Annotated in this window: 44 protein-coding genes, 5 tRNA genes and 1 pseudogene (2 of these 50 only partly in view); 11 read left to right on the forward strand and 39 right to left on the reverse strand. The window is 30.4% G+C overall.

The features are described 5' to 3' along the window. From M6G78_RS01120 to ppk1, 5 genes are all read left to right on the forward strand, one after another. Positions 1–157, forward strand: partial view of an aldo/keto reductase gene (locus tag M6G78_RS01120; protein WP_253229364.1) — the end only. Its footprint begins 806 nt before the window's first position; the window shows 157 of its 963 coding nt (coding positions 807–963); the start codon falls outside the window, past its left edge; the stop codon is at positions 155–157. Between the two features lie 20 nt (positions 158–177). Further along, complete coding sequence (locus M6G78_RS01125; RefSeq protein ID WP_253229365.1) at positions 178–1,044, forward strand: aldo/keto reductase; 867 nt, start codon at positions 178–180, stop codon at positions 1,042–1,044. Between the two features lie 15 nt (positions 1,045–1,059). Beyond that, complete coding sequence (locus tag M6G78_RS01130; protein WP_253229366.1) at positions 1,060–1,707, forward strand: flavodoxin; 648 nt, start codon at positions 1,060–1,062, stop codon at positions 1,705–1,707. A gap of 1,177 nt (positions 1,708–2,884) precedes the next feature. Then, complete coding sequence (locus tag M6G78_RS01135; protein WP_253229367.1) at positions 2,885–3,772, forward strand: phosphatase; 888 nt, start codon at positions 2,885–2,887, stop codon at positions 3,770–3,772. Next, positions 3,751–5,889 carry a polyphosphate kinase 1 gene (gene ppk1, locus M6G78_RS01140; protein ID WP_253229368.1) on the forward strand — a complete coding sequence of 713 codons (2,139 nt, stop codon included), beginning with the start codon at positions 3,751–3,753 and terminating at the stop codon, positions 5,887–5,889. Before M6G78_RS01135 ends, ppk1 begins: the two co-directional genes overlap by 22 nt. Positions 5,890–8,329: 2,440 nt before the next feature. Here the strand turns inward: ppk1 and M6G78_RS01145 are convergent. Then, complete coding sequence (locus M6G78_RS01145; RefSeq protein WP_253229369.1) at positions 8,330–8,473, reverse strand: FeoB-associated Cys-rich membrane protein; 144 nt, start codon at positions 8,471–8,473, stop codon at positions 8,330–8,332. Positions 8,474–8,697: 224 nt separating this feature from the next. Further along, positions 8,698–8,925 carry a PF20097 family protein gene (locus tag M6G78_RS01150; RefSeq protein WP_253229370.1) on the reverse strand — a complete coding sequence of 76 codons (228 nt, stop codon included), beginning with the start codon at positions 8,923–8,925 and terminating at the stop codon, positions 8,698–8,700. A gap of 512 nt (positions 8,926–9,437) precedes the next feature. On the opposite strand from M6G78_RS01150, the gene M6G78_RS01155 reads away from it, so the two are divergent. Beyond that, the gene (locus tag M6G78_RS01155) at positions 9,438–10,004 is read left to right on the forward strand and encodes a 6-carboxytetrahydropterin synthase (RefSeq protein WP_253229371.1); all 567 of its coding nucleotides are present in this window, start codon (positions 9,438–9,440) and stop codon (positions 10,002–10,004) included. 362 nt (positions 10,005–10,366) lie between these two features. Here M6G78_RS01155 and M6G78_RS01160 read toward each other — a convergent pair whose 3' ends face one another. From M6G78_RS01160 to M6G78_RS01235, 17 genes are all read right to left on the reverse strand, one after another. Next, positions 10,367–11,233: a glycerophosphodiester phosphodiesterase family protein gene (locus tag M6G78_RS01160; protein WP_253229372.1), complete on the reverse strand. Its 867-nt coding sequence runs from the start codon at positions 11,231–11,233 to the stop codon at positions 10,367–10,369. A gap of 1,907 nt (positions 11,234–13,140) precedes the next feature. After that, positions 13,141–16,653, reverse strand: coding sequence for a pyruvate:ferredoxin (flavodoxin) oxidoreductase (gene nifJ / locus M6G78_RS01165; RefSeq protein ID WP_253229373.1), 3,513 nt, complete (start codon positions 16,651–16,653; stop codon positions 13,141–13,143). A 377-nt stretch (positions 16,654–17,030) separates the two neighbouring features. Continuing rightward, the gene (locus M6G78_RS01170; protein WP_253229374.1) at positions 17,031–18,833 is read right to left on the reverse strand and encodes a hypothetical protein; all 1,803 of its coding nucleotides are present in this window, start codon (positions 18,831–18,833) and stop codon (positions 17,031–17,033) included. 25 nt (positions 18,834–18,858) lie between these two features. Next, positions 18,859–22,152 (reverse strand): DEAD/DEAH box helicase family protein, encoded by a 3,294-nt coding sequence (locus M6G78_RS01175; RefSeq protein WP_253229375.1) that lies wholly within the window; start codon positions 22,150–22,152, stop codon positions 18,859–18,861. A 453-nt stretch (positions 22,153–22,605) separates the two neighbouring features. Continuing rightward, entirely contained in the window at positions 22,606–24,228 is a 1,623-nt protein-coding gene (locus M6G78_RS01180) for an RNA-directed DNA polymerase (RefSeq protein ID WP_253229376.1), read from the reverse strand. 266 nt (positions 24,229–24,494) lie between these two features. Further along, on the reverse strand, positions 24,495–25,607 hold the full coding sequence (locus tag M6G78_RS01185; RefSeq protein ID WP_253229377.1) for a restriction endonuclease subunit S: 1,113 nt from the start codon (positions 25,605–25,607) through the stop codon (positions 24,495–24,497). Position 25,608: 1 nt separating this feature from the next. After that, positions 25,609–27,117, reverse strand: coding sequence for a class I SAM-dependent DNA methyltransferase (locus tag M6G78_RS01190; RefSeq protein WP_253229378.1), 1,509 nt, complete (start codon positions 27,115–27,117; stop codon positions 25,609–25,611). Positions 27,118–27,289: 172 nt separating this feature from the next. Beyond that, on the reverse strand, positions 27,290–27,553 hold the full coding sequence (locus M6G78_RS01195) for a hypothetical protein (protein WP_253229379.1): 264 nt from the start codon (positions 27,551–27,553) through the stop codon (positions 27,290–27,292). A 15-nt stretch (positions 27,554–27,568) separates the two neighbouring features. Further along, positions 27,569–27,700: a hypothetical protein gene (locus M6G78_RS10265; protein ID WP_256476199.1), complete on the reverse strand. Its 132-nt coding sequence runs from the start codon at positions 27,698–27,700 to the stop codon at positions 27,569–27,571. Between the two features lie 126 nt (positions 27,701–27,826). Beyond that, positions 27,827–28,348, reverse strand: a complete 522-nt coding sequence (locus tag M6G78_RS01200) for a hypothetical protein (RefSeq protein WP_253229380.1) — start codon at positions 28,346–28,348, stop codon at positions 27,827–27,829. 1 nt (position 28,349) lies between these two features. Further along, positions 28,350–29,189, reverse strand: coding sequence for a metal ABC transporter permease (locus M6G78_RS01205; protein ID WP_253229381.1), 840 nt, complete (start codon positions 29,187–29,189; stop codon positions 28,350–28,352). Beyond that, positions 29,186–29,893: a metal ABC transporter ATP-binding protein gene (locus M6G78_RS01210; protein WP_253229382.1), complete on the reverse strand. Its 708-nt coding sequence runs from the start codon at positions 29,891–29,893 to the stop codon at positions 29,186–29,188. Before M6G78_RS01210 ends, M6G78_RS01205 begins: the two co-directional genes overlap by 4 nt. 10 nt (positions 29,894–29,903) lie before the next feature. After that, positions 29,904–30,938, reverse strand: coding sequence for a metal ABC transporter substrate-binding protein (locus tag M6G78_RS01215; RefSeq protein WP_253229383.1), 1,035 nt, complete (start codon positions 30,936–30,938; stop codon positions 29,904–29,906). An 88-nt stretch (positions 30,939–31,026) separates the two neighbouring features. Further along, entirely contained in the window at positions 31,027–31,329 is a 303-nt protein-coding gene (locus tag M6G78_RS01220) for a hypothetical protein (RefSeq protein ID WP_253229384.1), read from the reverse strand. 1,123 nt (positions 31,330–32,452) lie between these two features. Continuing rightward, positions 32,453–32,866 carry a Fur family transcriptional regulator gene (locus tag M6G78_RS01225; RefSeq protein ID WP_253229385.1) on the reverse strand — a complete coding sequence of 138 codons (414 nt, stop codon included), beginning with the start codon at positions 32,864–32,866 and terminating at the stop codon, positions 32,453–32,455. 1,097 nt (positions 32,867–33,963) lie between these two features. Beyond that, positions 33,964–35,286, reverse strand: a complete 1,323-nt coding sequence (locus M6G78_RS01230; RefSeq protein ID WP_253229386.1) for a replication-associated recombination protein A — start codon at positions 35,284–35,286, stop codon at positions 33,964–33,966. A gap of 27 nt (positions 35,287–35,313) precedes the next feature. Beyond that, positions 35,314–37,056, reverse strand: coding sequence for a DUF262 domain-containing protein (locus tag M6G78_RS01235; protein ID WP_253229387.1), 1,743 nt, complete (start codon positions 37,054–37,056; stop codon positions 35,314–35,316). Positions 37,057–37,275: 219 nt separating this feature from the next. Here M6G78_RS01235 and M6G78_RS01240 point away from each other — a divergent pair, with 219 nt between their 5' ends. Next, entirely contained in the window at positions 37,276–37,809 is a 534-nt protein-coding gene (locus M6G78_RS01240; protein ID WP_253229388.1) for a cysteine hydrolase family protein, read from the forward strand. A 351-nt stretch (positions 37,810–38,160) separates the two neighbouring features. Here M6G78_RS01240 and M6G78_RS01245 read toward each other — a convergent pair whose 3' ends face one another. From M6G78_RS01245 to sfsA, 9 genes are all read right to left on the reverse strand, one after another. After that, complete coding sequence (locus M6G78_RS01245) at positions 38,161–39,060, reverse strand: DMT family transporter (protein ID WP_253229389.1); 900 nt, start codon at positions 39,058–39,060, stop codon at positions 38,161–38,163. A 3-nt stretch (positions 39,061–39,063) separates the two neighbouring features. After that, positions 39,064–39,885 carry a Nif3-like dinuclear metal center hexameric protein gene (locus M6G78_RS01250; RefSeq protein ID WP_253229390.1) on the reverse strand — a complete coding sequence of 274 codons (822 nt, stop codon included), beginning with the start codon at positions 39,883–39,885 and terminating at the stop codon, positions 39,064–39,066. Then, positions 39,854–40,579: a class I SAM-dependent methyltransferase gene (locus M6G78_RS01255; RefSeq protein ID WP_253229391.1), complete on the reverse strand. Its 726-nt coding sequence runs from the start codon at positions 40,577–40,579 to the stop codon at positions 39,854–39,856. The genes M6G78_RS01250 and M6G78_RS01255 overlap by 32 nt, the downstream gene beginning before the upstream one ends. A gap of 1,041 nt (positions 40,580–41,620) precedes the next feature. Continuing rightward, positions 41,621–41,696: transfer RNA gene (locus M6G78_RS01260), tRNA-Asn, on the reverse strand. 413 nt (positions 41,697–42,109) lie between these two features. Next, positions 42,110–42,185, reverse strand: a tRNA-Asn gene (locus M6G78_RS01265). Positions 42,186–42,368: 183 nt separating this feature from the next. Further along, positions 42,369–43,493 carry a VanZ family protein gene (locus M6G78_RS01270; protein ID WP_253229392.1) on the reverse strand — a complete coding sequence of 375 codons (1,125 nt, stop codon included), beginning with the start codon at positions 43,491–43,493 and terminating at the stop codon, positions 42,369–42,371. 292 nt (positions 43,494–43,785) lie between these two features. Beyond that, entirely contained in the window at positions 43,786–45,456 is a 1,671-nt protein-coding gene (locus M6G78_RS01275) for a hypothetical protein (protein ID WP_253229393.1), read from the reverse strand. Positions 45,457–45,476: 20 nt separating this feature from the next. After that, positions 45,477–46,094, reverse strand: coding sequence for a glycerol-3-phosphate 1-O-acyltransferase PlsY (gene plsY, locus M6G78_RS01280; RefSeq protein ID WP_253229394.1), 618 nt, complete (start codon positions 46,092–46,094; stop codon positions 45,477–45,479). Positions 46,095–46,563: 469 nt separating this feature from the next. Beyond that, positions 46,564–47,256: a DNA/RNA nuclease SfsA gene (gene sfsA, locus M6G78_RS01285; RefSeq protein WP_253229395.1), complete on the reverse strand. Its 693-nt coding sequence runs from the start codon at positions 47,254–47,256 to the stop codon at positions 46,564–46,566. A 73-nt stretch (positions 47,257–47,329) separates the two neighbouring features. Between sfsA and M6G78_RS01295 the strand changes: the two genes are divergently transcribed. Next, complete coding sequence (locus M6G78_RS01295; RefSeq protein WP_371922813.1) at positions 47,330–48,439, forward strand: HAD-IIB family hydrolase; 1,110 nt, start codon at positions 47,330–47,332, stop codon at positions 48,437–48,439. Next, positions 48,429–49,142, forward strand: coding sequence for a class I SAM-dependent methyltransferase (locus tag M6G78_RS01300; RefSeq protein ID WP_253229396.1), 714 nt, complete (start codon positions 48,429–48,431; stop codon positions 49,140–49,142). Before M6G78_RS01295 ends, M6G78_RS01300 begins: the two co-directional genes overlap by 11 nt. Positions 49,143–49,205: 63 nt before the next feature. Here M6G78_RS01300 and M6G78_RS01305 read toward each other — a convergent pair whose 3' ends face one another. The 8 genes and pseudogenes from M6G78_RS01305 to prmA form a co-directional block, all read right to left on the reverse strand. Continuing rightward, positions 49,206–49,685, reverse strand: coding sequence for a hypothetical protein (locus M6G78_RS01305; RefSeq protein ID WP_253229397.1), 480 nt, complete (start codon positions 49,683–49,685; stop codon positions 49,206–49,208). Between the two features lie 87 nt (positions 49,686–49,772). After that, positions 49,773–50,219 (reverse strand): hypothetical protein, encoded by a 447-nt coding sequence (locus M6G78_RS01310; RefSeq protein ID WP_253229398.1) that lies wholly within the window; start codon positions 50,217–50,219, stop codon positions 49,773–49,775. A 63-nt stretch (positions 50,220–50,282) separates the two neighbouring features. Next, positions 50,283–50,678, reverse strand: a complete 396-nt coding sequence (locus M6G78_RS01315; RefSeq protein WP_253229399.1) for a hypothetical protein — start codon at positions 50,676–50,678, stop codon at positions 50,283–50,285. After that, a pseudogene (locus M6G78_RS01320) lies at positions 50,668–50,879 on the reverse strand (helix-turn-helix transcriptional regulator). The gene M6G78_RS01315 and the pseudogene M6G78_RS01320 overlap by 11 nt, the downstream one beginning before the upstream one ends. Before the next feature lie 374 nt (positions 50,880–51,253). Continuing rightward, positions 51,254–52,441 carry an iron-containing alcohol dehydrogenase gene (locus tag M6G78_RS01325; RefSeq protein ID WP_253229400.1) on the reverse strand — a complete coding sequence of 396 codons (1,188 nt, stop codon included), beginning with the start codon at positions 52,439–52,441 and terminating at the stop codon, positions 51,254–51,256. 31 nt (positions 52,442–52,472) lie between these two features. Continuing rightward, a complete protein-coding gene (locus M6G78_RS01330; RefSeq protein ID WP_371922814.1) occupies positions 52,473–53,015 on the reverse strand; it encodes a flavodoxin family protein in 543 nt (180 codons plus the stop codon). Further along, positions 53,012–53,182, reverse strand: coding sequence for a hypothetical protein (locus M6G78_RS10320; RefSeq protein WP_371922815.1), 171 nt, complete (start codon positions 53,180–53,182; stop codon positions 53,012–53,014). The genes M6G78_RS01330 and M6G78_RS10320 overlap by 4 nt, the downstream gene beginning before the upstream one ends. A gap of 2 nt (positions 53,183–53,184) precedes the next feature. Then, positions 53,185–54,129 (reverse strand): 50S ribosomal protein L11 methyltransferase, encoded by a 945-nt coding sequence (gene prmA / locus M6G78_RS01335; protein ID WP_253229401.1) that lies wholly within the window; start codon positions 54,127–54,129, stop codon positions 53,185–53,187. A gap of 222 nt (positions 54,130–54,351) precedes the next feature. Between prmA and M6G78_RS01340 the strand changes: the two genes are divergently transcribed. Next, complete coding sequence (locus tag M6G78_RS01340; protein ID WP_138268949.1) at positions 54,352–55,038, forward strand: hypothetical protein; 687 nt, start codon at positions 54,352–54,354, stop codon at positions 55,036–55,038. A gap of 543 nt (positions 55,039–55,581) precedes the next feature. Here the strand turns inward: M6G78_RS01340 and M6G78_RS01345 are convergent. From M6G78_RS01345 to M6G78_RS01355, 3 genes are all read right to left on the reverse strand, one after another. Next, positions 55,582–55,670 (reverse strand) — tRNA-Leu (locus tag M6G78_RS01345). A gap of 4 nt (positions 55,671–55,674) precedes the next feature. Beyond that, positions 55,675–55,749 (reverse strand) — tRNA-Gly (locus M6G78_RS01350). Between the two features lie 6 nt (positions 55,750–55,755). Then, positions 55,756–55,831 (reverse strand) — tRNA-Val (locus M6G78_RS01355). Positions 55,832–56,278: 447 nt separating this feature from the next. Between M6G78_RS01355 and abc-f the strand changes: the two genes are divergently transcribed. Next, on the forward strand, positions 56,279–57,671 hold the 5' portion of the coding sequence (abc-f, locus tag M6G78_RS01360; protein WP_253229402.1) for a ribosomal protection-like ABC-F family protein. It continues 89 nt past the right edge of the window; the window shows 1,393 of its 1,482 coding nt (coding positions 1–1,393); the start codon lies at positions 56,279–56,281; the stop codon falls past the right edge of the window.

Below are 57,671 nucleotides of genomic sequence, written 5' to 3' on the forward strand. Positions count from 1 at the left end.
TTCAAAAAAACCTTTCATAGTTCCAATTCCGGGAACGACAAAAATAGAAAGATTGAAGGAAAATTTAAAAGCATGGGACATAACATTGTCAAAAACGGAAATGGAAAATATAGATAACGCACTTAAAAAAATAAGTATAGATAAAACCTATTTTTAACATAAGGAGGAAAAAAGAAAATGGAATATGTAAAATTAAACAATGGTGTTGAAATGCCTATTTTAAACTATGGCGTTTATCAAATACCGAAAGAAGAAACAAAACAATGCGTAATTGATGCAATAAAGGCAGGATACAGAGGAATAGACACTGCACAAAGCTACTTTAATGAAAAAGAAGTGGGAGAAGCAATAAAAGAATGCGGATTAAACAGAGAAGATTTATTTATCACAACTAAAATATGGATAGACAATTATGGATATGAAAAATGTAAAAACTCCATTGAAGAATCTTTAAAAAAACTTCAAAGTGAATATATAGACCTAGTACTTCTTCATCAGCCTTTTTCTGATTATTACGGTGCATACAAAGCATTGGAAGAAAAATATAAAGAAGGAAAAATAAGAGCAATAGGAGTATCAAACTTTTATCCCGATAGATTAAGCGACATATGCCTTTTTGAAAGAGAAATCATTCCTGCAATAAATCAAGTGGAAACAAACCCAATGAATGCTCAATTCAAAGCTCAGGAAAACATGAACAAATACGGAGTAAAAATCGAAGCATGGGCACCTTTCGGAGAGGGAAAAAATAATATGTTTACAAATGAAACTTTAGTAAACATAGGTAAAAAATACGCTAAAACATCTGCTCAGGTAATTCTTAGATGGCTTATACAAAGAGGAGTTATAGTAGCACTTAAAACAACACATTTTGAAAGAATGAAAGAAAATATTGATGTTTTTGATTTTGAACTTTCAAAAGAAGATATGGATAAAATAAAACAACTGGATTCAAGCGACAGCCTGTTCTTTAATCATCAAGATCCGGGAATGGTTGAATGGTTTGACGAATTGGTAAAAACAAGAAGAAAAAAAATAAAATAAAAAAGGAGAAAAAAAATGAAAAAAACAAGTACAAAAATAATAGCTGCCGTTGTTGTGGTAGCGGTTATTGCAGCCGCATTGTTGCTTTTCGTAAATAACAGAAACACAAACGACAACACGGCATCACAACCCCCAAGCCAAACTCAAGACACATTAACATCAAGCGAAAACTCGCTAAAAGACGGTGAAACTCTAGTGGTATATTTCTCGGCACAAGGACATACGAAAGACGTGGCGGAACAAATCGCAGAAGATTTGGATGCCGATATTTTTGAAATAGTACCTCAAGACGAATACACAGAAAGCGATTTGGACTGGACAGATGACAATTCCAGAGTTACGAGAGAACATGAAGACGAATCTCTAAGAGACACTCCCCTTGTTTCAACAACGGTTGATAATTGGGACAGTTACGAAAATGTTTTGATAGGTTATCCTATTTGGTGGGGAATTGCGGCTTGGCCCGTTGATACATTTGTGGAAGCAAACGATTTTGCGGACAAAAACGTAATACCTTTCTGTACTTCCGCTTCATCAGATTTGGGAGACAGCGGTAACTTGCTTAAAGAAAAAGCAAACGGCGGAAACTGGATGGAAGGATATCGTTTCCCTTCATCTCCTTCAAGTGAAGAAATTACCCAATGGACTGATAGTTTAAAATAAAAATTAATTTGTTCCCCTTTACTTAATAATTTTATATAAAACCGACGTTTAAATACGCCGGTTTTTTTCATAATTTATATATGATATTTTGTTTATTATAAGAACTCTCTGCCTCAATATAATTATTTTTTGAATTAAAAAATATTATTTTGTAATAATTATAATTCATAAAAATTCACTTATACTGTTTAAAATTCAAACTGTTTATTTTAATAGTAAACAAAAAATAAAGCTTATGAAAAGTAAACTCCCTTAAATACATCCTGTTAAGAAAGAATTCCTTAAATATCCTACTCCCTCACATAAAAAACATAAAAAACGTCCTCATTATCGTAAAATATCCCACCCCACTACATAAAAATAATAAGGTCAGGGTAGCGGTAGTGGTCGTTTCAAAAATCTCGGGTAGAGATTTTTAGAAAATCCGACCACGTTATAAGCCCTCACGGCGCTTGAGTGAAAGCATTTTATCCAGTATTTTTTGCTTTGGAAAAATACTGGTCGCTCTTTAGAGCGAAATACTAAAAACCCACGCCCAGTGGCGCCCTTTTATCCAAATATTTGGGCGAGCAAATATTTGGTCGGGTTGTTAAGGGCAGACAGCCCTTAAAGAGGGGTTCTTAAGGGGTAGCACCCCTTAAATACGGATTGTTAAGAAAGAATCCCTTAAAATTCCCACCTTACTACATAAAATCATAAAGAACGACCCCTCTATTTCACCATAATGTCCCACACACTAACATAAAACCATAAAAACAAAACTATAATTTTACAGCTTTGTTCCCCACCCTTTAATAAAACGTATAAACAGGTCGGCTCGGGGTAGCTTTTCTGACAGTAAAACTCGGGCAGAGTTTTACGCAGTCATCGAAAAGCGTTATAAGGCACTTCGCCTAGAAGTGTCCTTTTTACCTCTTTTTTTGGACAAGCAAAAAAAGAGTGGGGTTTTTAAGGGGCAACGCCCCTTGATATCGGGTTGTTAAGGGCAGACAGCCCTTAAAGAGGGGTATTAAGGGGTAGCACCCCTTAAATTTGGGTTGTTAAGGGAGAATCCCTTAAGTATTCTTTAGAGCGAAATATAAAAATACTTTTACCAAAATTTTACATAAATTATACATTATAAAGCTATTTAAAGAAATTATTTTTCTATAAAATATTAAGGATAAAGGAGAGAAAAATGAAATACGCAATACTTGACATCGGCGCAAACTCAATAAGACTATGCGTCTATGAAGGAACAAAGAATAATTTTAAAACACTTTTTACAAAGAAAGTAATGGCAGGACTTGCTTATTATGTGAAAAATGATGAAATGTCAAATCAAGGAATAATAGAAGCAAGCAACGTCATAAACGAATTTAAAGAACTGGTAAATAATTTCAATATAGAAAATTTCCATATTTTCGCAACCGCATCTTTCAGAAATATAACAAATACAGAATTTGTGGTAGAGGAAATAGAAAAACTTACAGGTGAAACAATAGAAGTAATAAGCGGAGAAGATGAAGCTTTATACGGATTTACAGGTGCAAAACTTAAAGTTAAGGCTAAAAGCGGAATTGTTATAGATATTGGAGGAGGAAGCACGGAAATTGTAGACTTTGAAAAAGATAAAGTAAATTATGCACAAAGTCTTCCAATAGGCTCCCTAAACCTATATTCAATGTATGTAAGCGAATTTCTTCCGACGGACAAAGAACAAAGAAACATAAAAAACAAAATACAAAAAATTTTAAAAGATGTTGATATTAAACAAACTAATACTATCTGCGGTGTAGGCGGAACAATAAAAGCAGCATTAAAATTAACAAATTCTTATTTTAAATTAAATAAAGATAACACAATCATAAAAAGAGAACAAATGGAAGAAATAAAAAAAATACTTTTAAATAAACCGCAAAAAGCAAAAAATATCATAATAAAAGCTTGTCCCGATAGAGTTCATACAATAATACCGGGCATTTTAATAGTTGATGAAATACTAAAAAGAACAAACGCAAAAGAAATTGTAGTAAGCAAATACGGAGTAAGAGAGGGTTACCTATGTCAAAAGATTATGCAGTAGAAAAAATTATAAAAGATACAACCTGTACTCAAAACAGAGAACTAAGCTGGCTTAGATTTAATCAAAGAGTTTTGGAAGAAGCAATGGACGAAACCGTTCCCCTTCTTGAAAGACTAAAATTTATTTCCATTTTTACAAGTAACTTAGATGAATTCTTCATGGTAAGAGTAGGCAGCCTTGTAGATTTAATGTTACTTAGCAATAAAGATACAATTGACAATAAAACCGGCTGGAGTCCCAAAGAACAGCTTGAAGCAATATTTAACTCAATACCTCCTTTAATGGAAAAAAGAGACGAAGCATTTAGAACAGTATCCATGGAATTAAGACAAAGAGGCATTTATGACCTTTCTTTTGATGAACTTTCAAAAGAAGAAGAAAAGGATATAAACAAATACTTTGAATACTACATAAACCCTATTTTGTCTCCTCAAATTGTGGATAACAGACACCCTATCCCACATCTTAAAAACAGAAGACTATACATAGCTTCAATATTAAAAACAAAGAAAGACAAAACCGTACTTGGAATAATCCCAATCCCGTCATCTCTTCCAAGAATATTACCTAGTAAAGAAAACAGAAATAGATATATACGAATAGAAAACGTAATAATGGAACATATTGATAAAATATTTGATATATATGAAGTAGTTTCAAGCAATATTATTTCCGTTACAAGAAATGCCGATATAAGCTATGATGATGATAAATTTGAAGATAACGAACATGATTATCTTGACCATATGAATAAACTTCTTAAAAAAAGGGATTGGCTGTTACCGGTAAGACTTGAAATTCAAGGTATATATAACGATAACCTAACGGAAATTTTAAGAAGCTTTTTAAAGATAGAAAAAAATCAAATTTTCTACAGCCTTTACCCTATTAAACTTGAATATGTATACGGTATAGAACATATGGTTTCACCTCTGTTAAAAAGCGAACTTACTTACCCAAAATTAAACGCAAGACAGTGGGAAAGTTTAAATCCTAAAAAAAGCATAATAGAGCAAATAAGACATAAAGATGTTTTACTATTCTTCCCATTTGAAAAAATAGACCCATTTTTAGCACTCCTTGAAGAAGCAGGAAAAGACCCAAACGTGCTTTCAATAAAGATAACCATATATCGTCTTGCAAGTGACTCAAAAGTTGCTAATCTGCTTTTAAAAGCCGCTGAAAACGGAAAAGAAGTAACAGTGTTAATGGAGCTTAGAGCAAGGTTTGACGAAAAGCATAATATACTTTGGGCAGAAAGATTAAGCGAAGCAGGATGCAGGGTAATATATGGAGAAGAGGGCTTTAAATGCCATTCAAAAATATGCCTTATTACAAGAAAAGATAAAAATGGAATTGAATACATTACTCAGATAGGAACGGGAAACTATAACGAAAAAACAGCAGCAATGTATACGGACTTAAGCCTTATAACAATGAATAAGGATATAGGAAAAGATGCAACAAACTTCTTTCAAAATATGCTAATCGGAAACTTAAAGGGTAACTATGAAACATTGCTTGTTGCTCCAAATTCTCTAAAACAAAATATACTTAAATTTATGGATGAAGAGATAGAAAAAGGAAGTAATGGAAGAATAATAATGAAAGCCAATTCCCTAACGGATATTGATGTAATATATAAACTTATAGAAGCATCTAAGGCAGGAGTTAAAATTCAAATGATCATAAGAGGAATATGCTGTATAAGACCCGGAATATACAATAAAACCGACAATATTTCCATATCAAGCATTGTAGGAAGATTTTTGGAACATTCTAGAATTTATGTTTTCGGAAGTGGAGAAGATAAAAGAATGTTTATATCTTCTGCGGACCTTATGACAAGAAACTTAGATAAAAGAGTTGAAATAGCCTGCCCGATATTTGACTATAACATAAGAAATCAAATTGATGAAATACTTGAAATAATACTAAGGGATAATGTAAAAGCAAGAGTACTTCAAACAGACGACACATATAGAAAGAAAGACCCATTCGGCATGGAAATGATAGACTCACAAGATTGGTTTTTAAATAATTCTCTTAAAACATATAAAAAAGAAAAAGATAATAATAAATTAACGGACTTTTTCAAAAATATTTTTAATAAATAACGATTTTATCGGTTAATCCGTTAAAATATATACCCCATAAATACTCTTAAAAAAGGAAACAAAAGTTTCCTTTTTTTATGTATATTTAAAATTTTTTATTTTTAACTACAAAGCAAATTATAACTAAAATAAGAACACAAGAACGTACAGATTTTAATTAAAAATTTTTGAATAAAATGATTTTTAAATGTATTAAAAACTAAAAATAATAAATTAATTACTTTTCTATAAAAACTATTTACATAAACATAATAGAAAACCAAATCTATATTTTACTTCCATGCCCCAAACACTGACATAAAACTCATTTAACATTAATGCTATATTTATCTTCTATATCCCATATCTTTACATAAATAATCTAAACCTTTATAACCTAAAATACCCCAAACTACAATAAAAAGCAACAAAAAAACTTTATTTATCTTACACATTCCTCCCCACAACCATAAAATCACTAAACCTCTATTTTACTTCCATGTCATACCCCCATCACATAATATGAAACATTAAAAAACTAAACTTAAATTTCACTTATATGTCCCACCCCACTACATAAAACCGAATAATTAGGTCGGTTCGGGGTAGCTTTTCTGACAGTAAAACTCGGGTAGAGTTTTACGCAGTCATCGAAAAGCGTTATAAGGCTCTTCGCCGAGAAGTGTCCTTTTTACCTCTTTTTTTGGACAAGCAAAAAAAGAGTGGGGTTTTTAAGGGGCAAAGCCCCTTGATATTCACGGCGTTTGAGTGAAAGCATTTTGTCCAGTATTTTTTGCTTTGGAAAAATACTGGTCGCTCTTTAGAGCGAAACCCTAAAACTCCACGCCCAGTGGCGCCCTTTTATCCAAATATTTGGGCGAGCAAATATTTGGTCGGGTTGTTAAGGGAGAATCCCTTAAGTTTCCCACACACTAACATAAAACCATAAAAATAAATCTATAATTTTACAACTTTGTTCCCCCACCCTTTAATAAAACATATAAACAGGTCAGGCTTAGGGTAGCTTTTCTGACAGTAAAACTCGGGTAGAGTTTTACGCAGTCATCGAAAAGCGTTATAAGGCTCTTCGCCGAGAAGTGTCCTTTTTACCTCTTTTTGTGACTGTTTACTGTTTCAAAGAAACAGATGAGTTTTATTAAAAATAAAACTCATTAAGCTGAAAGCTTTAAACAACATGAGCGATTTTTTAAGAAAAATTGCGAATGGACAAGCAAAAAAAGAGTGGGGTTTTTAAGGGGCAAAGCCCCTTAATATTCACGGCGCTTGAGTGAAAGCATTTTGTCCAGTATTTTTTTCTTCGGAAAAATACTGGTCGCTCTTTAGAGCGAAATCATAAAAGCTCCACGCCCAGTGGCGCCCTTTTATCCAAATATTTGGGCGAGCAAATATTTGGTCGGGTTGTTAAGGGAGAATCCCTTAAGTTTCCCACACACTAATATAAAACATAAAAAAACAAAACCATAATTTTACAACTATGTTCCACACCCTTTAATAAAACATATAAACAGGTCGGTTCGGGGTAGCTTTTCTGACAGTAAAACTCGGGTAGAGTTTTACCCAGTCATCGAAAAGCGTTATAAGGCTCTTCGCCGAGAAGTGTCCTTTTTACCTCTTTTTGTGACTGTTTACTGTTTCAAAGAAACAGATGAGTTTTATTAAAAATAAAACTCATTAAGCTGAAAGCTTTAAACAACATGAGCGATTTTTTAAGAAAAATTGCGAATGGACAAGCAAAAAAAGAGTGGGGTTTTTAAGGGGCAAAGCCCCTTGATATTCACGGCGTTTGAGTGAAAGAATTTTGTCCAGTATTTTTTTCTTCGGAAAAATACTGGTCGCTCTTTAGAGCGAAATCATAAAAGCTCCACGCCCAGTGGCGCCCTTTTATCCAAATATTTGGGCGAGCAAATATTTGGTCGGGTTGTTAAGGGAGAACCCCTTAAGTTTCCCACACACTAACATAAAACCATAAAAATAAATCTATAATTTTACAACTATGTTCCCCACCCTTTAATAAAACGTATAAACAGGTAGGCTCGGAGTAACTCTATCAAATAAATAAACGATATTTATATATCCAACACTCTTATATAAAAATTTAAAAATAGAACCATAATTTTACAACTATGTTCTCCACCCTTTAATAAAACGTATAAACAGGTAGGCTAGGAGTAACTCTATCAAATAAATAAACCCTATTTATATATCCAACACTCTTATATAAAAATTTAAAAATAGAACCATAATTTTACAACTATGTTCTCCACCCTTTAATAAAACGTATAAACAGGTAGGCTAGGCGGTAGCATCGGTTCATAGGAAAATCGGGTAGATTTTCCATGAAATCCCGATGCGTCCAAGGCTCCACGCCCAGTGGCGCCCTTTTATTCGACTTTTTTAGGCGAGTAAAAAAGTCGTGGGGTTTTTAAGGGGCAAAGCCCCTTTATTTATTTTTACGACAACTATCCTTATACATACACCCATCACACCCGCCGCTGCATTTACCTTTGTTTTTTATGCTTTTGTAAAGTGCAAAAATAAAAAGTATTATAATTATTAATGCTGCAACATAAGAATTAAAATTCATAATCTTCTCCTATTTTATAAATATATTGTACCCCTTAAAAAAATAAAGTAAATCTATTTTTATAAAATATAATATAAATATTTTATTAATTTTATACTATTTTGTAATTATCAATATCTATAACATCCTAACAATCATATACCAATATTTAATATTATCTTATATGTATTAATGTTTTCATTACATATTATTCAATTAACTTTATAAAAAAAGAGCAGATTTTACTACTCTTTAGAATCTACCCACATTAAAACCTTTTTACAATTTGGACAGTGCCAAGCTTTTTGCTCTTCCATTTTTAAAGGAATTGTAATGGTTTTTCTAAACATGGCTTTAAATCCTTTTTTCTCCGCTTCCTTTTTTGAAATAAACTCGTTCCATACTCCAAAGGCTAAACTATAAGCAATTACAATTCCTTCTTCCATTTCTAATCCACAATCAAGACATTTCATTTATTAAACTCACCTTTTACAATTTTACAAATTATACCATAATAAAAATTGATTTCCCCTTTTGTAAAAAAGTCTTAATATACTTTTAAGAATTAATATACTTAATATATTTATTAGTTTTTTATACAAACTTTTCATTTTAAATACTATTTTGAAATAACTCTCTATTTAAAACAAAAACTTACAACTTTATTACAAATATTACAAGTTAATTAAATAAACGATATTTCGTTGACAATTAATCAAATATATTATATATTCAAATTGTAATTAGAATCATTCTAATTTAGAGATAAAATATTTTAATACACTTGTTAAAAACACTTTTGATGTATGTTTATATAAATAAATTAATGGGTAAAAATGGTAAACATAAAATGTAATGAAATATATATTAACTTTCAAGGTAAAAACAAAAATATAACTTATATAAAATATATCGAAAGTGTAATACATAAAAACTCATGAGAAAACCATGAGAAAAAATTTAAACATATAAAGGAGGTAAAAAAATGAGAAGTATTACAACATTAGACTTACAATACGCACACAGATTTTACGGTTTTAAAGGAGAAGCACAATATCTTCATGGACATACAGGAGTTCTAACAATAGAAGTTGAAGATTCAATCGAAGAAGGAGTAAACATGGTTTTCCCTTGTAACGAAATTCAAAAAACAGCTTGGGAAGTTTTAAAAAACTTTGACCATGCACTAATTCTAAGAGAAGACGACCCGCTTTTACCTGCAGTTTTGGACGTTTATGAAAAACAAGGTATAAAAGACGGTTCACCACAAAATCAAATGAAAGGACCTAAATTTGAAACTGAGCTTGCAAAAGCCTATCCAGAATGTCGCCTAGTTGTAACTAAGGAAACATTGACAGTTGAAGGAATGATAAAAATCGTATACGATTTATTAAAAGATAAACTTAACATTGCAAAAATCACATTTACAAGCGGTGTAAATGCAGCAAGCGAAGAATTTGAAACTAAAAATAATATCGAACGTTGCCCACTTTGCGGAATAGCACTAAACGAAAAAGGCATATGTCCAAAATGTGGATATAAAAAAGCATAATAAACTTAAAAATACGATATAAAACTCTAATGTATGATATATCAAAACTTATATTAATAAATAATAAAAACATATCTAACAACACTCTATGTATTAATACAAATATATAACTAAAAAACACTACTCCGATTAATATAAAAAGCAACTTGTAATTGTTATATAAATCCATAATAAAATTTAATAAATTGATAAAAGTTATATATTTGTAGACACAAAAAGACCGGTATAAAAGCCGGTCTTTTGTATTTTAAACAATAATTGATTACATAAAAATTATAAGAACAAAATCTCTTTTATCTTCTACCCTACAACCTAATATAAACATCATTAAAATATCAAACTAAATTTTATAATGGATATTATTAATTTCCTAATTCTTCCCTTAGCTTATTGATTTCATCATAATTCAAATCATCAGTACAAATATAATCTACATTCATTTTAAATAACTTCTCAGCTTCTTCCAAATCATTTATAGGGAAAGTATTAAAATAATAACCGTGTTTATGTACTTCATTTGCAAAATCTTCGTTTGCATATCCCTTATGACATCCAACCGTTACAAATCCGTTATGTGTATCCATGTACTCTAATATTTCATCAAGTTCATTATTTTCATATCTTTTCCTTTGAATATAAAACTGTTTAATAGGAAAATCATATATTTTTTCAATAGTTTCAAACATATCGATTGAACCTGCTTGAACAACAACTCTTTTAATAAGTCTCTTCTTCAATAATTTCTGTGTTATTATTTTATACATTTTTTCTGTTGTTTCTATATCCAAATCTTTTGAAATATCTATAAGAACATATATATCCTTATATTTTTTTAAAAGTGACATAACATCATCAAAATCCATTGTAGTATACTTATCACATATTTTAATCTTTTTAAATTTTTTATAAGATAATAATTGACCTTTTTTAAGATACCCTAGTCCCAAAGTTTCATATATTTTTTTGTGATAAGGATGAAGTGCAACAATTTTATTATCACTAGTAAAAGAAAAATCTACCTCAATAAGTTTTATTCCCTTATTTATTGTATTTTCAAAAGCTTCTTTTGAATTCGTATAATGTATTCCGTCAATTTCTCCACAAGAATGAGCCATAATACCTCTTTTTAAGAAATTTAGAGCATTTTTCTTTTTATAATTATAAAAAAATAACATACAAACGACAATGACAATAATGCTTACAAATAAAATTTTTAAAATATTTTCCATTTCCTTTCTCCCTTTACATATTACAAAATATAAAATATAATCAATATTTTGTAAATTTCATTCCCCATAATCCCCTATAGAAATATTACAAAATTCATTTAAATATATAATTATAATTTAAATATATTTTAACATATTTTAGGTAATATTAATATTTATTTATAATATATATTTTTTGTTATATAAAAATAATATATTATCTTCTAATATATCTATAAGATTAGAATAACATTTAACTTTCAACACAAAAAGAAACTATCATTAAAATTTTATATATAAATTTATAACATAAAAAGCTAAATTAATTGGATAAAGGCAGTGATCGTTTCAAAAATCTTGGTTAGAAATATTTAGAAAATCCGACCACGTTATAAAGTGCTTCGCCTTGAAGTCTTTTTTACCTTTTAGGGAGAAGAGATAAATATTTTACTGAAAGCATCATAAACCAATTCCTTAAATGCATGCCCCCATATTTTACTTCAATGATCAAATCCCCCACAAAGAAATAAAACAACAAACTTATATTTCATTGATATCTTCTATTCTCTAGCACATAAAGAAATAATAGACCTATATTTCACTTCTATGCCCCACTACCTTACATAAAAAGCTAAATTAGTTGTGACAGCGGTAGCACTCGTTCATAGAAAAATCGGGTAGATTTTTCATGAAATCCGAGTGCGTTAAAGGCTCCACGCCCAGTGGCACACTTTTATCCAAATATTTGGTCAAACTATTAAGAAAGTATCCCTTAAAGACTCCTACTTTTCAACGTAAAAACATCAAATACTAAAACCTTTATTTACTTTGCTGTTCAACTATCTTTCTTAAATCATGAAAAAACTTAACCCTTATTTCACTTCTATGCCCCACCCTCTTACATAAAAAGCTAAATTAGTTGGGTCGGCGGTAGCACTCGTTCATAGAAAAATCGGGTAGATTTTTCATGAAATCCGAGTGCGTATAAGCCCTCACGGCGCTTGAGTGAAAGAATTTTGTCCAGTATTTTTTTCTTCGGAAAAATACTGGTCGCTCTTTAGAGCGAAACTCTAAAACTCCACGCCCAGTGGCACACTTTTATCCAAATATTTGGTCAAACTATTAAGAAAGTATCCCTTAAAGACTCCTACTTTTCAACGTAAAAACATCAAATACTAAAACCTTTATTTACTTTGCTGTTCAACTATCTTTCTTAAATCATGAAAAAACTTAACCCTTATTTCACTTCTATGCCCCACTACCGTACATAAAAAGCTAAATTAGTTGGGACAGCGGTAGCACTCGTTCATAGAAAAATCGGGTAGATTTTTCATGAAATCCGAGTGCGTATAAGCCCTCACGGCGCTTGAGTGAAAGAATTTTGTCCAGTATTTTTTTCTTCGGAAAAATACTGGTCGCTCTTTAGAGCGAAACTCTAAAACTCCACGCCCAGTGGCGCCCTATTATTCTAATATTTGGTTGGATTATTAAGAGAGTATCCCTTAAAGACTCCTACTTTTCAACGAAAAAACATCAAATACTAAACATATATTTTACTTTGATGTTCCACCTTCTCATATATAACAAAAAATATGAAACCTACTTTTCACTTCTGTACCCCCTTTTATATAAAAATTAATTTAGCGAGGATGGCGGTAGTGGTCGTTTCAAAAATCTCGGGTAGAGATTTTTAGAAAATTCGACCACGTATAAGCCCTCACGGCGCTTGAGTGAAAGAATTTTGTCCAGTATTTTTTTCTTCGGAAAAATACTGGTCGCTCTTTAGAGCGAAACCCTAAAACGCCACGCCCAGTGGCGCCCTTTTATCCAAATATTTGGGCGAGCAAATATTTGGTCGGGTTTTAGGGGTGAAACCCCTAATAAAAAAGACACTGCATAAGCAGTGCCTTTTAATTTTTGAGAATATATTATTCTTGTTCAGCTAATGTTTTGTAACCTTGATATCTTTCAAGAGCATCTTGTTTATTCTTTTCGAATAATTCGTCAGCTTTATCAGGATATTGTCTTGCAAGGTTAGCGTATCTTCTTTCACCTTTAAGGAAGTCAATGAATCCTTCCATGTTAGGTTCTTTGCTGTCTAATGTGAATGGGTTTTTACCTTCAGCAATTAGATCTGGGTTGTATCTGAATAGATGCCAGTATCCAACTTCAACAGCTTTCTTAGCTTCACTACCAGCTTTAGTCATGTTAATACCATGGTTGATACATGGAGAGTAAGCAATGATTAGAGATGGACCATTGTGAGCTTCAGCTTCTTTGATAGCTTTGATTAATTGGTTCTTATCAGCACCGATTGAAACTTGTGCTACATATACATAACCATATGTCTTAGCCATCATACCTAAGTCTTTCTTCTTAGTTTTCTTACCAGAAGCAGCAAATTCAGCGATTGCAGCAGCTGGTGTAGCTTTAGAAGATTGACCACCTGTATTTGAGTAAACTTCTGTATCGAATACTAATACGTTAACGTCTTCGTTTGATGCAAGTACATGATCAAGTCCGCCGTAACCGATATCGTATGACCAACCGTCTCCACCAAGAATCCAGAATGATTTTTTAACTAATTGATCTTTGTTTGCTAATACATATTTAGCATTTTCATTGTCACATCCGTAAGCTTCTAATGCTTCAACTAATTTAACACTGGCTTCTTTGCTTTCTTCACCTTGGTCTTTAACTTCTAACCATGCTTTAGCAGCATCTTTAACTTCAGCTTTTACAGCGTCGTCAGCGATTAATGCTTCAAGTTTATGAGCGATTGTTTTTCTCATTTTCTTAACACCAAGCATCATACCGAAACCAAATTCAGCATTGTCTTCGAATAATGAGTTAGCCCATGCAGGACCTTGTCCTTTTTCGTTTGTTGTATAAGGAGTTGTAGGAGCTGATGCACCCCAGATTGAAGAACAACCTGTAGCATTAGCAATGTACATTCTGTCTCCGTATAATTGAGTAACTAATTTAGCAACTGGTGTTTCAACACAACCAGCACAAGCGCCAGAGAATTCAAGTAATGGTTGTTCAAATTGAGAACCTTTTACTGTGAATTTGTTTACGTTGATGTCTTTCTTAGAAAGTGTCATTGCGTAATCCCAACATTTACCTTCTTCTTCAAGTACATCATCGATAGGTACCATCTTAATAGCACCTGTTGGACAAGTTTCAACACATTGACCACAACCTAAGCAGTCATAAGAAGAAACTTGGATTCTGTATTCATAGCCTTCAACTCCAGGACCTTTAGATGCGATTGTATCAAATCCTTCAGGAGCGTTAGCTTTTTCTTCTTCATTTAATAAGAAAGGTCTGATTGTTGCATGTGGACATACATATGAACATTGGTTACATTGGATACATTTTTCAGCTTCCCATACAGGTACGTTAACAGCAGCGCCTCTCTTTTCGTATTTAGCTGTTCCAGCTGGGAATGTACCGTCTTCATAACCGTCAAATGCAGATACAGGAAGTGTATCACCTTTTTGAGCGTTCATAACGTCACATACTTTTTCAACGAATTCAGTTCTTTCAGGTTTAGCAGGAGCTTCGTTGTCAGCTGTTTTCCAGCTTTCAGGAACATCAATTTTAACAAGTTCGCTAACACCGTTTTCGATAGCAGCGATGTTCATGTTAACAACTTTGTCACCTTTTTTACCATATGTTTTCTTAACTGATTCTTTTAATAAAGCTTCAGCTTTATCGTAAGGCATAACTTCAGAAAGTTTGAAGAATGCAGCTTGCATAATCATGTTTGTTCTTCTACCAAGACCGATTTCTTCAGCAATCTTTGTAGCGTTGATTGTGTAGAATTGAATATTGTTGTTAGCAATAGTTTGTTTCATTTCTTTTGGTAGATGTTTTTCTAATGCGTCCATATCCCAAACAGTGTTTAATAAGAATACTCCGCCTGGTTTAATGTCGCTTACTAAGTCATAGCTTTCAGCATATGCTTGTGTAGAACAAGATACGAAATCAGCGTCAGCGATTAGGTATGTTGATTTGATTGGTTTTTCACCGAATCTTAAGTGAGATACTGTAACCCCACCAGATTTTTTAGAGTCATATGCGAAGTAACCTTGAGCATACATATCTGTGTTATCACCGATGATTTTGATTGCAGATTTGTTAGCACCTACAGTACCGTCTGAACCAAGACCCCAGAATTTACAAGAAACTGTTCCTTCTGGAACTGTGATAATATCTTCTTTAACTTCTAATGATTTGTTAGTAACGTCATCAACGATACCGATTGTGAAATCATTTTTAGGGTTTTCAGCTTTTAAGTTGTCATAAACTGCTTTAATGTGAGATGGTGTAGTATCTTTACTACCAAGACCATAAATACCACCAACGATTAAAGGAGCATTTTCTTTACCATAGAAAGCATCTTTGATGTCTAAGTAAAGTGGTTGTCCTGATGCACCGGGTTCTTTTGTTCTGTCTAATACAGCAACTCTCTTAACTGTTTTAGGTAAAACTTCGAACATGTATTCAGGAGCCCATGGTCTGTATAAATGAACTTTTAATAAACCAACTTTTTCGCCGTTAGCGTTTAAGTAATCAACTGTTTCTTCAACAGCTTCACATACAGAACCCATAGCTACGATGATGTCTTCAGCGTCAGCAGCACCATAGTAGTTGAAAGGTTTGTAATCTCTTCCTGTGATTTTGCTGATTTCTTTCATGTAATCAGCTACGATAGCAGGAACTGCATCATAGAATTTGTTAGAAGCTTCTCTTGCTTGGAAGAAGATTTCAGGTCCTTCACAAGTACCTCTTGTTACAGGATGTTCAGGATTTAGTGCATGATTTTTGAATTCTTGAACTGCATCATAATCAACTAATTTAGCTAATTCTTCATAAGGCATTTCTTCGATTTTTTGAATTTCATGACTTGTTCTGAAACCATCAAAGAAGTGTACGAAAGGAACTTTACCTTTAATAGCACTTAAGTGAGCAACACTTGCAAGGTCCATAACTTCTTGTACAGAGTTAGAGCAAAGCATAGCAAAACCAGTTTGTCTTGTAGCCATAACGTCTGTGTGATCCCCGAAAATGTTAAGAGCGTGAGATGCTAAACATCTAGCTGATACATGGAAAACGCCTGGAAGTAATTCACCGGCGATTTTGTACATGTTAGGAATCATAAGTAGTAAACCTTGTGATGCTGTGTATGTGCTTGTTAGAGCACCTGATGCTAAAGAACCGTGAACTGCACCTGCAGCACCAGCTTCTGATTGAAGTTCAATAACATCAACAGTTTCACCAAATAAGTTTTTCTTTCCAGCAGCTGACCATTCATCAACGCATTCAGCCATTGGAGAAGATGGTGTGATTGGGTAAATACCAGCTACTTCTGTAAATGCATAAGAGCAATAAGCAGCGGCAGTATTACCGTCCATTGTTTTCATTGTTTTAGCCATAATATAATATATCCTCCCAAAAATTTATCTAAAAATTATATTATATATATTTTACATCTAATCCATTATAATAAATAATAATTAAAAAATAAAGGATAATTTAAAAATTTTTTCAAAAATTCATCATTTTTTTTACAATTGAATAAATACCTGTAAATAAGGACTTTTTCAACTTTTCAAAGATTATTACAATTATCTTGTTAAAAATATTTCATTACAAATGTAATGATATACATCAATGTTTTATGAATATGTTTTCATAACACTTACTTACTTTCATAATACTTTTTTAATAAAAAACGTCCATAAAATTATGAACGTTGTGTTTTATTTAAATATACGTTTTTCTCAAATCTATTTTTATATACTTTTACATCTTATATTACATCTGTTTTTCTCCAAAAATGATATATTGGATATTTTTTAAAAGTTTTCTGTTCTTCTTCAGAAAGCTTTGAAAAATATATTTCAGCTGCTTCTTGTTGTTCCAAAAGTAAATATGCCCCTACTATAATATCATATTTTGTTGAATTATCAGCAAGTAATTTACGTAAACATTCTTTCTCATTTAAATCAAGTTCTCTTATCCTTTTGATAAATTGTAACTTATTCAAAATTTTAATTTGCTTATCAAACTCTTGATCTGGAGCTTGCGAAATCCAGTCACAAAATTCTTGACAAGTTTTTAATATTTTCTCTTTCCTAATCCCTTCTGCTATATCATAAGCTTTTAATAATTCAAGAAAGAAATCACTTGCTACATAATATGTTAGTCTATGATGTTCTATTTTTTTAAATGCAGGAAGCAATATATTAAAATCGATATTATTTAGTGTTAATAAATCTTTATAACATAAACTATGAAATTGTGAAACAGAAAACATTTCTCCATTTATATCTTTTACAAAAACATTCAAATTATAATTAAAGAAATTATGTATTCTATATACTCTATCTTTTTTAAGTTTCTCTAAAAAAACAAGAAATTTTAATTTACCAATATCTATATATCCTATAATATTAATATTTTCTTTAAACTCAATAATTCCATTTTTATCTAAGAAAACCTCCATTAAAATTCCTACTCTTTTCCAATCATTATCATTTAAATCACTAATATTAATATCATCAGAGCATCCTAATAAATCAAAAACTCTAATAAGTTTTTTGGCAAATTCAAGATATTTTTTTTGTTTCTCAATTTCATCTTTACTTATTTTAGGTTGACCACAATTAAATGGAATTCTTACATTATCTATATTAAAATATCCTTTTTCAATATATGTAAGAAAAAAATTAAGATCATGTACTAATACACTCAATTTTTTAGAGTTGTTATATCTAAAATTAACTTCATTACTGTTTTCAATAAAATGAATAGAAAAGCTTTCTCCAATATGAATAATTTTTTCAATGGCAGTTTTTTCGACTTCAAAATTTTTGTAAAACACTTTATCATCAATTGTAATCAACCCATCTATTATCTGATGAGTATGTATATTTTTAAGAATTATATTAATGGGATGGAGAACTGAACTCCCTTTAATCTTAGCATAAATATAAAAATCATTTTTTAATAAAAATGTCTGTAAATTAAATTTTCCAGCAAATTCAACAGGAATAAAAAGATCTTCTAACACATTTTTTTGAGTTAATTCATCTAAACTAAACAACTCACAATCTTTAAAACTTTTTTGCTTTTCGCAGTTTTGTAAACAATTTAAAAAAACTGTATTTTTTTCATTATTATCTACCGGAAATTCTTTTAAATGCAAACTTTTATTTTTTTGTTTTTTTGATTCAGATAATATTTGTCTTAATTTTATCGGTGTAAGTTCATCATAATATATTTTTTTTGTAAGCCCATTATTACCAATATATACAACAAAAAACATACATCCTCCATCATTAAGATAATTTTTTAAATCCACTGTTGGTATAGAAAACGAAATAGTTTTTTTCGAGTGATCATTACACTCTTTCCCTTTTACTTGAACAGGCATTCTTCCTCTCAAATTTTCTTTTGTTTTCTTTTTACATTTATATATATAAACAGCCCCATCCCATGAAGGCTCTTTATCATTTTCGTTAATATAACTATCTAATAAACCAGATGTAACAACACTTTCTTCTACTGCATTAACAGACAATGTTTCTATAGTCTTTTTATCTAAACTCATTTTATCTCAATCCTCCATATATCACCTACACCCCGGCATTAGCATTAATTTCCCTAATCACCCCAAGAAGTGAATTCCAAACAGTCATATCACTTTCAAATAAATCCGCAACGCTTCCCGCATCGTTAAATGGCGATTGTGTCATTACGGAAAAATCTTTCATAACCCCGTTTTTTACAATGTACTCTATAACCTGATTTACAAAGTATATCTGATTGCTGTTTAGATTATTTCTTGATAGGTATCCTGAAAATGCTTCTTTTGCGGCATTCATGTCAAGCCCTACAATCTGCCTTACAAATTCTCCAAGAGGTTTACCTCCAAACTCTCCCATATAATCATCTTTTGAACCTATTTTGTTCCAAAGTATGTCTTCAAGCTTTTTCATGTCTTCACTGCCTAGAGGTCTGTTGTTCTTTATCTTCTTTATTACCTCTTCGTCCATATGGTTCCTTATGTAAAACTCTGCTTTTTCCTTATAGTTTTCAAGTCCGTCATCGCTAAAGGATGAAGCATTGACTTGTTTAGAAAGTATATCATCGTCAAAATGAGTGCTGTAAATGTTCTTTTTACTCTTTGGAATATATTTCATCAAATCACGAAGAGCTTTCCTTATTTCCTCTAACCCTTCAATGTCCATATTGTTTAGTCTTTCTCTGTCTGATGCTTTATTTATTATGTCTATGTTATCCATAACTTCCGGTATTGTAGTAGCCTTTTTTAAGGCACCTGCCCTTTTTTCTATATCGCTTATTCCCCTGGTGTATTTATTCCCTTCAAGTACTGAAAGTTCAACCATATAAATAAGTGCGTCAAACCTTACCGCCCTTGGGTCGTCCTCATCAGGCAGTATCAAAGGTGAAAGTTCTTCTTTTACTTCCTCAAGATCCCTAAAATCTATTACATTGTAACTTTCTTTAATAAGATATTTTTCCACAATTTGAATATGCTTTCTAACCGCAAAATTATCTTTGTTAAGTCTTCCTACTTTCCTTATTAAATCATCAACCAATTTATCCCTAAATTCTCTCATCTCATCATTTTGATAAACGCTGTCTTGAAGTTTATAGCAAAGATTAAATTCAAGATTAAATATACTGCTTTGAATGGTTTTAACTTCCCCTGCTTCTTTGTTTTCTCCTCCCATGGAAAAGAATTCAAAGTTAGAGCAAAAATCAAATATGTAAAAGTTCTTCTTATCCTCTCCGTCAATAAGCCCTTCGCAAAGTCTCGTTCCTCTTCCTATCATCTGCCAAAACTTCGCCTTGCTCATTACTTTTTTGAAAAATACAAGGTTTAATATTTCAGGCACATCAATCCCCGTATCCAGCATATCAACGGAAATTGCAATCATAGGAAGCTTACTTAAAGTGGCAAATTCATCAATGGCGCTTTGTGCGTAATTGGTATAATTATCTATAACACAAGCATACCCTTTTAAGTGAGGATATTCCTTGTTAAACACTTCAAGTATCTTTTCCGCGTGTTTGTGATTTTTTGCAAAGATTATGCTCTTGCCTATCTTTTCGCCGTAATCTATTTTTAATCCATCTGTCATTAAGGTATTTAATACCTGTTTTATTGTGTCCTCGTTAAATACAAAAGAATTTAACTTTGATGAATCTATATGTAGAGGTATGGTTCCGTCTTCGTTTTTAAAGGTGTTTTCATACTCTTCCCTTTCCTCTTCGTCTAACTCATTGTAGCTTATTCCCTCTTCCATAAACTTAAGCTTTGTTTCAATGGTTATATAATCCACCAAATATCCGTCTTTTACAGCCTGTCCAAGTTCATACCCATAAGTCGGAACTCCGTTTTCAAGCCCAAATATATCGTATGTATTTTTCCCTACTTCATCCTTAGGTGTAGCCGTAAGCCCAACCAAAGGAGCATCAAAGTATTCAAATATTTCTTTGTATTTATTATAAATAGACCTGTGTGCCTCGTCGCATATCACAAGGTCAAAATGTCCGCAGCTGAACATCCTCCCCTTTTCATCCCTTACGCTGTCTATTACGTTTATCATGGTTTGATAAGTTGAGAATACACAGTGTGCAGAATAATTTCCCTTATCCTCGCATAAGTTGGTAACCGAAAGATTAGGAAGCAGATTTACAAAACTTCTCTTCGCCTGAGTTACAAGAGAATTACGGTCCGCTAAAAATAATATATTTTTAACCCAGCCTTTTCTTAAAAGCACATCGCATAAAGATATTACGGTTCTTGTCTTTCCAGATCCCGTAGCCATTACAAGTAAAGCCTTTCTTCTCTTCTTATCAAATGCATCGCATACGGCTTTTACCGCTCCTTCTTGATAATATCTTCCCGCAATGTTCTTATCTATTTTTATATATTTTAAACTTTCCTTTGTAAGTTTTAAGTTAAAGAGCTTTTCCAAATCTCTCTTTGAGTATATAAAGGAAACTTCTCTTTCTTGATATTCTCCGTCGTCTATATATGTTTTAAATCCGTTTGTCAAAAATACAACCGGTCTTCTTCCGTACTCTTTTTGTAAAATATCCGCATAAAGTTTAGCCTGTTGTCTGCCCGCAGAAGGGTCTTTACAAAGTTTCTTCGCTTCTATAATCGCCAAAGGCACGTTTGCATCATCATATAATACATAATCTATATATCCTACCCCGCCTTTGTTAGGCATTCCCTTAACTTCAATTTCGTCTATCCAGTCTTTTCCCTTAACCCAGCCCACATCGCTAAGCATGGTATCAATATATATTTTCCTAGTCTTAAATTCCGATAAGTCCAGAGATTTTGGGGTATAGGTTTCTCTCTTTTCTTCTCCTTGTATTGAAAGCTGTTTCCTTAATTCTTCGTTTTCTTTTAAAAGTTTTTCTAAGTCTATGTCTGCAAATTCTTTTTTTACCTTTCCTTCTTTTTTTCTTTCAAGAAGTGAAGGGTCGTATTTTCTCTCTTCGTAGCTGTCTGCATAACAGTAAGCCACAAAGTCCATAAATACAAACAGGTTTTCAAGGGACAGTTTAACCTGTTCCTCGCTTACCTTTTTATTATTATGAGCAGCGTTATTGCCTACTATTCTTATAAAGTCCATTCTCTTATATAAATCGCTGTCTATAATATCCCTAAACTCTTCGCTGTTCATAAGAGTCTGCAGATTATCCCTATATGGTTTATCGAGTATCCTGTCAACGCTGTAAATCCACTTAATTGCTATTTCCATAGCCTTTCTGCAGTTTACGGCGCAGGCTTCCATGTCTATATTAAATATCTTTTCTGCCGATACGGCAATATTTGCAAAACTTTCAAACTTTTTCTCTTTTAAAAGAAAATCAAAGTTGGTCATAACTTTCTCCTTTCCTTTCTTAAGGGAGTTCCCTTAAGAACCTTTCTTAAGGGGCTTTGCCCCTTATACCCCTATTATTTAAGGGCTATGCCCTTAACAACCTTTTCTTTAAATATTTCTTTTCTTTAAATATTTCATCTTTAAGGGGCTTTGCCCCTTACACCCCACGACTTTTTTACTCGCCTAAAAAAGTCGAATAAAAGGGCGCTTCTAGGCGAAGGGCCTTAAACGCTTTTCAATGTCTCATAAAATGCTCTCCATATTTAAGGGTTTTCAACCCTTAACAACCCGACCATATTTTTGCCAAAGCCCAAAAATATGGAAAAAAGGCTTTCTCTCAAACGCCGTGAAGGCTTAAACGCTTTTCAATGTCTCGCAAAATGCTGCCCGCATTTTACGGACAGAAAAGCTACCCCTGCCTATGAATAAAAAATATTATGTAAGTATGTTTTATTATTCCTCATAAAATGAAATATTTAAATTATTCATCTTGTTAAAAAATTCATCATTGATTTTTATATTAAAACGACTTATTAACTTATGTCTTTGAATTTCATATATTAATAGCCATCTTGCACCATCATAATTTTCACTTTTTAAATTCTTTTTTAATTTTACAACTTCTCTATAAACTTTTATTATACAATTTGTTCCAAAATCAATTAAATTCTTACAATTTTTTATTATATCCAATGCAATTATAATTGAAAAATCATCTCCGTTTTTTAAAACATTTATTAAATTATCTGATGTGATTCTTAATTTTAACTTTTTAATAAAACTTAAAAACATTAATAATTCTTGTTGATAACCTTTTTTTATTGCATTTGATAACTCAGAATTTATAATTTCACTAAATTCATTTTTATCTAATTTATCAATATTTTTTTCTAAAAAAGGTAATATATATTTACCATATCTATAATTTACTGTCATAATATTTATTAAAGTTGGAAGAATAACATCAAAATCAATTATGACATCTTTATCTTTAATTATCTTTAATGCGTATTTATAAGCCCCTTTTTCTCCTGCATCATATAAAATATTTGCCGTATTTAATACTTCAAATATTCCATTTTCTTCCATAGCATTTTTAAACTTAGCCTTTAAATCTGATAACATATTAAATGGATATTCTAAAATGTCAGTCTTTGACTCATTTATATTAAATTTATATTTTCGCAAAATTGTAATTATAGAACTTAAAGAATTTTCAGCATCCAATTTTGTTTTAAAATAAAATCGATAATCATCAACATATCTTTTAAAAACAAAACCTTTATTATCCAGTTCTGTATCTATTCCCGAAAGAATTATTTCTGAAAATATTCTTGAAGTGAAAGGACCTGTAATAATCCCGCTTGTTTCATTAAAATTTAATTCTCTAATATATTTATCTAAATTATCACATATTTTACATTTTTTCATTACATCTTCTGGTAATGTTATTTCAACTTTATTTTTATTTTTATTTTTATTTTTCTTTTTATTTTGATTAACTATTATAAGATATTTTTTAGAATCTTCTTTTCCGCAAACAGCCCATGAAATTGAATGTGTATATATTGAATTATAGCAATTTGCAATATCTAATTTTAAACAATATTTATATCCTAAAGAAATTTTTATATTAGTCCTTATATTTTCAATAAAATCACTCTTTATAATATTATCATCTTTTAAATTTTCAATATTTAAAAAATTTTTCATATCGACATTATAGTCACTAAACCTATTTATTGGCGATAAAGAATTTTCACTATATGCAAATTTTTTAATTTCATCAAAGTGTTCATACATATATTTTACTAATCTTAAAAATGATTTAGGATTAGGAAGAGATATAATTCTTCTGGATAAATCATCTTTATATATTGACAAATCCGTACATTGAGTTATTATTTTTGTATCATTCGTATGTGTTATTTCTAACAAATCATTTAATTTTTCAATAAATGCATTCGTATTAAAACACTCTGGAATTTGTTCAGAAAAATACCCGTATTTACATATTTGCTCTATAAAATCATCTTTATTTAATTCATTTTCTTCCAATCTTTTTTCTTCTTCCATATCCTCACCTCAAATCATTCCCCCAACCCCACAGGGTAGCGGTAGTGGTCGTTTCAAAAATCTCGGGCAGAGATTTTTTAGAAAATCCGACCACGTTATAAGCCTTTACGGCGCATGAGTAAAAGCGTTTTTTCCATATTTTTGGGCTTTGGCAAAAATATGGTCGCTCTTTAGAGCGAAACTCTAAACCTCCACGCCCAGTGGCGCCCTTTTTTTCGACTTTTTTAGGCGAACAAAAAAGTCGTGGGGTTTTAGGGGTAAAACCCCTAAAAGTATTTTTGCATAAGACTATCAAACAACACCTGCGTTTCATCAAGTGATTTCTTCACCTTCTCTTTAATTTCTTCCGTTTGTTTTACAAAATCGGCAAATTGGTTTTGTAGTTCTATTGGGGGAACAATAATTTTTGTTTTCTTTATTTCTCCTAAATGTAAATTTGGAACACCTATTCCTTTTATACTCCTATCAAATTGAATCTTTGTATCATAATTATTTATTAAACATCTAAAAAATATAGGATTAATTAGGTTAACTTTTGGTCTCAATAAAGCAAGGCTAACATAGATATCAAAAACTTCATCTGTATCATTAATAGCCGCAACACCATAATTCACCCCATTCTTTGACATTAAAATATCATTTCTTTTAGGCTGTATTGTAGCATATAATTTTTCATGTAATTCAGAAGGAATATATTTAATATTTGTCCAATCAATTTTTTGAGTCATAACATCTTTAGAAGATAAAAACTTATATCCTTGTTTTGTGTCTTCCGTATATATTGGCGTTTTATGTGTTCCGTCTTTTATCAAAGAACATACATCGTCAATAGTTACAATATCATAACCATTTTTATTATTTTTAACAGAGCCAAACATCTCAACAAATCTAGCCTTAACAAGCTCGTCCAAATCTTCAAGCTGTTTTTTTCTTTTTTCGATTATTCCGCTAACCGTATCCAAAATTGAAACGATTTGTTTCTGTTTGTCTTTATTATTATCAATATAAAATTCAAAATCGCCTAAAACAGATTTTTTTATATTAGGCATACATGCTCCTGATCTTAATTTCATTAATCTATTTTGTTGACTTTTTAAAGCATAATATAAATACTTTGTATTAATATTATTATTATATAAATAATAACAATGTGCTCCGCACCAAAAAGGATAATCTATATAATTTACATAACCACAAGAATTACCACCTTCACTAACCGTAACAGTATTTATATCAACATTGTATAAATTAACTTTACCAGAAAAATCCATTCCTCCATTTAAATAATTATATTTCCCATTATCAAGTACATCTTCTTTATTTATTTGTTGACCTTTTGAATATGAAGTAATATCTTTTAATTTTACCTTAACCTTCACCTTACTCACCCTCCCCAAGCATATCTATAAGCTTGTTCATGTCTTCGTCAATTTCTCTTTGAAGGGTGTTTATGTTTCCTATAATTTCCCTTGTAGGCGGATGTTCAACAGGGATATATTCGATTTCTTTATATTTGTTTATTGATAAATCATAGTCGTTCTCTGCAATCTCTTCTTTCTTTACAAAGAATGACTGCTCGGTTCTCTTTCTGTCTTTTTCTTTATCTAAGTTGTTAAATCTTTCTATTATATCAGGAATATCATTTTCCTTTACTTCGCTTCTCTTATCGTCAAGGCTGAAACCGTCGGCTTTCATATCGTAAAACCATACCTCATCAGTTCCGCCGTTTCCTGTTTTGGTGAAAATTAAAATCGCAGTGGATACTCCCGCATAAGGTTTAAATACCCCAGAAGGCATGGAAATAACGGCTTCCAGTCTGTTTTCTTCAACTATCGCCTTTCTTACCTGTTTATGAGCCTTTGAAGAACCGAACAATACGCCGTCAGGAACAATGCAGGCACACCTTCCGCCAATTTTAAGCATTCTTAAAAATAACGCAAGGAATAAAAGTTCCGTCTTTTTTGTTTTGCATACTTTTAGTAAATCCGCCGATACTATGTCATAGTCAAGGCTTCCTTTAAAAGGTGGATTTGCCAATATTAAAGTATATTTATCCTTATCTTCGTTTTGGTCTGATAAACTGTCTTTGTATTCTATGTTGGGGCTTTCAACTCCGTGGGTCATCATATTCATGGCTCCGATTCTAAGCATGGTTCTGTCCATATCGTAGCCCGTGAACATCCTTGTCATATAATGTTCTCTTTTTTCTTTATTAAAGAACACTTCTTCTTTTCTGTTTTCCTTTATCCACTCTCCCGCACTTACCAAAAATCCCGAAGTACCGCAGGCAGGGTCACATATAACATCATCAGCCTTCGGTTTCATAAGCTCAACCATCATCTTAATAATATGTCTTGGGGTTCTAAACTGTCCGTTTACTCCCGCAGTCGCAATCTTTGAAAGAAGATATTCATAAATATCCCCTCTAAAATCCAAATCATGTACCCTATTTGAATTTGTATAAATTTCATCCATTCCCGTAACAATTTTTTCAAGAACTAAAGGTGTTGGAACTTTAAAAATCGCATCCCCCATATACTTTGAATACGCACTTTCTTTGTTACCGTCAAGAGTTTTAATAAATGGGAATACATAATTCCCCACAACATCATACATCTTTTCTGCAGGGTAATCCCTAAATACGCTCCATTTAAGCTCCTGCCCCTTTATTTCTCTTCCATCTATATTAACAATCTCTTTAAATATAGTCTCATAAGGAATTCCAAGCATTATGCTTTCTTTTTTCTTCCTGTTGTCCGCTTCATCTAAATCATGAATAAACATTAAATATGTCATCTGCTCAATTACGTCCATTGGATTTGTAAGTCCGCCAGAAAAAAACACATCCCATAAACCATCTATTTTATTTTTTATTTCACCAGTAATCATATCTTACCCCTCTAATTTATATTAAATTAAATTATATTAATTCAAATTTCCGAATTCTTACCTTCTATTTTACAATAAATCCAAAATTTTGACAATAAAATATCAAAACACAAAAAAGACAGGGAAATATTTCCCTGCCTTTATAATAAATATATTATAATTTACAAATTAATTAATCATTTGCTTTCTTTGCAATAATCATCATACCTTCGGTAAAGCTATACCCATAACCGTAACCATAACCTGAATTACCTCTTATCATACCTTCCCCTTCTCTGATATTACCGCTGATATCTCCTTCTTTAAAATCACATACCCATTTCCCTGAAGTAATAGGAGAAATTGATACAACTTCATAGTTTTCTGCATTCAATTTTTCAACTTCACTTTGAGTATCTTTTGCCAAACGTTCTCCGTCTATAATAAAGTCAGACATTCCGTCTTCAACAAGTTATTTCTTTTTTACATATACATCTTTTTCATTTCCGAAAATACTTGTTCTTTTTTCACATGTTGGAACTTTAACTGTAACTTCTTTGTAATTTAGCTTAAAGTAAACCTTAACATAAACAACTTTATTCATACTTTCCCCTTCTTTCATATAAATATATTTTAATTATATTTTCTTTATCATAATTGCTCAAGCATGCAATGAATAATTAATATAATGAAACAGCCCTTTGAATATTAAAATAACCATAAAAATTTTCTATAAAAGTTCAGCATCTTTCAAAGTACAGTAAACGTGTTTTCCTTCACTATATCGGATAAATTCACCCATAACCGTAATTTCAGAGCCTTCTTTAGGATAATCCTTTGGATATTCATAATCACCTTTTAAATTAAACTCTATTCCCTGCGCACAACACGCCGTTGCATCCTGAATTATACAGGAATAATAATTCTTGTCCTTTTTCTCGTCGTGATAAACATTAAATGTTCCTTTCATCTTTATTATCTTTCCTACATAATCGTCAGGATTTACCATTATATTGTATACTTCGGAATAAACCATGGTAGAGGAAAGTTTAGTTAAATCTACAATTTCCTTTTTGTCCGATTTTTTATTATCGGAACTTTCTTTTTCAGTATTTTCATTTATTGTATTTTCTTTATCAGTACTTTGTAAATCGTTTTGAGGTGTGCTTTGATTTTCAGCTTCTTCTGACGAACAAGAAATAAAAGATATTGATATAATAATACACATTAACATTACAACTGCTTTTTTCATCTTAAATACCTCCTCTTACCATTCCTATAAAATAACAGGCTATAAACATAACTGCATTTATTGCTACAATACTTGAACCTACGGGTGTGCCTGCAAGGATGGATATTATTATCCCAAACAATGCACAAAATACAGAAATAAAAGCAGAACATAAGGTAACGGCTTTAAAACTTTTAAATAACCTCATTGCACAAAGAGCAGGAAAAATAATGAGAGCAGATATTAAAAGCGAACCTACAAGATTCATTGCAAGAACTATTATTACTGCAATTATTATTGCTATCATTAAATTGTATCTATTTGTATTTACTCCCACAGCCTTTGAAAAATCTTCATCAAATGTAACCGCAAATATCTTGTTGTAGAATAAAATGAAAAACAATACCACAACTACCGATAATGCTATACACATTAAAACATCATAATGTGATAAAGTAAGTATTGACGTTGAGCCAAAAAGAGTAGTGCACACATCCCCGCTTAAATTGGAAGATGATGAAAACACATTCATTATCAAATATCCAAATGCAAGAGACGAAACGGAAATCATCGCTATCATTGCATCACCTTTTACTTTCCTGTTTTTTCCTGATTTTAACATAAACACCGCACATAATATCGTACAGGGAAGGACAAGAAGCATATCATTTGTAAGGTTTAAAACAGAAGCTATTGTTATAAGTGAAAACCCCACATGGGAAAGCCCGTCACCTATAAACGAAAACCTCTTTAATACAAGAGTTACTCCAAGCAAAGAAGAGCAAAGAGCAATAAGCACCCCCACTATTAACGCATAAACAACAAATGGATAATCAAGGTAAAATATCAACTTTTCAATCATTTCCTTACACCTCCATCTTTAAGCATTTTACTCTTATATACTAAATCAACATAATCATCCTTAGATAAAAATAAACTTTTTTTACCAAGATATAAAACCTTACTGCAGTATTTAATTGAATTTTTAATATCATGAGATATACTCACTATGGTAAGACCTTCTTTATTTAACATTGAAATCATTTCATACATATCCCTGCAGGCTCCCTGATCAAGTCCCGTTACAGGTTCATCGAGAAAAAGTACATTCTCTGCGGCGCAAAGAGCCCTTGCAAATAAAACCCTCTGTCTTTGCCCTCCCGAAAGTTCACTAAAACAATGTTTCTTTAAATTTGATATCCCCATTTTATCCATATTTTCTCTTGCAAGTTTTTTTTGTTTTTTTGAATAAAAAGGACTAAAACCAAGTTTTGACTGACAACCGGATAAAACTACTTCCCATACGGAAGCAGGGAAATCTTTTTGTATCTCGTCAATTTGGGGAAGATACCCTATTTCATTTTTTTTAAGTTCATTTGATAAAACAATTTCTCCTTTTAAGGGGCTTTTAAGCCCCAAAAGTGTCTTTAATAAAGTCGTCTTTCCACTTCCGTTTTCTCCGAAGATACAAAGATAATCTCCCTTTTCAATATTAAAATTTATATTTTCTCTCAAAGTATTCGTACTGTACCCTATAGAGATATTTTTTATGGTCATTAAAGACATGACGCCCTCCTTATTTTACGGCTTTTTCCATTACTTTTAGATTTTTCTCCATAGTATCAAGATAAGATTTCCCTTCTTTAATATCTTTCGATGTTGTAGACTGCATTGAATCCATGGTTAAAACTTTCTGATTTTTACTTTTTGTATTAGAAATAATTGTTTTTGCCAATTTTTTATCAGAACCTTCTATTGTAATTAGATAATTTATAGATAACTCATCAACTTTTTTTGATAAAAAGCTTACTGTTTTAAAACTAGCTTCCGTCTCGGCACTACATCCCGCAAATGCCGCATAATAATTAAGTCCGTAATCATCAAGCATATATCTAAATGGGAAACGGTCTGCAAATATAAGAGTCTTTTTATTTGCTTTTTTTATTGTTTCTTTGTATTTTTCATTGAGCTTGTCTAATTTTTTTATATAATCTTGTGTGTTTTTCTTAAAAGTGTCTTTGTTTGATTTGTCAATTTCCATTAATGTACTTCCGATTTTATTTACAAGAACCTTTGCATTATTCAAAGAAAGCCAAACGTGTTCATCTATTTCTTTTTCCTCTTCCTTATTATTTTCAACCTGTGCTTTCTCTTTTTCATTGTCTTTATCATGTTCATGCTCTTCACCCTCTTCATGCTCATGATCACTTTGCATTCCTTCAATAACCTCTTCTTCTTTTGCTTTATCCCCTAAAACATCAAGCAGATTTATAACTTTCATATTTTTATTGTCTGCTTTTTTCAAAACATCTTGAACCCAGTCGTCAGACTCTCCGCCTACGTATATAAATAAATCACAGTTTGAAATTTTTAAAATATCATCGGCAGTAGGCTGATAACTATGTAAATCCACTCCGTTATCAAGAAGCAAAGTAACATCTGCATTGTCTTTTTTGTCACCAAGCACATTCATAACCCAGTCGTATTCCGGAAAAATTGTCGTAACAATTTTTATTTTTCCTTCTTCTTTTTTTTCTTTATTTGTACCGCAGCCAAAAAAGCAGCTTAAAGACATAGCCAAAACTAATAAAGCACATAATATTTTTTTCATAATAAACCTCTTTCTATTTTTTAATTTTTCGTACAAAAATAACAGGTAATCATTTACTTTTATTGACTACCCATATAAAAGGTTTATTTTAATTATCAAGCCTTACTTTTTCCATAATCGGAGTTGTCTTAAGAATAGAATAAAAAACAAATGTTAATAAATTGAAACAAAATAAAATATTAAATAAAGAAAAACTCTGAGCAGTTTTTCCAGTGTCTAAATTTTTTAATATATTTTCGCATACATGAATAAAATGACATACCGGACAGTCATCTCCGATACAATCATGATCTGCATTTTTTATTATAAATATCGAAGAAAACAGCAAAAAAGAAAGCATCATAAAAATTATAATATAAGCTATTATCTTTTTTGATTTATTATAAAACATTTCCGTTTCCTCCTTTACTTCAATGTCTTAATTTTTAATAATAGATTTTTATAAAACCAAATTTTAAAAACTATATTTACAAATAATAAGTTTATTTTTTAATATATTTATTTTATATATACCTAATAAATCTAATAAAAAATAAGTTTATTCTTTAGTCTTAAATAAATTAATTATCAAAGATTTCACATACTAACTCAGCTTTTATATAATTACTTAACTTTTTTATAATTACTTAACCTTTAATACTTTTATTGTGTTAAACAATTATCATTCTAAGCAACTATCCTTCTAAACAATTATTGTTCTACGTAATTATCGTTATAAACAACTATCGCTCTAACCCAACACACTATCCTTTTATTTTTAATTCTTTAGTGGCTTAACCTTTATTTATAACCTAACTTACAACATAAACATAACATAATCCTAAAACACAATAATTTTAATGTGTACTTTTAAACTTTATACATTTAACCCCTTAAGTAACTTTTCATCCTTTTGTTTTTAATTCTTTAGTGGCTTAACCTTTCTTATAAGACATCTTACAACACCTAAACTTACTAAACCCTAAAACACAATAGTTTTAATGTGTCCTTTTAAATATTTATACCTTAAAACCTAAATAGCTTTTTATCTTTAAATTTAAAATATCTTATACTCCCTTAACATTTTTTTATAACCTAACTTACAACATAAACATAATATAATCCTAAAACACAATAGTTTTAATGTATCCTTTTAAACACTTATACCTTTAGAATATAAGCAACTTTATCCTTTTTTTATTCTTTAGTGGCTTAACCTTTCTTATAAGACATCTTACAACACCTAAACTTACTAAACCCTAAAACACAATAGTTTTAATGTGTCCTTTTAAATATTTATACCTTAAAACCTAAATAGCTTTTTATCTTTAAATTTAAAATATCTTATACTCCCTTAACATTTTTTTATAAGCTAACTTACAACATAAACATAGTAAGCCTAAAACAAAAAGCTTAATATATAACAAATCATATTAAAACCCTAATTAAATTCCCTATTCATATATTAAAATATTTCTTACATATGATTACATTTTTTTTAAATCAGATAATATAAAAAAACTAAAAATAAGATTTTATTTATTCTTTTTTTCACACTCTTCGCAAATCCCATAAAAAACTGTTCTCTTGGGATTTAATTTAAAATGATGATTAGTATATAAATGTTTTTGAAAATCATCTATTTCATGACAGTGAAGATGTATAAGTTTTCCGCACTTTTCACATTTTAAGTGAAACAGCATATCTTCATGTCTGCTTTTCCCCTCATATTCAAAGCAGGCAGGAGTGTTTATATCTATAATATATTTATTCAGTATCCCCTCACTTACCATATTTTCAAGCTGACGATATACGGTGGATTTTCCAATATTGGAATTTTCTTTTTCCAAATACTCTAAAACATCACTTGCCCTAAAATGTTTTTTATCCATATTCTCAAAACAATCAATAAGTATCTTTCTTTGTTTTGTATTATAATGTGAATTCATACCCCAACCTCTGATAAAATGAGAATCATTCTCAATTTAATAATATTTTGTAGATTATATCATTAAAAAGACTATTTTTCAACGAATTTGAGAACTATTCCTAAATTTAACAAAAAGTTTAGAATTATTAAATTTATCAATTATTAAATGCTGAAATTTATAATAAACTTAACTTATAAAATCCATTAAAATTTTATAACTCTCTTAATAACCATAAATAGTATTAAATAAACCAATATTAATCAACTAAAAAAGACACCCATATTTATAAACGGATGTCTTTTTTATTAATCTTTATTAATGGAAATAATACAATCCTGAAACCTTGAAATAAAATAGTTACAAGATAGCTTTTGTTTGTAAAATATAAATACCATTTTTCGTGGCTTTTGAAATCCTCAAAGCATCCACTCCCAACAGCATCCTTTTATTCATTTTTAAACAAATAAAACGGGGCGGCGGTAGTGGTCGTTTCAAAAATCTCGGGTGGAGATTTTTAGAAAATACGACCACGTTATAAACCTTTTTCCCAATAACTCCATTTTATTTCCAATCAAACTTATAACCTGACCACAAACCAAGTCGGGTCGGGGTAGCTTTTCTGACAGTAAAACTCGGGTAGAGTTTTACGCAGTCATCGAAAAGCGTCAAAGGCTCCACGCCCAGTGGCGCCCTTTTATTCGACTTTTTTAGGCGAGTAAAAAAGTCGTGGGGTTCTTAAGGGGTGAAACCCCTTAATATCGGGTTGTTAAGGGCAGACAGCCCTTAAATATGGGGGGGCTTAAGGGGTGCTCCCATTAAATATTCCATTTTCCCAATCAAACTTATAACCTGACCACAAACCAAGTCGGGTCGGGGTAGCTTTTCTGACAGTAAAACTCGGGCAGAGTTTTACGCAGTCATCGAAAAGCGTCAAAGGCTCCACGCCCAGTGGCGCCCTTTTATTCGACTTTTTTAGGCGAGTAAAAAAGTCGTGGGGTTCTTAAGGGGTGAAACCCCTTAATATCGGGTTGTTAAGGGCAGACAGCCCTTAAATATGGGGTTCTTAAGGGGCAACGCCCCTTATATAAGGGTTGTTAAGGGAGTATCCCTTAAATTTACCCCTTTAAATTTTTAAGATATTTCTTCAAATTCCCCTCTGCTCCGTTTTCCTTAGGCTCGTAGTAAACTCTTCCCCTTATTTCTTCAGGCAGATAATCCTGCTTTACATAATCATTTGGGAAATCGTGAGGATATTTATATCCAACACCAATACCAAACTCCTTTTCCCCCTTATAATTTGCATTTCTTATATGAAGAGGGACTTCATAGTTAGGCTCGTTTTCTATATCAGCTAAAGCCTTGTTTATTGCAAGGTATGAAGCATTGCTCTTTGGTGAAGAGGCAAGATAAGTTACACAGTGAGCAAGGTTTATCCTAGCCTCAGGCATTCCAATAACTTCAACAGCTTTAAAGGTGCTAACTGCAAGTTCCAAAGCTTTTATATTTGCGTTTCCTATATCTTCAGAAGCAAAAATAATCATCCTTCTTGCTATAAATTTTGGATCTTCTCCCGCATATATCATCTTTGCAAGGTAATAAATCGCTGCGTCCGGATCAGAACCTCTCATGCTTTTTATGAATGCACTTATTGTGTCGTAGTGTTCGTTGTCCCCTTTGTCGTATGTAACTTTTTTCTTTTGCATACATTCTATTATTACGTCAAGGTCTATGTTTATTACCCCTTTTTCATCCTTTGGAGTTGTAAGATAAGCAAGCTCTAAGGCATTAAGAGATACCCTTGCATCTCCGCTGCACATAGTGCATAAATAGTCCATAGCATCATCTGTTATGTTTATTTCATAATTTCCAAGTCCTCTTTCTTTGTTAGAAAGTGCGTTTTCTATAATCTTTCTTACATCGTCCTTGTCAATCTTCTTAAGCTTAAATAAAGTAGAACGTGAAATCAAAGGAGAATTTATTTCAAAGAAAGGATTTTCCGTTGTAGCACCAATTAGAATAATCGTTCCGTCCTCAACACTTGGAAGAAGTGCATCTTGTTGTGATTTGTTAAAACGATGTATCTCGTCTATAAAAAGAATGCTCTTTCTCTTTTCTAACCCAAGATTATTCTTTGCCTTTTCGATTATCTCCCTTACATCCTTTACTCCGCAGGTTACTGCATTAAGAGAATAAAAATAAGAACTGGTCTTGTTTGCGATTATCTTCGCAAGGGTAGTTTTACCACACCCCGCAGGACCAAAGAGTATTATGGAACTTATTCTGTCAGCTTCAATCATTCTGTTCAATAGCTTACCCTTTGATACAATATGCTCCTGACCGTAAAACTCCTCTAAACTCTCAGGTCTCATCCTAACCGCTAAAGGAGCCTTGCTTTTCACCTGTTCTTCCCTTATATCATCAAAAAAATTACCTTGCATTTTTTCTCCTTTGTGTAAAATTAAATATTATTCAAATAAATTGTTTTCATCCAAATACTTTATAAAATTTGTTATAATTACATTTGTTCTATCATCTATGTTATTTTCGTTAAAATCAAGAGTTATATCAGCTAAATCCAATAATTCTTTATTTTGAGTTCCTTTTTTTTCTTTTCCATTATTACTTGTAAAACCCCTATAATATCTTTTCTTATCGGAAAATCTATAATCTGCAGCTCTTATATTTACATATTTTTCTAAAAAAGCTTTGTTTCCAATCGCATCCAACTTCTTTTTATCTATCGAGCTACTTTCAACTTCTTGTCTTTTTTTTGCATAAATATGCTCTATTTCAAACCTTGTTTCTAGGTTGATTAAATCTTGTTCTTTTTTGTAATACATCCACCATGCTAGAATAGATTTTGTTATTGGTTTTACATTTGTAAAGCTATAATCCTCAATAATTTTTCGCAATCTATTTTTTTCAATCTTATTTTTTGAAAAATCTACTGGTAAATTATTTACTATTTTTATCATTTCAGGATAAGCAGGTGTTCTTAATGCATTAACACCCGGATTTACAAAAGCATACCCTAAAATATAAGCCGTAATTTTATCTAAGAATAAATAAAAGTTATCTTCATTCAACATACAATCTTTATCTTTATAATGTAAAAAATAAACAGATACAAGATAAGTCCACATACTATTTGGTGCATAATGTAAAACAAATAGTTTTTTCAAAATTCTTTGTGAAAATACATTTTCATTTTGATTTTCAACATCATTCCAAAAATTTGCTAGAGACTCTAGATTATTTAAAGTTTCTTCTTTTTTTAGAAGTGCATATTTATCTTTTTCATAAAACTTTCTTAAAGCTTCTGTTGTAGTATTTTTATTTCCTTGCTTTGCTCTTTCATAATACATATATCTAGTAAAAAGTTCATCCATAGGAGATCCTGATGAAACCCTAAATATATCATCACATATTTCCTCTAATTTTTTCCATCTATCAATAAATACTTCCTTTTCATCTCTTAAAGAATAAAATTTATATAACTGTGCTTTAAAAATATCTGTATCAGATAAAGGTTTCCCCCTATCATTTAAAGTAGAAAAAATTCTAAGAGCTGTATCCTGTGATTCTGCCTCAATAGGAAGTAAAATACAATTATTAAGTATTCTAACTGGTAAATATGGAGTATAAGTCGGATATTCTTTTACAAAAATATCAATTTTATTTTGAAAAAAACGAAATACCGTTGCATATTTACTTTTATGGCTATTATTAACACTTCCTTCTTTTAAAATATGTAAAAATTCCTCTTTATCATCATCAGTCGCAACTTCTGAATTTATTTTAAGTTTATTTTTATTTGGAGTCCCAAATTCATCCGTTTTCCATATACATTTTGCAATATCTTCTAAAATCTTCTTTGTACGATTATCTTTTATATTTTCAAATCTAGAATAAAACGCTCTAAGCAATATCATTAAAGTTGTAAGTCTTTGTTGTCCATCAATAATTTCTAATTTATCACTATTATTTTTAAATGTTACAATTGGACCAAGAAAATATTCATCATTATTTTCATCAAAATCATCACAATTTTCATTTGGAAAAGCAAAAAGGAAAATATCATCCCATAAAGTTCCACATTCTTCTTCACTCCATGCATATGGTCTTTGATAATCAGGAATAAGAAAATCTGATTTTTTATTTTCAAATAATTCTCTAACCGTTTGTTGATCAATATTCAATTTTGACATACTTTATTCTCCTTAAAACCCTTAATTAAAACAATTTTACCACAAAACCACATCAATAACCATCGAACATAAAACAATATATTTAAAATATAATGTAAAACCAAATGTTTGTTATCCCTATTACATAAAATCCCCTTTTAAAATATCTAAGTTAAATATAAAGATATAAATATAACAATTTTAACTTTATGATATAATAAGAAAAAAAGGAGAAAAACAATGGACGCACTAATTGTAGTAGATATGAGTAACGACTTTGTTCACGATAAAGGCGGACTAACCGCAGGAAAACCGGCACAGGATATAGTGGATAACATTTTAAATAAAGTAAAAGAATTTGATAAAGAAGATAAAATAATCGTTTTTGCGATGGACGCACATGAAGAAAATGATAAGCACTTCAACCTATGGCCAAAACATAACGTAAAAGGAACATGGGGACAAGAACTTTATGGTAGCTTAAACGACTGGTATAAGGAAAATAAAAATAAAGATAATGTAATATGGATTGATAAAAGCGAGTACGATGCCTTTTATAAAACAGATTTAGCCGAAAGGCTAAAAAACAACGGAGTAGATGAAGTGTTAGTATGTGGTGTATGTACCGACATATGCGTATTTAATACGGTTTACGGTGCATATAAAGAAGGCTTTAAAACAAAAGTAGATAAAAACTTGTGTGCCACATTTACAGATAACGGCGAAACTTTCATAAACCAAATGAACGCAATTTATAAAACGGAAATTCTATAAAAAAAGGAGCTTATATGCTCCCTTTTTTATTATATTCACAATATAAAAACATATACCCCACTCACTACATTTCACCACCATGACCACCACACTTACAAATCTGTCGGGGTAGCGGTAGTGGTCGTTTCAAAAATCTCGGGTAGAGATTTTTAGAAAATCCGACCACGTTATAAGCCTTCACGGCGTATGAGTGAAAGCCTTTTTCCCATATTTTTGGGCTTTGGCAAAAATATGGTCGGGTTGTTAAGGGTTGAAAACCCTTAAATACGGGGTTTAAGGGGCAAAGCCCCTTGATTTCGGGTTGTTAAGGGCAGACAGCCCTTAAATATGGGGTTCTTAAGGGGTATCCCCTTAATCCCTATTTCCATAATAATTAACCCCAAATACTCCAATTATAATTACAATAGCACCAATAATCTGCATTAAGCTAAAAGGTTCCGCCATAACAAATATACCTATAAGAACCGAAACAACAGTAGTTAAATTTGAAAAGGCAGAAGCTGATGCTATATCGAGATGAGATACTGTGTAAGTATTGCCAAAAAATCCTATAACAGAAGCAATACAACCAAGATACATCATACACAGTAAAACTTTAGTATTTGAAAAAGCGAGAATATATCCGCTAAAACCTTGATTTGTAATCAAAGATATAATTCCAAAGGATATACACGCAAACCACATCATGAAAAATGTTATCTCCATAACGGAAAATTCCTTTGATAATTTCCTTGCTAAAATACCGTACATACTTGAAGCAAAAACTGCTCCAAACAAAAATAAAAATCCCGCAAAATTAAATCCCACATCAGAAACATAAGACCCAAACACAACCGCTATGGCTCCAAGAACGGAAAGAACTACAAAAGCCCACTGCTTAATAGTAGGCTTTTCTTTTAAAATAAATATTGCAAGAACACACATAACAACGGGAATAGTGGCAATCATCGTTCCCGAAAGTGCCGAATTTGTAAGGCTTACACCGTAAGTCTCACATATAAAATACATTAAAGGCTGACATATGCAAAGAGGAATAAGAAGTTTTATGTTTTTTCCCTTATAGTCAAGCTTAAATACTTTAAAAAAATAAAGTATAGTCATAAATAAGGCTGCAAACAAAAATCTTACCCCGGGTAAATCAAGAGGCTTTAAAACGGTTAAAGCCTCTCTTGTAAAAGCAAATGTTGTGCCAAAAACAAAGGAATATAATACCCCTGTTATGTATGCCGTTATCTTCTTGTTTTTTAACATATTCTATACGAAATATGCAAAACTTTCCACGTTCTTTTCTTCTGATTTTATAACTTCGATTTCACGGAATTTAAGTCTTAAAAGTTCGTACATTATGTCAAGGAAACATATTTCTGCATTGTAGTGTCCAACACCTATTAATACAATGCCGTTATCAACAAAATTTTGCATTTCATGATATTTTGTATCAGATGTAATAAATACTTTGGCATTTTTTTCTTTAACTTTATCTATTAAGTCATTACCACCACCGGTACATAAAGCAACTTTACTTAATATACCAAGAGTGTTGTAATTGTTTGTTACTCTTAAAACATTTGTATTGTAAGCTTTCTTTACTTTTTTAAGTAAACCGTCAATGTTCATAGGTGTTCTTGAATCAAGAAGTCCAACAGCACCAAGACCAAATAGGTTTGTATCATCTTCGCATTTATCGCTTACAACTCTTTCAAGTGGTTTTATATCGCTTAAACCAAGTTTTTTAGCCATAAACATATTTAGCCCGATTGTAGACACATCCATAGGAGTATGAGCAGAATATACGTTGATGTTATTTTTAATAAGTTTGAATATCATATCCCCTTTAATGCTTGATTGTTCAATGTTCATTGTTTTACTAAAGAATAAAGGATGATGAGATATTATCATATCACAATGCTCTCTTATTGCTTCGTCTATTACTTCGTTTGTAATATCAAGAGCAAGCAAAATTCTCCTTACCTGAGCTTGTCTGTTTCCAAGTTGAAATCCGGAATTATCCCATTCGTACTGAAAACTTTCATTTGCGAATACGTTAATGTACTTTATTATATCTTTTACTTTCATAATTTTCTCTTACCCTTTCCAGCAAAGTTATATAATCTTTCGCTTTATTCAATGCTTCTTTTGCATTTTCAGTATTTATATTTTTACAATTTTCAACGATTTTCTCATTTACCTTTATTTTGTAATTTAGAAAATCAAGAAAATTTTCATTCCCTTTTTCATATAGTTTATAACCTAAATCAAAGAACACATCTTCATATTTTTCATCATCTTTTTTAGGTAAAACCTTTAAAACATTATAAAAATGATGTCTGTCTCTTATCAAATCTTCATCAACAATGGTAAAAGAATTATCATATAAATATTTCCTTACCATATCAACACTGTTCATAGGCTGAAGAATAATATTTTTAAAACCTTTTGTCTTTTCTAAATCATCATTTAGTATATCGATAATAAGCTCTCCGCCCATTCCGCATATACAAAGGGTTTCAATATTATTTGTATCTATATTTTTCATGCCGTCGCTTAAAACAAAAGTAACATCTTTTTCTTCTTTAAACATCTTAGAGAAGTTTTCTTTTGCATTTAAAAGAGGTCCTTCGTTTACGTCGCTTATAACGGCTCTTTTTATCATATTATTTTTAAATAATTGTATGGGTAAATATCCATGATCAGAACCAACATCAAGAACCGATTCGCTTTTCCCAACCATGTCATATACCGCTTTTAATCTTATATCCAAATTTACCATAATTTCTACCTTATATAACAAAATAAGTATAACATAAAATTTTCTTTTTTTAAACAAAAATATTCTTTTAAGGGGCTTTGCCCCTTATAAACCCCACTCTTTTTTTGCTTGTCCAAAAAAAGAGACAAAAAGGACACTTCTCGGCGAAGAGCCTTTAACGCACTCGGATTTCATGAAAAATCTACCCGATTTTTCTATGAACGAGTGCTACCTCTACCCCATTTTATTTGAGTTTTATTTGTTTAATAAATAAAAGGGCGCTATTAAGAAAAGTGCCTAATAACGCTTTTCGATGTCACGCAAAATGCTACCCGCATTTCACGGACAGAAAAGCTACCACCACCCTATCATTTATAGGTTTTAATGCTAAAATTAAAACAGTATAATAAATATACATTATTCTTAAAAATCACTCATGTTGCTTAAAGCTTTCACCTTAATGAGTTTTATAAAAAAAACTCATCTGCTTCATTGAAACAGTAAGCATTCAAAAAGACTTTCACTCAAACGCCGTGAAGGCTTATACGCACTCGGATTTCATGAAAAATCTACCCGATTTTTCTATGAACGAGTGCTACCTCTACCCCTTTGGCTATCAACTTTAATTGTAGAAGTAGAACATCATAATAAATATAAGCTATCTTTTAATATAAATTTTTTACAACATTGCTACTCCAATTTTACAAAGCATTGCTACCACCACCCTATCGTTTATCAATCTTGATGGTAGGAGTAGAACATCATAATAAATGTAAGTTATCATTTTAAAATTTTTTATATAGGTTTTATAAAACATTGATACTTGCATTTTACAAAAATAAAATACCCATATCCTATCATTTATTAGTTTTAATGCTTAGAAGAAAAACAATATAATTAAATAATAGATAAGTGATAACATTAAATTTATTCGTTATAAACTTACATTTAAAATAATCAAATAGAAAACTAAATTAACAATAAATCTTTCAAAAGTTTTTTATAAATAAAAAAAGACTCTAAAGAGTCTTTATGAAAATAATATTTTTAGCAAAAAAAAAATGGCTCCCCAGGTAGGACTTGAACCTACGACCTTTCGGTTAACAGCCGACTGCTCCACCGATTGAGCTACTGAGGAACGCTTAGTACTTTATCTATTATACACTTTATTAAGAAAATGTCAACAAAAAAATGTAATTATATTAAAAATATTTTAGATACAATTTTATATAAAGATGTATCCCCTTTAAAAAAAGGTTAACATGTGTTTATTTATTATATGACATATAAAAAATTATATTCTTCTTTCTTAAATTTTTTATATAGGTTCTATAAAATGTTACTACATAAAGTAAAACAAAAATGCCTCTATCCTATAACTTATTAGTTTTAATGTTAGAAGAAAAATAATAGATAACCTATAACATTAAATTTCTTCTTGATAAACTGTCCTTTAAAATAATCAAATAGAAACTTAAATTAACAATAAGTCTACAAACAAAAAAAGACTTATACAAAGTCTTTATAAAAAATATTTTTGGCAAAAAAAAATGGCTCCCCAGGTAGGACTTGAACCTACGACCTTTCGGTTAACAGCCGACTGCTCCACCGATTGAGCTACTGAGGAACGCTTGATACTTTATCTATTATACACTTAATTTTTAATATGTCAACTACTTTTTTCATTTTTTCCATGAAAATGTTATCTATGTATTTATTCAAATTTAGTAAAATATAAATACACTTTTAACATTTTCATAACTGCCAAATATTAAATAAATATCAATTTAAACTAATAAAATTATTTATTTTATTCATCCTGTTCTTCCCTTTTTATTGTGCTTATTATTTCGCTTTTTGATAACTTTTCATAAAACAAAGGTCTTCTTATTATTATCATTATACAGGCAAAGAAGAAATAAAAGAAATATACTCCGCTTAAAATGGCATTTAAAAATACAAAAGCATCTGTATTTATAAACCAATTATTTAAAATTTCATTTATTTCATAAGGAAGCAGTAACAATACGAAAAACAAAGAAAAATACCTTATAAAATATTGATAAATTCTTATATCCTCTTTTCCCACTGCCACAATCCTAAGTTTCATTAAAGCTTTTCCAATGCTTCTACCCTTTAAGAACACGCATAAAACAAAGAAATACATAAACACGGAAAGAGAGAATATATAATAATCATCTATGCCATAATCAATGTTTATATGCCTTACAATATAATATAATCCCCATATAAAAGGCATATCAATAATAAAAGCTATAAGTTTTCTTAAAAAAGAAACCTTAATCCCTCTTTTGTAACTTTCATCATCCATCTCTTCCCTATCCGGCAGAACTTTATAAAATGGTTTTATAACAAAGTAACCAATAACACCCCCAAGGGTATTTATGAATAAATCATCAACATCAAAAAGCCTGTAACTTCTCGGATAAAAGAAATAAAGCCCGCTTAACTGTGTAAGCTCAAAAAACAATGATAATAAAAATGAAAATAAAATTGTCTTTTTTAAGCTGAATTTAAAATAATATCTTAAATACATTCCAAAAGGCACTGTCATAAGAAGATTAAATAAAACCTGTAAAAATGCTCTGTTATTTACAATACAGGTAATGGGACTATTATAGCTTAAAGACATATTATGGTACTGACTTATAATATCCTTTATAAAATTAAAAGGAACTAACTGAGCCGATCTTGTTGTGAGAGATGCCACTTCGGAAAACGACGGTAGAGGCAGAATAACAAGAAAATAAGCCGTCATTAAATATAATATAAAAGAATATATTATAACTATCCTGACAGACCAAAGAGAACCATATTTGTTGTAATTATATATTATGTAAGGAAGAGTAAATAAAAGAGCAATCAAAGGAAATGCAAAAATAGACTCTTTTATTATATCCAAATATCCTCCCATATTTCCTCCTTTTATTATAAGATAATTACATATTATAACAATAAAACAATTACTTTTCAAAATATTATAGAATATTAAAATAATAAAATCTAAAAAAAATACAACAATAAAACATTCAAAACATAAATTAATCCAAAAGAAATATACCAAAAAAGTTTATATAAAAACCAATAGAACTAATTAACAATAAAAATCATATACAAAAATTTAATATATAGCATTTATAAATTTAAAATACAAAACTATCATTTTAATCTTATAAAAACAATAAAAAAAGAGCATAAGCTCTTTTTTAATCAGATAAAAAATTCTTTTTTAACATATCATCTGCTTCATCCCAGAAAGCTTTTGTGTCATATTTAGTATCTCTTTCCCTGACTTCATAAGATTCTTCATTTTCAATATCATTTACTATTGTGTCATTTTCTTTTTCATCGAAGATATCTTCACTAAGTTTTGTATCCTCATTTATTTCTTCTTTTACATCATCTATAATCTCGCTTGTTTCAGCTTCTGCTTCTTCATATTCAAATTCATTTTCTAAAGAAACTTCCCCGTTAACAAGACTTTCATCATCTTTGTGTTTTTTGTCTTTTTTATTCTTTTTATCTTTCTTACCAAAAAGATGTTTTTTCTTTTCTTCTTTTTCTTCCTTATCTTCTTTTTCTTCTCTTAAAGCTTTTCTTTCTTCTCTTCTTTTTAATCTTTCTTCTCTGTCCTCTATGCTTTCAAGGAAGAATTTAGAATCTTTTTCAACCTCAATATAATCTTCAGTGAATTTTGAGAATACATCAAGTCCGTTATAAACTATGTTATCTTCTTTTAAAACTTCATCAATATCATAATTATCCAAACCTAAAAAGGCTGCATTCTTACTTCTTAGATAAATTAAATCCTTATCTTTCTTTTCATCAAAATTAATATTTGATAACTTATCAAATAATTCTTTAGCTTTTGAAGTATCACCTTTTTTAATATAATACATAACCATATGAGAACAAATAGTTAAATATGATTTTGTATCGTCTTTAAATCTTGAAGTTTTTTCTACCGCAATGGTATCAAAATGAGAATATAAGTAGTTAATATATTTTTCAATACCCGAATTTAATCTTGTAATTTTCATATCAAGATATTCTCTTAATATATAATCAACGATTTTAATATCATCTCTTGAAACATCATCAATGGTTAATTCTTTATTTAAATAATCTGATATAATTTTTAAAAGATAAGTTCTTTTTACACCTTTGTTTCTTTCATTATAACTTCCGTATATCAAAAGTTTACAAGCTAAAAGATAATCATATTGTTCATCTGTTAGAACGTGTTTTATTATATGTTTTCCTTCTTCGTCAACTTCACCTGTATCTATTTTATCATTTGGAACACCAAGGCAAATTTCCCCTTCAAGAAGAGTAAATAAAATTTGAGTTGATGAAAACAAAATCAAAAAGATAAGTGCAACATCAAAGAAGAATAAAATTACTTCTGAGAAAACATATACGTAGATAAAATATACTGCAAGACAAGAAAGTACAAGAAGTATAAAACTACCCGCTATGCTTTCAAATACGGTGAAAGTAAAATCTGCCTTAAGCTTATCAAACTCTTCCCTGTTTTGAGGAAGATTAAATTTAGGAACAATTTCACCTATTGAAAAGTAATTTTTATTATGCACTCTTCCAAAAATCTTCTTATCGGGATCTTTAAATAAAATATAAAAAGGATCCATATAAATAAAAGATGTGTCATAACCTTTTTTATCATATAAAATACTGTATGATTTATATCTAAAGAACAATGAAAGATAATACATTAAAACGACTATTACAGGGCATAAAGGAAGCAGCCATAAGCTGTGCTTCAATGCAAAAGAAACCAACGTACTTCCGCTTATAAGCCCGAATACGACAATGACTAGCCATATTATTTTTAAATTTTTCTTTGAACTTTCTCTCATAGGTCAATCCTCAAATTTAATTATTTATTTTTCTTACCAAATGTAAGTTTATTTTCATTACCGTTTATTATTCTTACTATATTCTTTCTATGTTGATATATGCTTAAAACACATAAAATACAAGCTAAAATTATATAACAAATATCAACTTTAAATACTATAAAAAATACCGCACTAAGTGTTAAAGCAGTTAAAGAACCTACCGAAACCATTCTCGTTAAAAGCGCAAGTATCACACCAATAAGTATTGCCAAAAGTGCAAGTTTATAATCAACCATAACAAGAATTCCCGCACTTGCAGAAACTCCCTTTCCTCCTCTAAATCCCATAAATACAGGCCAGTTATGACCGGCAACACATAAAAGAGAACAGATTAGAATTACAAGAGAGCTTTGATTAAACATATAACATAAAAGTACTGTTACAAGCCCCTTTAAAAAGTCAATTACAAAAACCAACGCCCCTGAGAAAAATCCATATGTTCTAAGTGCGTTAGTAGCTCCGGCATTACCGCTGCCATAAGTCCTTATATCTTCTTTTTTTACACTTTTGGAAAATATGTAAGCACCATTTATACATCCTAATAAATAAGATACTATCATTAAAATAAAACTTAAAAAAGTAAATTGTATAACCATGAAAACTCCCATAAAATAAATTTTACTTTTAGTATTATAGCATATTAATATATAAATAAAAGTAGGTTAAATAAAATTTTAATAATTATTTAACGTAAATTAATTTTCTTAAAATATGTAGTTATTAAAAACTAAACAGATGATTTTTTCAAATAAATTTATTTTCCTTTTTAGTAAATAAATTGATTAATCATTTACACGATATTATATAAAAATATAAAATTATATGTAATATTTTAATATCTTTTATTCGCATAATATACAATTTATGATAAATATATTACATAACATAACCTAATATAAAATTATATAAAATCTGTATACTATATTGTTATTTTCAATTTAAACAATGATTTAATATACTGCTTATAAAATTATTTAACTAAATTTTTATATATTTATTATTACTAAAAAATCACTACTTATAATTTTAAGCTTAAATTATTCAAAATATTACTAAAATAAAAACTTACTTAAGCACAAAAGGAATTTTATTCTTAGCTTCTATTTCATCTTTTGTAACACTGCATTCATAACAAAGAACATTTACTCCATTATCCCTTGCTTGTTTTAAAGCTTTGATAAAATCTTTATGCACTGGATTTGGGGTAAAATACTTTGAGCCTGTAAACTGAATTATAAAGCAGATATAAGCTTCATAGCCTTCTTTTTTTGCTTCTATAAGTTCATATACATGTTTAATCCCTCTCGTTGTGGGAGCGTCCGGAAACATCGCTACATCGTCTTCTTCCAATGTTACCCCCTTTACTTCCACATACCCCTTTTTATTCTCACTTTCCACATAAAAATCAAACCTTGAATTTTTATACTTCTGCTCTCCTTTAATAAAAGTTACTTCCCCCATTTCATCAAGGGTAATAACCTTATTTAAAACTCCCTCTTTAAATACCTTGTTTGGCATTTGGCTGTCCATGTTAAAAAGCACATCATTTTTATATACGCTTATTAAATCATACTTTGTCTTTCTGTCTTTACTATCTATATATTCAAGATAAACATCGGCATTATCTTTAAGCAACTCCCTGCATCTTCCCGTATTTTTTACATGTACTTTTTCTATCTTATCATCAACCAAACAATTTGCTATAAACCTGTTTGGTCTATCTATAAATTTTGCCTTAACTATATTCTTATATTTCATACTACCTCTTTTCAATAAAATATTATATCAAACCACCTTGAAAAAAGGGTGTTTTTAATTTAAAATTAATTATATGGAAAATTATAAATTTATAAATAACAACAAATGTGAATTTTTCCCCTGCCATAAAACAGAAGATAAAGATAATTTTAACTGTCTTTTCTGCTATTGTCCTTTGTATTTAATGGAAGAAAAATGTATGGGAAATTTCACTTATACAAAAAACGGAATAAAGGATTGCTCAAACTGCCTACTCCCTCATAAAAAGGAAAACTACGATTATATTAATAACAAATTAATGGAATTTACAAATATGAAAAAGGAAGAAAAATTAAAAAACATTAAACTAATTATTACTGACCTTGACCATACTTTATTAAAAGATGAATTCAGTATCGATGAAAATTATGTAAGTCTTTTTAATGAGTTAAAGGATATGGGCTATATAACTGCATTCGCAACCGCAAGAGGCTTTTATCAAGCGTTTAACTTCGCTTATAAATTAAAACCCGATTATATAATATGCGATAACGGAGCAAGCGTAGTAAAATACGACTACGAAAACAAAGAAAGACATATCTTAAAGGAAATATTAATCGAAGAAGAAACAAAAAAAGACGTATTAAATACATTAAAAGATAAGGATACTTTAATTTATTTAATCGAATCAGGAGAGGATTTATACATTACAAAAAGCAAATATAATCCTGAAATGGTAAATAAAAATATAAACTTCTTCTCGCCAATAGAAAATATAGTAGAGGGTTTTAAACTTCACGTAATAGATAAATTAAGGGATATGCCTTTTGATATTCCCCTAACCAGAGTTTGCACATTTGATTTTGTCGGTGATAAAAATACCCATGATACACTAAAAAGACTTGGAGAAAATCATGATAAATTAAACTATACAAAATCATTTACCACAACCTTTGAGTTCGGTCCCTCAACAAAAGGAAACGCCGTTAAATTTTTAAAAGACTACTTAAAAATAGATAAAGAAAACATTATTTCTTTTGGAGACAGCATAACAGACGTATCAATGTTTGAAAATTCAGGTGTATCGGTCTGTGTGGATAATGCTTCAGATGAGGTAAAAAAACACGCTATGTATATAACCGACAGTGTATTTGATAATGGCGTAGAAAACTTTATAAGAGAGAATTTATTAAATGAAAAATAATAACAGCTATAAAAATTTTAGTGAATACTATGATAATTACATCGCTCTTGCAGACTATGAAATGTGGGCAGATTATATAAAGGACCTTTCAACCATAAATAATCCAAACACTATTTTAGATATTGGATGTGGAAGCGGATATATGATGCTTTTTTTAAGCGATATTTTAAATGGTGATTTTTACGGAATAGACATAAGCGGTGAAATGCTTGTAAAAGCAAACGAAAATGCTTACTGTGAAGAAAAAGACTTCCGTTTTATGAAAGCAGATATGAAAGACTTTGTTTCAGACATCACCTTTGATTTTATTTACAGCGTCTGCGACAGCATAAATTATCTTCAAAGTGAGAATGACTTGTTACAGACCTTTAAAAACATAAAGAAATATCTAAATAAAGGCGGTAGTTTTACCTTTGATATAATAAGCGAATATTATAAACCGGAAAATGAAATTTTAGAAAACGAAGGTTTAACCTTTGATGTAAGAAGAAGTAAAAAAGATAACTGGTTAAATACTACAATCATAATATCAAACACTAAAGAAAGTCTATGCAAAGTAGAACATAAACAAAGGATTTTCTCAGTAAATACAATAAATGAAGCCCTAAAACAAGCAGGCTTTGACAATGTATTTTTCTACGACTTCCTTACAAAAGACAAACCAAATGAAGAAAGCGAAAAAATTCAAGCAGTGGCATATTAACCACTGCTTTTTATTTGTATTTGTTAAGTAGTTTTTTTATATAAATAAAGTAAAACTTTTGAATTATTCTTTTGAATTCTCACCTATATTATCGTGTAAAGTTGTAAATAACTCAAATAGAAATTGCACATCACAAGCCATACGTTGTCTTTCGTACATATACCTAGAAACAATAAAAGCTTTACCAATTTCTTGAAGTTCTAACTCAAAATTTGACTTTGAAGTATTTCCACATGGATGTAATTCTTTTAACTTATTTCTTTGTTTCTCAGGTAGTTTTTTATATAACTTATATAAATCATGTTCATTTCTGCCATCAATATTTTGCCAAAACAATAGAGTTTTTAAATAAAGTTCACATGCAAATGCAACATTCATAAGTACTGCAAATGTATCATATTTATTTCTAAATATCATTTCCTTACATCTGAAAATTACTTCATAAAATGCTTCGGCACTGTTATAACATTCTTTAGCCCATATTTCATAATCTTCTTTTGTTTTTAATTCACGCATAGGATTTTTAGCCATGTCCAAATACATAATGTAAGCCTCCCATCAAAAATCATTTTAATATATTTACATAACTGAATAAATTTATAGATATATTAACCACTTAACCACTGCTTTTTATTTGTATTTGTTAAGTAATTTTTTATAAATATATACCCCAAGAACATAATTTAAAATAATTAAAACAATCAAGTAAATAATAAACGCTGTTATGCTTATTGTAATTTCCATCATAGATAAACAAGCAAAGACAAAAGCACTGATACAAAGTATAATTAAATTTATTATATAAGCATATCTTCCGCTTTTATTTCTAAGGCTTTCCTTTAATTCGTCATGCAACTCTATTCTTTCATTTTCAAGTTTCTTTAAATATTTTTCCTTGTTTTTATCATTACTATAATAAAAATACCTAAATATGCTAATTACACCGTTAAACAAAAAGCCTCCCCCAAGACCAATAAAGATACTCCCCAGTCTGCTTTCTTTAAATACCGCAAGCATTATAAACAAAATTCCAATCAAAACAAATATAGCACCATAAATAAAATTACTCTTTTTCATTTTTCATAACCTCATATATAAAAGTTTAATTTATTAATAATACGTAAAAACTCTATGGATTTTCTACATTTTATTTTCAATGCTATTACTAATAATAATAAGAATAATAGGCTGAATAAAAATAATCATGGCTGTAATAATAGCAGGAAAAACAAAATTTAAACAAATAAATACTACTGTTGCAATGCTAAGCAATATCAATGTAATCATATTTGCAATATTACCGGTTTTTTCTTTAATTAATATATTTCTTTCATCCATAACTTCATTTTTATAATCAATGTCTTTTTCTATCATTTTATTATGCCAAATTTGAAAATGAGAAACACCAAATACAGCACTAAATAAAATCATTATTCCCATATCCACGCTTTTAGGCAAATCCGTCATAATCAATGTGACAAATAAAATAAATGAAATAATATACCCGATGTACCAGTACTGATATTTATTTTTCATTATTTTTTCCCTCCTCATATATAAAAATTTCTTCTATAGTCTTATTGAAAAACGAGATATCTCAAAAGCAAGTTCCAAAGAGGGATTATACTTCCCGTTTTCAATAGCGCTTATAGTCTGCCTTGATACTTTTAATTCCTTTGCAAAACTCTCCTGATTAAGCCCCATTTCCTTTCTAAACTTTTCAACGTTATTTTTCAACTTCACCCTCCTATGTAAAGGTTCCTTTACATATATTATACTCTAAACAATAATTTTGCCAAGGTTCCTTTACAAAATAAAAAAACACCCCGCAAAACAAGGCATTTCAAATCTAAATATAAATATTACTTCAATAACTCTTCACTGTTCCACAATCTATCATATACATAATTTAGAGAAACAAAAAAAACACCCCACCTCACATCAAAATGCAGGGTCGGGGTAGCACTCGTTCATAGGAAAATCGGGTAGATTTTCCATGAAATCCGAGTGCGTCCAAGGCACTTCGCCGAGAAGTGTCCTTTTTACCTCTTTTTTTGGACAAGCAAAAAAAGAGTGGGGATTTTAAGGGGCAACGCCCCTTATATAAATGATTATTTATTAGCACTAACATAAATAGGATAAATATCCTCTTCTGTTAAAGGAATAAGTTTTCCAACTTTTGTACCTTTAACATAGAAACATCTGTCAGTAAGTTCTCTTAAACCTTCTTCATCTTGAATACCGATTCCAAGTTCTGTAAAGTTTGTAGGCATGTTTATAGAACGGAAGAATTCTGCTGTCGCTTCAATACCTTTATCAGCAAGCTCTTCTTTTGTTCCTTCTGTAATACCCCAAACATTCTTTGCATATCTTGCAAATCTGTCAATGTCTTTGTGTTTTACATAATTTGCCCAGTGAGGCCACATTGTAGAAAGTGAAGCACCATGAGCAACATCAAATTTAGCACTTAGAGAATGACCAAGTCTGTGAGTAGCAAAGTCCATAGGAGCACCAAGACCTGTAAGTCCGTTGTGTGATAATGAACCTGCCCACATAATTTCGCTCATTGCATGATAGTCTTCTTTATTTTTTGAAGCAACTTTACCGTTTTTAATAACTGTTCTAAGAAGTGCTTCTGCGATTTCGTCTGTTAAATCGTTTTGACATTCGCTTAAATCTGTAAAATATCTGTCCATTGTATGCATCATAATATCAACTATACCGCATCCAACTTGATAATCAGGAAGTGTAAATGTAAGTTCAGGGTTCATGATTGCAAATTTTGGTCTGTTAAAGTCTGTTGAAAGACCTCTTTTTACTCCTGTTTCTTCGTTTGTTAAAACAGCTGAATTACTCATTTCGCTACCTGCTGCAGAAATAGTTAAAATAACACCTACAGGAAGTGATTTTTCAACTTTTTTCTTTCCTTCCCAAAAATCCCAAATATCAACATCTGGATTTGCAACGCCGTGTGCAATACCCTTTGCTGTATCAATAACGCTTCCGCCTCCTACTGCTAAGATAAAATCAGCGCCGAAAGCCTTTGCGTCTTCAACACCTTCTCTTGCAAGAGATAATCTTGGGTTTGGTTTAACTCCGCCAATCATTTTATATTCGATGTTTTCTGCTTTCAAAGCTTCTTCTACTCTGTCAAGAAGTCCGCTTCTTTTTACGCTTCCCCCACCATATACAATATAAGCTTTCTTTGCTCCGTCTTTTTTCATTTCCATTCCAACTTCTGCTTCTCTTCCTTTACCGAAGATTACTTTAGTCGGTGTGTAGTAATCGAATTTTTGCATTTTGCTCCTCCGTTTATTATATTATATTTTATTAAAGCCAAGGTCTTTTGTCTTTGGTGTAACCTTTCATGTTCCAGTATTCATTGTCGACTTTATTTAAGCCTCCCTTTTTCTGTAACATCCTTACACCGTAAAACCAAAGTTTCGTTTTTATTGTAGGCTTTGTTTTACCAATGTTTTTTAATATCTTCCTTGCCGTTTTATCGGTCTTTTTGTCTATTTTTTCTTTTACCTTTTCGCTTACATCATTCCAGGTTACGCTGTATACATTTATTCCAAGAGTATATATCTTAGATATTCCCCAAAAGAATAAACTGTCTTTTATTCCCTTTACGGCTTTCTTTGTTCCCATTCCCGCAGCGGTTGAAATACAAACAGCCTGTTTTTTAAACATAATAGCTTCGGGTCTATGAACAATCCACCTGTAACCAAAATGATCCAAAAACCCTTTAAGCTGACCGCTCATATGAAATACATAAGTTGGGGTAGTAAATATAAGCACATCGCACTTTTTCATTATCTCATCAATAGGATGAATAAGTTCATAGTGCGGGCAAAGTGTCTCGCTTTTCATAAAACATGAATTACACCCCATGCAGTATTTATAAAATCTTTAGGTAAGAATATCTCAAAAATATCCTCTTCACTTGTAAGTTTTAAAGCCAAAATCTTTCCGGTGTTGTAACTTGAGCCTTTGTGATTTTGACCGTTAATTAAAGCTACTTTCGAATCTTCCTCCAAGCTTAAAGCCTTTTACCTACTACGCAGTACCAATCCCCCATATTGTTTACTTCAAGTATTTCAAAACCATTTTCTTTGTAACTGTCTATAACAGTATCAACGGTTTCTTTTATTATACCGCTTGAAATAAATATACCGCCTTTTTTAAGTATTCTCTTAGTATCAGGAGTAAGTCTTTTTATTATGTGGGCAAATATATTTGCCACAACAACATCAGCCTGAACGTCTACCTTTTCTGCCAAATCTCCTATAAACACATCAAACTTATCAGAAACAGAATTTATCTTTGAAAGGTATGATGATGTCTCTATACACATTGGGTCGATGTCAACCCCTGTCACGTGCTTACAGCCAAGTTTTGCGGCAGCAATGGAAAGTATACCGCTTCCACATCCTACGTCTATTACTTCGTCTCCCTCTTTCATGTAGTCTTCAAGCCCTATTAAACACATCTTTGTGGTTTCATGACTTCCAGTTCCAAAACTTGCCCCAGGGTCGATTTCAAGAATTATTCTGTTTTCTTTGTTGTCGCATTCTTCCCATGTAGGTTTTATAAGTAACTTTTTACCTACATTAAAAGGCTTAAAGTATTTCTTCCAGTTATTAGCCCAATCCTCTTCTTTAATGTCGTTAAAAGTCATGTTAAGACTGCCAAATATATCTTCACTGTCTGACGCCTTTAACCTGTTTAACATATTCTTTATTTCTTCTATTTTTTCTGCTTGACTTTCATCTTCAAGAATATATACCTTAACGTTTGTTTCGATATTTTTCTTCTTTAAATCTTCATCAACAAGATCCCATGTTTCTTTATTGTTTTCCAAAAATTCTTCAAATTCCTTTTTGTCTTCTATTAAAAAGCTGTCCATTCCCATATCGGACAAAGACGATATAAGAAGGTCTATTCCCTCTGTCTTCGTATATATGCTGATTTCGTTATAATTCATATTTTCTTTTCTCCTTTGTATAAAATTATATAATAAAAACAGAACACGTTCAATAATCGTAACCGATATTAAATATAAAAATTAATGACCGTTTTATTTTTCATTAAAATAAAAATATATATAAATTGATGTAAAATCTTTATAAATTAATAAGTTTTTAATTGAATTGGTACTTTTATTAATTATAATTTAAAATATAAATTGAAGAAAGGGCATACAAACATGAAAGAAATTAAATTTAAAGCAGATATCAATTTTACAAAATTCAAAAAAATTTTCAAGGCACAAAACAAATCATATTTTAAAAAACTTGGAATATTCTGCAGCATTTTTTTTATTCCTTTGTCAATAATTTCCGCTTATATATTCATAACAGAAACAACAATGCAGTTTTTTCTGTATTTTATTCTTTTCCTTGTTCTCGCAGCTTACGGAGCAACTCTTATATTTAACCCTTGTATAATTTTTGTAACAAGACGCAATATCGTAAAACAATGGTTTCGCCTCCATGGTTCAAAAAATTTGAATGAAAATTATAAAAATTACATCACAGTATATGAAATAACTCTATCACAATATGGCGTAAAGGAAATGTTTTCAAACGAAAATTTAATAAAATTACCATGGTTTATGTTTAAAAACAAATACGTTACAATTGATGAAGGAATTATATTTCCTTATGATGACGGTAAAAACAGTTCTTTGGCATATAACTTACTCGGAATAAATTATCTTTTAAGAGAAGAAAACACAGGCGAAACATTGTTTATTCCAAAGGAAATATTAAATCAATATCCGAACTTAACGAATGAAATTTCAAAAGCAATCGACAAATCGAAAAAAACATATTTAAAAACAAACAAAAACGAAGATGAAATAAACGAATTAAAAAAATGGCTCAAACAATAAAAACCGATTAAGGATAAAATCATGAAAGAATTAATCAATATAATGATAGAAAAAGATATGGGCGAACTGAACATAATGGTATTTGTTCCATTTATAATATTGATTATTTTGGGATAATGATTTTCTTTAAAATTTATTTAACAAAGGAAAAATCATTTACAAACAATTCCGCAAATTTTCTAAAATATCTTTTCCCCATGACAATAATATTATTCGTATTCGCATTTTTCATGATATCAAACGTAAGTTTGTTTGAAAAAGAAAAAAACTGGTATATTATAAATTTACCTATAACAAACAAATATGAAACAATAAACTCGTCCGGATCGGGAACGAGAAAGACAATATACTACGTAACAACAAACGAAAACATCAACATATCCGTCACAAAAGATTTATATGATAAGCTGGAAATAGGTGAAAACGTATATGTTCTAAAAGACAACGAAAACAATTCCTTAAAAATTTATTCCCAAAAGGAATATATATACAAAGGAACACGCATAAAACAAAAAAAACAGCCTAAAGCTGTTTTAATCTTAGTGGTGCCGAAGACCGGAGTCGAACCGGTACGATCGGTAAGGATCGCAGGATTTTAAGTCCTGTGCGTCTGCCAATTTCGCCACTTCGGCATAATGGAGCGAAAGACGAGATTCGAACTCGCGACCCTCGCCTTGGCAAGGCGATGCTCTACCACTGAGCCACTTTCGCATAAAATGGTGGTCGCAATAGGGCTCGAACCTATGACCCCCTGCTTGTAAGGCAGGTGCTCTCCCAGCTGAGCTATGCGACCGAACAAGATATATTATATGGTAACTTACCTTTTTTGTCAACATTTTTTTACTTTTTTTTTTATTTTTTTATTTAATAAATATTTGTATTGATTTTATTGAAAAAATATATATAATATTCTAAAAGAAGTAATACTTCTTTTTTTAATCCTAAAACTTGTATATCCATTTAACCGTCTACCCGTGATATACAAGCAGGCACCTTACGGTGTCTTTTTTATTTCCGATTGACAATACAATATTAAAATGTTATATTATGTGAAAAAAGGAGGATAATGAAAGAATGATTATTTTTTCTTGCTAATATTTATCAATATGCATAAAACAAATTTTAAGCGTTGTTTTTATGCAAAAGCAAGAAAATAATTCTTTCATTCAGTCCTTGTCGTATTACAAAACAGACCGAAGAATATTTTCTTGCGGTCTGTTTTTTTTAAGGAGGTATGAAAATGTCAACAATTAAAATACAAAATTTAACCTTCTCCCACGAAGGAAGTTATGAAAACATATTCGAAAACCTTTCGATAAATCTTGATACGTCTTGGAAACTCGGACTTATTGCGAGAAACGGAAGAGGCAAAACAACATTTTTAAAACTTCTGATGAACGAATACGATTATAAAGGCTCGATAAGCAAAAATATCGAATTTGAATATTTCCCGTTCGAAATTAAAAATAAAAACAGAATGTCCATCGAAATAATAGAAGACATTAACCCAAACTTTGAATATTGGGAATTATCAAAAGAGCTGAATATGCTTTCTGCAAAAGATGAAATAATTTATAAAAACTTTAACGAATTAAGTAAAGGAGAACAGGCAAAATTAATGCTTGCCGTTCTTTTTACAAAGCCAAACAATTTTTTGCTTATAGACGAACCTACAAATCATTTGGACGTTTACGGGCGGGAAACACTTATTAAATATTTAAATAAGAAGAAAGGATATATAATAGTAAGTCATGACAGAAATTTATTAAACAATGTAACCGACCATATACTTTCGATAAATAAAAACAAAATAGATTTACAAAAAGGTAATTTCGATTCGTATATGAAAAATAAAGAAAGAGAAGACAGTTTTGAAATATCCAAAAACGAAAAATTAAAAAAGGAAATATCACATATGGAAATGGCAGCAAAACAGACTTCTTCTTGGGCAAACAAAGTTGAAAAAACAAAATACAACACAAAAAACATATCCGGACTTAAAGTAGACAGAGGATACATAGGGCATAAATCCGCTAAAATGATGAAAACCTCAAAATCGATAAATAAAAGAATAAACAAAAAAGCTGAAGAAAAAAAATCACTTTTAAAAAACATTGAACATAGCGAAGACTTAAAAATATCCCCTATCTATTTTCATTCCGACAATTTCATAAGATTAAACCACATAAACCTGTTTTATGATAAAAAAGATATTTTAAGAGACATCACATTTCAGATAAGCAACAAAGACAGAATTATTCTTCAAGGGAAAAACGGAAGCGGGAAAAGCAGCATAATAAAATTAATAACCGACGAAAATATAAGTTATGAAGGAGATTTCTATAAAGCAAAAAATTTAAAAATATCTTATATTCCTCAGGATACGTCTTTTTTAAAAGGTTCTTTGGATAATTTTATAAAAGAAAACCAAATAAACGAAACCATATTTAAAACAAATTTAATAAAATTAAATTTTGAAAGAAAGGATTTCGGGAAAAATTTGGAAATAATGAGTCAAGGAGAAAAGAAAAAAATTTTAATTGCGAAAAGTTTATCCGAACAGGCACATTTATATATATGGGACGAACCTTTAAACTACATTGATGTTTTTTCCAGAATGCAAATAGAAAATT

Origin of the sequence: Anaerofustis sp. NSJ-163 (assembly GCF_024135845.1) — a bacterium.
GTDB classification, from domain to species: domain Bacteria; phylum Bacillota; class Clostridia; order Eubacteriales; family Anaerofustaceae; genus Anaerofustis; species Anaerofustis butyriciformans.

What these genes read in the sequence shown, in the direction of transcription:
- M6G78_RS01330 (WP_371922814.1), bottom strand. Translation starts at nt 53,015, where the DNA reads ATGAAAAGCGAGACACTTTGCCCGCACTATGAACTTATTCATCCTATT.
- M6G78_RS01230 (WP_253229386.1), bottom strand. Translation starts at nt 35,286, where the DNA reads ATGCAAGGTAATTTTTTTGATGATATAAGGGAAGAACAGGTGAAAAGC.
- M6G78_RS01150 (WP_253229370.1), bottom strand. Translation starts at nt 8,925, where the DNA reads ATGAAATGTCTTGATTGTGGATTAGAAATGGAAGAAGGAATTGTAATT.
- M6G78_RS01220 (WP_253229384.1), bottom strand. Translation starts at nt 31,329, where the DNA reads ATGTTTTATAATAAATCAAAAAAGATAATAGCTTATATTATAATTTTT.
- plsY (WP_253229394.1), bottom strand. Translation starts at nt 46,094, where the DNA reads ATGGTTATACAATTTACTTTTTTAAGTTTTATTTTAATGATAGTATCT.
- M6G78_RS01215 (WP_253229383.1), bottom strand. Translation starts at nt 30,938, where the DNA reads ATGAAAAAAATATTATGTGCTTTATTAGTTTTGGCTATGTCTTTAAGC.
- M6G78_RS01340 (WP_138268949.1), top strand. Translation starts at nt 54,352, where the DNA reads ATGAAAGAAATTAAATTTAAAGCAGATATCAATTTTACAAAATTCAAA.
- M6G78_RS01135 (WP_253229367.1), top strand. Translation starts at nt 2,885, where the DNA reads ATGAAATACGCAATACTTGACATCGGCGCAAACTCAATAAGACTATGC.
- M6G78_RS01130 (WP_253229366.1), top strand. Translation starts at nt 1,060, where the DNA reads ATGAAAAAAACAAGTACAAAAATAATAGCTGCCGTTGTTGTGGTAGCG.
- M6G78_RS01270 (WP_253229392.1), bottom strand. Translation starts at nt 43,493, where the DNA reads ATGGGAGGATATTTGGATATAATAAAAGAGTCTATTTTTGCATTTCCT.
- M6G78_RS10265 (WP_256476199.1), bottom strand. Translation starts at nt 27,700, where the DNA reads ATGAATAAAGTTGTTTATGTTAAGGTTTACTTTAAGCTAAATTACAAA.
- nifJ (WP_253229373.1), bottom strand. Translation starts at nt 16,653, where the DNA reads ATGGCTAAAACAATGAAAACAATGGACGGTAATACTGCCGCTGCTTAT.
- M6G78_RS01225 (WP_253229385.1), bottom strand. Translation starts at nt 32,866, where the DNA reads ATGAATTCACATTATAATACAAAACAAAGAAAGATACTTATTGATTGT.
- M6G78_RS01125 (WP_253229365.1), top strand. Translation starts at nt 178, where the DNA reads ATGGAATATGTAAAATTAAACAATGGTGTTGAAATGCCTATTTTAAAC.
- M6G78_RS01325 (WP_253229400.1), bottom strand. Translation starts at nt 52,441, where the DNA reads ATGCAAAAATTCGATTACTACACACCGACTAAAGTAATCTTCGGTAAA.
- M6G78_RS01250 (WP_253229390.1), bottom strand. Translation starts at nt 39,885, where the DNA reads ATGAAAGTAAAAGATATAATAAAGTACATTAACGTATTCGCAAATGAA.
- M6G78_RS01205 (WP_253229381.1), bottom strand. Translation starts at nt 29,189, where the DNA reads ATGATTGAAAAGTTGATATTTTACCTTGATTATCCATTTGTTGTTTAT.
- M6G78_RS01180 (WP_253229376.1), bottom strand. Translation starts at nt 24,228, where the DNA reads ATGGAAGAAGAAAAAAGATTGGAAGAAAATGAATTAAATAAAGATGAT.
- M6G78_RS01210 (WP_253229382.1), bottom strand. Translation starts at nt 29,893, where the DNA reads ATGTCTTTAATGACCATAAAAAATATCTCTATAGGGTACAGTACGAAT.
- M6G78_RS01300 (WP_253229396.1), top strand. Translation starts at nt 48,429, where the DNA reads ATGAAAAATAATAACAGCTATAAAAATTTTAGTGAATACTATGATAAT.
- M6G78_RS01240 (WP_253229388.1), top strand. Translation starts at nt 37,276, where the DNA reads ATGGACGCACTAATTGTAGTAGATATGAGTAACGACTTTGTTCACGAT.
- M6G78_RS01235 (WP_253229387.1), bottom strand. Translation starts at nt 37,056, where the DNA reads ATGTCAAAATTGAATATTGATCAACAAACGGTTAGAGAATTATTTGAA.
- M6G78_RS01295 (WP_371922813.1), top strand. Translation starts at nt 47,330, where the DNA reads ATGGAAAATTATAAATTTATAAATAACAACAAATGTGAATTTTTCCCC.
- M6G78_RS01195 (WP_253229379.1), bottom strand. Translation starts at nt 27,553, where the DNA reads ATGTCTGACTTTATTATAGACGGAGAACGTTTGGCAAAAGATACTCAA.
- M6G78_RS01190 (WP_253229378.1), bottom strand. Translation starts at nt 27,117, where the DNA reads ATGATTACTGGTGAAATAAAAAATAAAATAGATGGTTTATGGGATGTG.
- ppk1 (WP_253229368.1), top strand. Translation starts at nt 3,751, where the DNA reads ATGTCAAAAGATTATGCAGTAGAAAAAATTATAAAAGATACAACCTGT.
- M6G78_RS01155 (WP_253229371.1), top strand. Translation starts at nt 9,438, where the DNA reads ATGAGAAGTATTACAACATTAGACTTACAATACGCACACAGATTTTAC.
- M6G78_RS01310 (WP_253229398.1), bottom strand. Translation starts at nt 50,219, where the DNA reads ATGAAAAAGAGTAATTTTATTTATGGTGCTATATTTGTTTTGATTGGA.
- M6G78_RS01315 (WP_253229399.1), bottom strand. Translation starts at nt 50,678, where the DNA reads ATGAAAAATAAATATCAGTACTGGTACATCGGGTATATTATTTCATTT.
- M6G78_RS01275 (WP_253229393.1), bottom strand. Translation starts at nt 45,456, where the DNA reads ATGAGAGAAAGTTCAAAGAAAAATTTAAAAATAATATGGCTAGTCATT.
- sfsA (WP_253229395.1), bottom strand. Translation starts at nt 47,256, where the DNA reads ATGAAATATAAGAATATAGTTAAGGCAAAATTTATAGATAGACCAAAC.
- M6G78_RS01145 (WP_253229369.1), bottom strand. Translation starts at nt 8,473, where the DNA reads ATGAATTTTAATTCTTATGTTGCAGCATTAATAATTATAATACTTTTT.
- M6G78_RS01160 (WP_253229372.1), bottom strand. Translation starts at nt 11,233, where the DNA reads ATGGAAAATATTTTAAAAATTTTATTTGTAAGCATTATTGTCATTGTC.
- M6G78_RS01305 (WP_253229397.1), bottom strand. Translation starts at nt 49,685, where the DNA reads ATGTATTTGGACATGGCTAAAAATCCTATGCGTGAATTAAAAACAAAA.
- M6G78_RS01245 (WP_253229389.1), bottom strand. Translation starts at nt 39,060, where the DNA reads ATGTTAAAAAACAAGAAGATAACGGCATACATAACAGGGGTATTATAT.
- M6G78_RS01255 (WP_253229391.1), bottom strand. Translation starts at nt 40,579, where the DNA reads ATGGTAAATTTGGATATAAGATTAAAAGCGGTATATGACATGGTTGGG.
- M6G78_RS01200 (WP_253229380.1), bottom strand. Translation starts at nt 28,348, where the DNA reads ATGAAAAAAGCAGTTGTAATGTTAATGTGTATTATTATATCAATATCT.
- M6G78_RS01175 (WP_253229375.1), bottom strand. Translation starts at nt 22,152, where the DNA reads ATGACCAACTTTGATTTTCTTTTAAAAGAGAAAAAGTTTGAAAGTTTT.
- M6G78_RS01170 (WP_253229374.1), bottom strand. Translation starts at nt 18,833, where the DNA reads ATGAGTTTAGATAAAAAGACTATAGAAACATTGTCTGTTAATGCAGTA.
- prmA (WP_253229401.1), bottom strand. Translation starts at nt 54,129, where the DNA reads ATGAATTATAACGAAATCAGCATATATACGAAGACAGAGGGAATAGAC.